This window comes from Paraburkholderia sp. USG1 (assembly GCF_031570135.1).
Classification (GTDB): domain Bacteria; phylum Pseudomonadota; class Gammaproteobacteria; order Burkholderiales; family Burkholderiaceae; genus Paraburkholderia; species Paraburkholderia dioscoreae.
Window position 1 is genome coordinate 1 of the sequence record NZ_JAMWXW010000028.1, and the last position, 57,671, is coordinate 57,671.

General features: G+C 62.8%; 49 protein-coding genes. 24 read left to right on the forward strand and 25 right to left on the reverse strand.

Annotation, left to right across the window (positions count from 1 at the left end):
• On the reverse strand, window positions 1-172 hold a 172-nt coding region (locus tag NE850_RS29485; RefSeq protein WP_310699785.1), incomplete at its 3' end, for an FAD-dependent oxidoreductase.
• 752 nt (window positions 173-924) lie between these two features.
• On the opposite strand from NE850_RS29485, the gene NE850_RS29495 reads away from it, so the two are divergent.
• The 4 genes from NE850_RS29495 (at window position 925) to NE850_RS29510 (ending at window position 6,522) form a co-directional block, all read left to right on the forward strand.
• Window positions 925-2,214, forward strand: a complete 1,290-nt coding sequence (locus NE850_RS29495) for an MFS transporter (protein WP_165187674.1) — start codon at window positions 925-927, stop codon at window positions 2,212-2,214.
• Between the two features lie 80 nt (window positions 2,215-2,294).
• Entirely contained in the window at window positions 2,295-3,995 is a 1,701-nt protein-coding gene (locus tag NE850_RS29500) for a GMC family oxidoreductase (protein ID WP_165187672.1), read from the forward strand.
• Window positions 3,996-4,145: 150 nt separating this feature from the next.
• On the forward strand, window positions 4,146-5,066 hold the full coding sequence (locus NE850_RS29505; RefSeq protein ID WP_007178939.1) for a TauD/TfdA family dioxygenase: 921 nt from the start codon (window positions 4,146-4,148) through the stop codon (window positions 5,064-5,066).
• 34 nt (window positions 5,067-5,100) lie between these two features.
• Window positions 5,101-6,522 carry an aldehyde dehydrogenase family protein gene (locus tag NE850_RS29510; protein ID WP_007178938.1) on the forward strand — a complete coding sequence of 474 codons (1,422 nt, stop codon included), beginning with the start codon at window positions 5,101-5,103 and terminating at the stop codon, window positions 6,520-6,522.
• A 72-nt stretch (window positions 6,523-6,594) separates the two neighbouring features.
• Here NE850_RS29510 and NE850_RS29515 read toward each other — a convergent pair whose 3' ends face one another.
• Window positions 6,595-6,945 carry a BON domain-containing protein gene (locus tag NE850_RS29515; RefSeq protein ID WP_007178937.1) on the reverse strand — a complete coding sequence of 117 codons (351 nt, stop codon included), beginning with the start codon at window positions 6,943-6,945 and terminating at the stop codon, window positions 6,595-6,597.
• A 99-nt stretch (window positions 6,946-7,044) separates the two neighbouring features.
• Window positions 7,045-8,208 (reverse strand): porin, encoded by a 1,164-nt coding sequence (locus NE850_RS29520; RefSeq protein ID WP_007178936.1) that lies wholly within the window; start codon window positions 8,206-8,208, stop codon window positions 7,045-7,047.
• 380 nt (window positions 8,209-8,588) lie between these two features.
• Between NE850_RS29520 and NE850_RS29525 the strand changes: the two genes are divergently transcribed.
• From NE850_RS29525 to NE850_RS29565, 9 genes are all read left to right on the forward strand, one after another.
• Window positions 8,589-9,203, forward strand: a complete 615-nt coding sequence (locus NE850_RS29525) for a DUF2889 domain-containing protein (RefSeq protein ID WP_007178935.1) — start codon at window positions 8,589-8,591, stop codon at window positions 9,201-9,203.
• A 133-nt stretch (window positions 9,204-9,336) separates the two neighbouring features.
• Window positions 9,337-12,183 carry a LuxR C-terminal-related transcriptional regulator gene (locus tag NE850_RS29530; protein WP_007178934.1) on the forward strand — a complete coding sequence of 949 codons (2,847 nt, stop codon included), beginning with the start codon at window positions 9,337-9,339 and terminating at the stop codon, window positions 12,181-12,183.
• 210 nt (window positions 12,184-12,393) lie between these two features.
• Window positions 12,394-14,274 (forward strand): feruloyl-CoA synthase, encoded by a 1,881-nt coding sequence (locus NE850_RS29535; protein WP_007178933.1) that lies wholly within the window; start codon window positions 12,394-12,396, stop codon window positions 14,272-14,274.
• Window positions 14,275-14,320: 46 nt separating this feature from the next.
• Window positions 14,321-15,460 (forward strand): acyl-CoA dehydrogenase family protein, encoded by a 1,140-nt coding sequence (locus NE850_RS29540; protein WP_007178932.1) that lies wholly within the window; start codon window positions 14,321-14,323, stop codon window positions 15,458-15,460.
• Window positions 15,461-15,491: 31 nt separating this feature from the next.
• Window positions 15,492-16,676, forward strand: a complete 1,185-nt coding sequence (locus NE850_RS29545) for a lipid-transfer protein (RefSeq protein WP_007178931.1) — start codon at window positions 15,492-15,494, stop codon at window positions 16,674-16,676.
• Between the two features lie 27 nt (window positions 16,677-16,703).
• Window positions 16,704-17,144 (forward strand): MaoC family dehydratase N-terminal domain-containing protein, encoded by a 441-nt coding sequence (locus NE850_RS29550; protein WP_007178930.1) that lies wholly within the window; start codon window positions 16,704-16,706, stop codon window positions 17,142-17,144.
• Window positions 17,145-17,156: 12 nt separating this feature from the next.
• Window positions 17,157-17,573, forward strand: a complete 417-nt coding sequence (locus tag NE850_RS29555) for a MaoC family dehydratase (RefSeq protein ID WP_007178929.1) — start codon at window positions 17,157-17,159, stop codon at window positions 17,571-17,573.
• Window positions 17,574-17,598: 25 nt separating this feature from the next.
• Window positions 17,599-18,423, forward strand: coding sequence for an SDR family NAD(P)-dependent oxidoreductase (locus tag NE850_RS29560; protein ID WP_007178928.1), 825 nt, complete (start codon window positions 17,599-17,601; stop codon window positions 18,421-18,423).
• A gap of 158 nt (window positions 18,424-18,581) precedes the next feature.
• A complete protein-coding gene (locus NE850_RS29565) occupies window positions 18,582-19,658 on the forward strand; it encodes an MBL fold metallo-hydrolase (protein ID WP_007178927.1) in 1,077 nt (358 codons plus the stop codon).
• A 70-nt stretch (window positions 19,659-19,728) separates the two neighbouring features.
• Here the strand turns inward: NE850_RS29565 and NE850_RS29570 are convergent, their stop codons facing one another.
• From NE850_RS29570 to NE850_RS29625, 12 genes are all read right to left on the reverse strand, one after another.
• Window positions 19,729-20,673: an FAD-binding protein gene (locus NE850_RS29570; RefSeq protein WP_310699764.1), complete on the reverse strand. Its 945-nt coding sequence runs from the start codon at window positions 20,671-20,673 to the stop codon at window positions 19,729-19,731.
• A gap of 10 nt (window positions 20,674-20,683) precedes the next feature.
• Window positions 20,684-21,433 (reverse strand): electron transfer flavoprotein subunit beta/FixA family protein, encoded by a 750-nt coding sequence (locus NE850_RS29575; RefSeq protein WP_007178925.1) that lies wholly within the window; start codon window positions 21,431-21,433, stop codon window positions 20,684-20,686.
• Between the two features lie 42 nt (window positions 21,434-21,475).
• A complete protein-coding gene (locus NE850_RS29580; protein WP_310699765.1) occupies window positions 21,476-22,636 on the reverse strand; it encodes a CaiB/BaiF CoA-transferase family protein in 1,161 nt (386 codons plus the stop codon).
• 145 nt (window positions 22,637-22,781) lie between these two features.
• Window positions 22,782-24,338 carry a long-chain fatty acid--CoA ligase gene (locus NE850_RS29585; RefSeq protein ID WP_165187658.1) on the reverse strand — a complete coding sequence of 519 codons (1,557 nt, stop codon included), beginning with the start codon at window positions 24,336-24,338 and terminating at the stop codon, window positions 22,782-22,784.
• A 118-nt stretch (window positions 24,339-24,456) separates the two neighbouring features.
• On the reverse strand, window positions 24,457-25,251 hold the full coding sequence (locus tag NE850_RS29590) for a crotonase/enoyl-CoA hydratase family protein (RefSeq protein ID WP_007178922.1): 795 nt from the start codon (window positions 25,249-25,251) through the stop codon (window positions 24,457-24,459).
• 93 nt (window positions 25,252-25,344) lie between these two features.
• The gene (locus tag NE850_RS29595) at window positions 25,345-26,346 is read right to left on the reverse strand and encodes an acyl-CoA dehydrogenase (RefSeq protein WP_007178921.1); all 1,002 of its coding nucleotides are present in this window, start codon (window positions 26,344-26,346) and stop codon (window positions 25,345-25,347) included.
• Window positions 26,347-26,372: 26 nt separating this feature from the next.
• On the reverse strand, window positions 26,373-27,530 hold the full coding sequence (locus NE850_RS29600; RefSeq protein ID WP_007178920.1) for an acyl-CoA dehydrogenase family protein: 1,158 nt from the start codon (window positions 27,528-27,530) through the stop codon (window positions 26,373-26,375).
• Window positions 27,531-27,571: 41 nt separating this feature from the next.
• Entirely contained in the window at window positions 27,572-29,140 is a 1,569-nt protein-coding gene (locus NE850_RS29605) for an acyl-CoA synthetase (protein WP_007178919.1), read from the reverse strand.
• Window positions 29,141-29,176: 36 nt separating this feature from the next.
• Window positions 29,177-30,112 carry an SDR family oxidoreductase gene (locus NE850_RS29610; RefSeq protein ID WP_007178918.1) on the reverse strand — a complete coding sequence of 312 codons (936 nt, stop codon included), beginning with the start codon at window positions 30,110-30,112 and terminating at the stop codon, window positions 29,177-29,179.
• A gap of 73 nt (window positions 30,113-30,185) precedes the next feature.
• Window positions 30,186-31,373 (reverse strand): lipid-transfer protein, encoded by a 1,188-nt coding sequence (locus NE850_RS29615; protein ID WP_165187656.1) that lies wholly within the window; start codon window positions 31,371-31,373, stop codon window positions 30,186-30,188.
• Between the two features lie 26 nt (window positions 31,374-31,399).
• Window positions 31,400-32,539 (reverse strand): acyl-CoA dehydrogenase family protein, encoded by a 1,140-nt coding sequence (locus NE850_RS29620; RefSeq protein ID WP_007178916.1) that lies wholly within the window; start codon window positions 32,537-32,539, stop codon window positions 31,400-31,402.
• Between the two features lie 153 nt (window positions 32,540-32,692).
• Window positions 32,693-35,437 carry a LuxR C-terminal-related transcriptional regulator gene (locus tag NE850_RS29625; protein ID WP_165187654.1) on the reverse strand — a complete coding sequence of 915 codons (2,745 nt, stop codon included), beginning with the start codon at window positions 35,435-35,437 and terminating at the stop codon, window positions 32,693-32,695.
• A 331-nt stretch (window positions 35,438-35,768) separates the two neighbouring features.
• Here NE850_RS29625 and NE850_RS29630 point away from each other — a divergent pair, with 331 nt between their 5' ends.
• Both NE850_RS29630 and NE850_RS29635 read left to right on the forward strand, forming a co-directional pair.
• Window positions 35,769-36,788, forward strand: a complete 1,020-nt coding sequence (locus NE850_RS29630; RefSeq protein ID WP_007178914.1) for an SGNH/GDSL hydrolase family protein — start codon at window positions 35,769-35,771, stop codon at window positions 36,786-36,788.
• Between the two features lie 123 nt (window positions 36,789-36,911).
• On the forward strand, window positions 36,912-37,658 hold the full coding sequence (locus tag NE850_RS29635; RefSeq protein ID WP_310699766.1) for a hypothetical protein: 747 nt from the start codon (window positions 36,912-36,914) through the stop codon (window positions 37,656-37,658).
• 15 nt (window positions 37,659-37,673) lie between these two features.
• Here the strand turns inward: NE850_RS29635 and NE850_RS29640 are convergent, their stop codons facing one another.
• Window positions 37,674-38,249 carry a cytochrome b gene (locus NE850_RS29640; protein ID WP_310699767.1) on the reverse strand — a complete coding sequence of 192 codons (576 nt, stop codon included), beginning with the start codon at window positions 38,247-38,249 and terminating at the stop codon, window positions 37,674-37,676.
• A gap of 243 nt (window positions 38,250-38,492) precedes the next feature.
• Here NE850_RS29640 and NE850_RS29645 point away from each other — a divergent pair, with 243 nt between their 5' ends.
• Window positions 38,493-39,809, forward strand: a complete 1,317-nt coding sequence (locus NE850_RS29645) for a sorbosone dehydrogenase family protein (protein ID WP_165187652.1) — start codon at window positions 38,493-38,495, stop codon at window positions 39,807-39,809.
• A gap of 107 nt (window positions 39,810-39,916) precedes the next feature.
• Here the strand turns inward: NE850_RS29645 and NE850_RS29650 are convergent, their stop codons facing one another.
• The 6 genes from NE850_RS29650 to NE850_RS29675 all read right to left on the reverse strand — a co-directional run bounded on the left by NE850_RS29650 (window position 39,917) and on the right by NE850_RS29675 (window position 46,434).
• Window positions 39,917-41,053: a porin gene (locus NE850_RS29650; protein ID WP_310699768.1), complete on the reverse strand. Its 1,137-nt coding sequence runs from the start codon at window positions 41,051-41,053 to the stop codon at window positions 39,917-39,919.
• A gap of 185 nt (window positions 41,054-41,238) precedes the next feature.
• Window positions 41,239-42,591 (reverse strand): MFS transporter, encoded by a 1,353-nt coding sequence (locus NE850_RS29655; protein ID WP_007178909.1) that lies wholly within the window; start codon window positions 42,589-42,591, stop codon window positions 41,239-41,241.
• A 36-nt stretch (window positions 42,592-42,627) separates the two neighbouring features.
• The gene (locus NE850_RS29660) at window positions 42,628-43,632 is read right to left on the reverse strand and encodes a 2Fe-2S iron-sulfur cluster-binding protein (RefSeq protein ID WP_007178908.1); all 1,005 of its coding nucleotides are present in this window, start codon (window positions 43,630-43,632) and stop codon (window positions 42,628-42,630) included.
• Window positions 43,633-43,661: 29 nt separating this feature from the next.
• The gene (locus NE850_RS29665; protein ID WP_007178907.1) at window positions 43,662-44,708 is read right to left on the reverse strand and encodes a PdxA family protein; all 1,047 of its coding nucleotides are present in this window, start codon (window positions 44,706-44,708) and stop codon (window positions 43,662-43,664) included.
• A complete protein-coding gene (locus NE850_RS29670) occupies window positions 44,705-45,175 on the reverse strand; it encodes an aromatic-ring-hydroxylating dioxygenase subunit beta (protein WP_007178906.1) in 471 nt (156 codons plus the stop codon). The genes NE850_RS29665 and NE850_RS29670 overlap by 4 nt, the downstream gene beginning before the upstream one ends.
• A 2-nt stretch (window positions 45,176-45,177) precedes the next feature.
• Window positions 45,178-46,434 (reverse strand): aromatic ring-hydroxylating dioxygenase subunit alpha, encoded by a 1,257-nt coding sequence (locus NE850_RS29675; protein WP_165189586.1) that lies wholly within the window; start codon window positions 46,432-46,434, stop codon window positions 45,178-45,180.
• 158 nt (window positions 46,435-46,592) lie between these two features.
• Here NE850_RS29675 and NE850_RS29680 point away from each other — a divergent pair, with 158 nt between their 5' ends.
• The 3 genes from NE850_RS29680 (at window position 46,593) to NE850_RS29690 (ending at window position 48,626) form a co-directional block, all read left to right on the forward strand.
• Entirely contained in the window at window positions 46,593-47,423 is an 831-nt protein-coding gene (locus NE850_RS29680) for an IclR family transcriptional regulator C-terminal domain-containing protein (protein WP_007178904.1), read from the forward strand.
• 264 nt (window positions 47,424-47,687) lie between these two features.
• The gene (locus NE850_RS29685) at window positions 47,688-47,957 is read left to right on the forward strand and encodes a hypothetical protein (RefSeq protein ID WP_007178903.1); all 270 of its coding nucleotides are present in this window, start codon (window positions 47,688-47,690) and stop codon (window positions 47,955-47,957) included.
• Window positions 47,958-48,062: 105 nt separating this feature from the next.
• Window positions 48,063-48,626 carry a hypothetical protein gene (locus NE850_RS29690; RefSeq protein WP_232064288.1) on the forward strand — a complete coding sequence of 188 codons (564 nt, stop codon included), beginning with the start codon at window positions 48,063-48,065 and terminating at the stop codon, window positions 48,624-48,626.
• A 65-nt stretch (window positions 48,627-48,691) separates the two neighbouring features.
• Here NE850_RS29690 and NE850_RS29695 read toward each other — a convergent pair whose 3' ends face one another.
• Window positions 48,692-49,345: a response regulator transcription factor gene (locus NE850_RS29695; RefSeq protein WP_310699769.1), complete on the reverse strand. Its 654-nt coding sequence runs from the start codon at window positions 49,343-49,345 to the stop codon at window positions 48,692-48,694.
• Between the two features lie 506 nt (window positions 49,346-49,851).
• On the opposite strand from NE850_RS29695, the gene NE850_RS29700 reads away from it, so the two are divergent.
• Window positions 49,852-50,202 carry a DUF4148 domain-containing protein gene (locus NE850_RS29700; RefSeq protein ID WP_007178900.1) on the forward strand — a complete coding sequence of 117 codons (351 nt, stop codon included), beginning with the start codon at window positions 49,852-49,854 and terminating at the stop codon, window positions 50,200-50,202.
• A gap of 258 nt (window positions 50,203-50,460) precedes the next feature.
• Here the strand turns inward: NE850_RS29700 and NE850_RS29705 are convergent, their stop codons facing one another.
• Entirely contained in the window at window positions 50,461-50,850 is a 390-nt protein-coding gene (locus NE850_RS29705; protein WP_007178899.1) for a hypothetical protein, read from the reverse strand.
• 433 nt (window positions 50,851-51,283) lie between these two features.
• On the opposite strand from NE850_RS29705, the gene oxlT reads away from it, so the two are divergent.
• The 4 genes from oxlT to NE850_RS29725 all read left to right on the forward strand — a co-directional run bounded on the left by oxlT (window position 51,284) and on the right by NE850_RS29725 (window position 56,235).
• Window positions 51,284-52,615, forward strand: coding sequence for an oxalate/formate MFS antiporter (gene oxlT / locus NE850_RS29710; protein ID WP_007178898.1), 1,332 nt, complete (start codon window positions 51,284-51,286; stop codon window positions 52,613-52,615).
• Window positions 52,616-52,679: 64 nt separating this feature from the next.
• Window positions 52,680-54,422, forward strand: coding sequence for an oxalyl-CoA decarboxylase (gene oxc / locus NE850_RS29715; protein WP_007178897.1), 1,743 nt, complete (start codon window positions 52,680-52,682; stop codon window positions 54,420-54,422).
• Between the two features lie 25 nt (window positions 54,423-54,447).
• Window positions 54,448-55,698, forward strand: a complete 1,251-nt coding sequence (gene frc / locus NE850_RS29720; protein WP_007178896.1) for a formyl-CoA transferase — start codon at window positions 54,448-54,450, stop codon at window positions 55,696-55,698.
• 105 nt (window positions 55,699-55,803) lie between these two features.
• Complete coding sequence (locus tag NE850_RS29725; protein WP_007178895.1) at window positions 55,804-56,235, forward strand: PAS domain-containing protein; 432 nt, start codon at window positions 55,804-55,806, stop codon at window positions 56,233-56,235.
• A gap of 100 nt (window positions 56,236-56,335) precedes the next feature.
• On the opposite strand, the gene pstS is transcribed toward NE850_RS29725, so the two are convergent.
• Complete coding sequence (gene pstS, locus NE850_RS29730; protein ID WP_007178894.1) at window positions 56,336-57,370, reverse strand: phosphate ABC transporter substrate-binding protein PstS; 1,035 nt, start codon at window positions 57,368-57,370, stop codon at window positions 56,336-56,338.
• Window positions 57,371-57,671 lie beyond the last annotated feature (301 nt).

The following is a 57,671-nucleotide window of genomic DNA, read 5'->3' on the forward strand; positions in this document are numbered from 1 at the left end:
CGATCTCCGAGCCTTTTTCCAGTACGCACACGCCAATTTCAGCGCCTTGTTCCGCCGCCAGCTGCTTCAGGCGGATCGCCGCGGACAGCCCGGCCGGGCCGCCGCCGACGATCACGACGTCGTATTCGATTGCTTCGCGGGCGAGTTCATCGTCACCCAGGAATGTCGGGATTGACACAGCACCGATCTCCAATATTTTCTAATTGATGAAACAGCAGAATGCCGCGCTTGGGCGAATTGCTTGAACGCGTCGATCCGCGAAAGTCGCATCGAGTCGACCGGCCGTCAACCAGTCAACCCATAGATGCGATCCCACCTGTCGCCCCACGCAAATCCGGCATGTGCGCCACATTCATCGTCGGCCGCGTTGTCTGCGGGGGGAATACGGACCACGAACCATCGTCATGGCGGAAGAAGAAGATCGACAGTTCACCGGTCGCCCGCCTTGACTCCACACACACGTAACGCCACCGGCTCGCCCGGGAGTGACTGAAAAGCGTGACGCGTGCCCGCATCTGCGAATCTGGTCCGAACCACCTTTCCACAAGACGGCGCAACGACGTTTCCCGGGTATTCACTGCCTCTCCTCCCATACCAACTGACAAGGATGCGAGCCACGACCATCATCCGCCGGAGCCCCAGGATCGCCGACTGAACCACGATCCCGCCCAATGCTTCCAGGGACGACAGTAAGACAACGCTCTCCCAATGCCACCACCCCAGTGGAGTAGAACGCCCGCCTTCAGCGGCAATGCCGGCACTACCAACCGGACATTTCGCGATCCGCGGCAACAAGGTTTTCCCTAGCCTACCTGTTCCGGGTGGTTGCCCACTCACGCCCACCCTTTACCGTGGCGCTACAAAGTCCGCATTCCCGGCAGGAACAGCGATACCCGCCGGCAACAGGACTACAGGAGACAACCTATGACCGCATCCCCTGATTTCCAGGCAAAGTCCGCGTGGACAATGACCTTCCTGCTGACGGGGCTCGCCCTCATCAATTTCCTGGACAAGATCGTGCTCGGACTGGTGGCAGTGCCATTGACCGCTGAGCTGCATCTATCACCAGAGAAATTCGGGCTTGTCGCCGGCAGCTTCTTCTGGCTCTTTTCCATTTCCACCGTCCTGGTGGGATTTCTTTCGAACCGCTTCCAGACTCGCTGGTTATTGCTGGCAATGGGCCTGAGCTGGGCGGCACTCCAGTTGCCGCAAGCAATGGCGACGAGCGCACTAGGGCTTCTCATCTGCCGCGTGATCCTGGGCGCTGCCGAAGGCCCGGCGTTTCCGGTTTCCGTGCATGCGCTGTACAAGTGGTTCCCCGACCGGCAACGCAATCTGCCTGTCGCGATCATCAACCAGGGTGCGGCCTTCGGCATGCTACTCGCCGGTCTGCTGATTCCGCTCGTCACGAGACAGTGGGGATGGCGCATGAACTTTCTGCTGCTCGGCGCGATAGGCGCGGCGTGGAGCGTATTGTGGGCATGTTTCGGGCGAGAAGGAGGACTCGGCAGGCAGCAGGCCGCACCGATCGTGCGAATCCATGTGTCCCGATTGCCCTATCGGAGAATCCTCACGGACCGCTCTGTCCTCTCCGTGTTCGCACTCGGATTCACCGCCTACTGGACGTTGGGTCTGAGCCTGACCTGGATACCCACCTACCTCGAGAAAGGCCTCGGATTCAACGGCGTCGAAGCGGGTCGTTGCTTCGCCGTCGTGGTCGCGACTGCGACGCCGGTCAACGTGGGTCTGAGCTGGCTATCGCAGCGCATGCTCGGGCGCGGCGTATCCACGCGCAAGGCACGCGTCCATCTGATCTGTCTGTCGGCGGTTGCCGGGGCGTTGTTGTATATCACCCTCATGCTGCTTCACTTGCCGCCATTACAGAAAGTAGCGCTACTCGCGATCGCGGGCGCGCTGCCCACTCTGAGCTTTACGCTGGCCCCCGCGCTGCTCGCCGAAATGGTCCCGGACACCCAGCGCGGATCGCTCGTCGCCATCCACACGGCACTCGCAAGTCTTGGCGCCGCATTCGCTCCGGCCGTGATGGGACGGATCGTACAGGTCTATGGCGGCGGCAATAGTCACGCGTACGAACTCGGTTTCACGGTCAGCGCCGTACTGCTCATCGCTGCCTCCGTCGCCGCGCTGCGCTGGCTTCATCCCGATCGCTCGCACAGAACACTCAATCACTTTGCCACGCAAGCCGCAGCTTGATGCGCATCTGGCCAAGTCGGCGCAGATAAGGGCAACAGCCGCTGCGCATGCGCAAATTCCTTCCAATCAACAGAGGCGCCATGATCAGACCTGGTAACAACGCTCAGAGCACAATGATCGCAGCAGAGTACGATTACGTCGTCGTAGGCGCAGGCTCTGCGGGCTGCGCCGTAGCCGCCAGACTGGCGGAAGACCTGTCGGTCACGGTCGCTCTGCTCGAGGCGGGTCCGCATGACCACCACCTGAGCGTATGGGTGCCGATAGGTCTGGCATCTACCGTGCAAAAAGCCGGTCCGCGCAACTATGCGTACTACACGGAACGCCAGCCCGGCCTTGACGGACGCCCTTCATTTCAGCCGCGCGGACGCGGCCTGGGCGGCAGTTCGTCGATCAATGGCATGGTCTACGTTCGCGGACATCGCAACGACTACGACGAATGGGCGGCCCTGGGTTGTACGGGTTGGGGCTATGACGACGTGCTGCCCTACTTCCGCCGCAGCGAATGCAACCAGCGCCACGCCGGACGCACCGACGATCCGTGGCACGGTGGCCACGGCCCGCTGCATGTCAGCGACCTGCGTTCGCCCAACCCGTTCTCTCATCGTTTCGTGAACGCCGCCCTGCAAGCGGGATTGCCGCTTAACTCGGACTTCAACGGCGCGGAGCAGGAAGGCGCCGGCCTTTATCAGGTCACGCAATTCAACGGCGAACGCTGGAATGCCGCGCGTGCCTACCTGCACAACGGCAATGCGAAAGATCCAGACCTGAACGGCGGCCGCCTGAACCTCGATGTTCTTCCGGACGCCCAGGTACTTCGCCTCGTCGTCGAGGACAAATGCGCGCGCGGCGTGCGCGTGGTGCGTGCCGGCATCGAGCAGACGGTGCGGGCCCGGCGCGAAGTCGTGCTCAGTTGCGGCGCCTTCAATTCGCCGCAACTGCTGATGGCTTCGGGCATCGGACCGGCCGGGCATCTGCGCAGCCACGGTATCGATGTCATACAGGATCTGCCCGGGGTCGGCGAAAATCTGCAGGATCACCTCGATGTGATCGTCAACAAACAGGTCAAGTCTAACGACCTCTACGGCTACTCAGCGGGCGGCCTTCTGCGGCTCGCATCCGGCATGTGGCGTTATCGGCGCGACCGCAGCGGCATGGTCAGTTCCAATTTCGCGGAGGCAGGCGCCTTTGTGAAGACCCGCCCCAACCTGGCCGTCCCGGACCTGCAGCTAGCCTTCGTTCTCGCTCTGCTCGGTAATCGCACTGTGGCGAAACGTAGCAAGCTCGGACATGGCTACTCCTGCCATGCTTATATCTTGCGTCCGCAGAGCCGCGGTCATGTGCGTCTGCGTAGCGCGGACATGCGCGACGCACCGTCGATCGATCCGCGCTTTCTGTCAGCAGAGGCCGACATGGACGCGCTGGTCGCCGGCGTCAGAATCGTTCGCCGTATCTTTGCGCAGCCTGCGCTGGCCGAAGCGGGCGGAAAGGAACTGCTGACGGACGATTTCGGACCGGACGATTCGAACGAAGAGGCGATCCGGGCGTTCGTGCGCAGCCACGCCGACAGCGTCTTTCACCCGGTCGGCACGTGCAAGATGGGCATCGACGCAATGGCCGTGGTCGACCCGGGCCTGCGTGTGCACGGCATCGAAGGGCTGCGCGTAGCCGACGCGTCGATCATGCCGACGCTGATCGGCGGCAACACGAATGCGCCCGCCATCATGATCGGCGAAAAAGCCGCCGATCTGATCCGCGCCGACAACCGCGCCGACAACCGATAGCGTGCCGTTCCGTTCGTTAAACCCGCCAGTGACAACAACGCACGAAAAGGATCCGGCATACGCGAATCGCGTCCGCCTGTGAAACCGCCCCCACCGCCGCGAGCCCTATATTCCCCGGCATATGCGGGCCCAGACAAATGGAGACATGACATGCAAGCAACAGAGAGCGCACCCGATTCGACAGTGGTGCGCGCCGATTCCGACGACACCTGGCCGTTCGCCGTCGAACGCTACACGCCGACCATCGGTGCGGAGATTCGCGGCGTCGATCTGCGCGATCCGCTCGACGACGAAACCTACGCTGCACTGCGCCGCGCACTATTGAAGTTCAAGGTGCTGTTCTTCCGCGACCAGGACATCACGCCGGCGCAGCACGTCGCGATGGCGAAGCGATTCGGTGAACTGGAGATCCATCCCGCGTTTCCCCATCATCCCGAGCACCCGGAACTGGTGATACTCGGCCGTAACGATACAAAGCGCGGCCGCGAAAACCTGTACCACTCTGACGTATCGTGGCGCGAGATTCCGTCGATGGGCTCCATGTTGCGATGCGTGCAATGCCCGGAGGTCGGCGGCGACACCATGTGGATCAACATGGTAGCGGCCTATGACAATCTGCCCGACGACGTGAAGACAAGAATCGCCGGCCTCAATGCGGTCCACGACGTCCTCCCGCTATTCGGTATTGCGGTGCCCAAGGAGCAGCACGCGGCAATGCGCGCGAAGTTTCCGCCCGTCGAGCATCCGGTTGTGCGAGTCCACCCCGAAACCGGCGAGAAGATCCTCTACGTCAACGAGGCGTTCACCACTCATCTGTCGAACTACGGCCAGTTGACCGCCAGGGAATATCGCGTCGGCTTCGACTACAAGCTCGCCGAAATAGATCTGCTGCAGTATCTGTTCCGCCAGGCCCAGGCGCCGGAATATCAGGTGCGTCTCAAGTGGCGTCCGAACACGATCGCCTTCTGGGACAACCGCTCGTGTCAGCACTACGCGGTCCAGGACTATTTCCCGGCACCGCGTCACATGATGCGTGCGACGGTGATCGGCGATCATCCGGTCGCAGCGTGAGTTCGATGCGCCCCGAAGAACCTGAGGAAACGCAATGAAAACGTTGAACACCTTCTACATCGGCGGCCAATGGGTCGAGCCGTCTGCCGGCGGCACGCAGACGGATATCGTCAATCCGGCCACCGAAACGCTGACCGGACACCTCGCAATGGGAACGGCGCAAGATGCGGATCGTGCCGTCGCCGCGGCGCGATCCGCCTTTCCGGCCTGGTCGGAATCGAGCCGCGCCGAACGGGTCGCGCTGCTCGAGCGGATCGTCGAATGCTATCGCGCACGGCTCGACGACATCGCCGAGGCGGTCCGCATCGAGATCGGTGCGCCCATCACGCTGTGCAGGCATCTGCAGGCCGCAATCGGCCTCTCGCAACTCGAAGCCGCACTGGAAACGCTGCGCCATTTCGAGTTCGAGACTCATCACGAAAAGAGCTATGTGCGCCGCGAAGCGGTGGGCGTCGCGGCACTGATCACGCCGTGGAACTGGCCGTTGAATCAGATCGCCGCCAAAGTCGCGCCGGCCATCGCCGCCGGTTGCACCGTCGTGCTGAAGCCTTCCGAAATCGCTCCGCTGGACGCTGTCATCTTCGCGGAAATCATGCACGCAGCGGGAACGCCGCCCGGCGTATTCAACATGATCTTCGGTGAGGGACGTGTGGTCGGCGCGCGGCTGTCGTCGCATGCCGACGTCGATATGGTATCGATTACCGGCTCGACACGCGCCGGCGTCGAAGTGGCCGTGAGCGCCGCGCTCACGGTCAAGCGCGTAGCCCAGGAACTCGGCGGCAAGTCACCCCTGCTGATTCTCGACGACGCCGATTTGCAACAGGCAGTGACAAGCGGCGTGATGCAGTGCATGGTCAATTCCGGACAGACCTGTGTCGCACCGACCCGCATGCTGGTGCCGCGCGAACGATACGACAACGCCATTGCGATTGCTGCGGAGGTGGCCAATGGGATCGTCGTCGGCGATCCAGCGGACCCGGCCACCAGGATGGGCCCGATCTCGAACCGCGCGCAATACGAGAAAGTCCAGCACATGATCCGGACCGGTATCGAGGAAGGCGCTCGCGTGATTGCCGGCGGTCCCGGCAAGCCGGAAGGATTTGCACAGGGCTTTTACGCGCGCCCAACCGTCTTCGCGGATGTCAGCAACGGCATGAAGATCGCCCGCGAGGAAATTTTCGGACCGGTGCTCGTGATGATTCCGTACGACGGCGAGGAACACGCCATTGCGATCGCCAACGACACGGAATACGGTCTTGCGGGCTATATCGCCACCAGTAATCCCGACCGGGCGCGCCGCGTGGCTGCGCGCCTGCGCGTGGGATCGGTGCGAATCAATGGCGCGATGCTCGACATTACGGTTCCCTTCGGCGGCTACAAGACATCCGGGAACGGGCGGGAGTATGGCCGGGAAGGGTTGGCCGAATTTCTCGAGTGCAAATCGGTGACGGGCTAGGAATCTGTGCAAAGGGCCTGCTCATCATCATGAGCAGGCCCCGGGGTCATTGCGGGAAAGCTTGAGATGCTTTTACAACGTGGATAACGTCACGGCGTTCGTCACCGACTTTACGCCTTCCACGCCTTCAGCGGCCTGAGTCGCCAGAGCGACCTGCGCCTGTTCTGGCACGGTTCCTTCCAGTATCACCACGCCGTTGTGCGCTCGCACCGTAATCGTGGCGGCCCTCAGCCCTTTCGTTTTGCTCAGCGCGCGAACCACGCTCTTCTGAAGCGCATGATCAGCGGCCTTGATGGCTTTCACGTCCGATGCATACGAGCGGCCTGATGCAGGGACCGCATCGCTGCCCTGCGCCTGCGCGTTAACCGACGCCAGAACGAGCAGCACCCCACCCACCCGTGTGAATACCTTGTTTTGATTCATCGATGTTTTCCTGTTGTTGTATCGGAACGTCGAAAACAGATACGACAGCGCTCCCGAACGACGCCGCCAGGCGGCGTCTGTCCCGAACGCGTACCGTAGTTAGAAACGATGCGTCATGCCGAGCACCGCAAGAATCTGCTTCGAACCGGTGGCCACGCCCGTGACGCCAGGCCAGCTCATGTTCGCCGTGCCGTTGTTCTTCAGGTAGCCCGCGCGCATGTAAAGACTCGTACGCTTGGAGAGGCTGTGGTCGACGCCGACTTCGATACCCGGCGTATTGTCGTGGACCCCACGCACGTCCCGTTCAATGGCGGCGATTTCGATCACGTCCGCTGGCGTGGCCTGGATCGTCGCACCCAGTTCGATAATGCTGTACGAGTGAACCAGCGAAGCAAGCGGCAACCTGACGGCCGGCGTGACGGTGACCATCGCACCTGCCGGCGCATCCTTTGGCCGGTTATACGAATAGTTGAACTGGAAGTTCACGATGCCCACCCGGTATGCCAGCGCGCCGGTGAAGTGCTCCGTGCCCATCAGGTCGAATGTGGTGAGCAGCGTCGGGGCACTGGGCACCAGCGGCGCGCTCTCCTGCGATCCGTGTTGATATTGATAACCGACACCGGCGTAAAAACCATAGCCGGAATAACTCGCAGCCAGGTCGACCATCGCGCCGGACCGAACCGGCACGGGTTGCGTCACCGTGGTCGGCATCCCGTACATGGCGTAGACATGCACGCCTCTCATGTCGGGCGACGTGTAGAAGATCGAATTGCTGGTGCGTCCGGACACGTACTGCGTTGCGAGCGTGGAGCGATCGGTTGCGCTGGCGAGGTCGGCCGCTGCCAGCGGCGACATCACCTCGTTGCCGCGGAACGGATCGGTGAAGTAGACGGCCCAGAAGCTCGGCTGATACTGACGGCCGAAGCTCAACTGGCCATAGGAATCGTGCTTGAGTCCCACCCACGACTGCCGGTAGAACATCGCCGAGCTGTCGGCAAAAAACGCTCCGTTGTTGATGTTGAAGCCGGTTTCGACGTCGAACACAGCCTTCAGCCCGTTACCGAGGTCTTCGCTCCCCTTCAGGCCGAACAGGGAACCGGTTGAGCCGCCGCTTCGTTCGGAATACGAATGTTTTCCGCCATTATCCAGGTACTGGACGAACACGTCCGCTACCCCGTACAGCGTCACGCTCGATTGAGCCGCCGCTCCTCCGGCGGCGAGAATCAATGTTGCCCCGCAAATACTCTGACTCATGAAACGCATGCATGTCTCCTCTTTGTGTTTGCCGTGTCCGACGGACACAGGTAAATCAACTCATGCATATGTCCGCCGGGACGACGGCCGGCAATAGTCCGGTCGGTCGTTGCGAGCCCATATTGCAGGGACGTCCGGGCAGATCACCTACCCAAACGGAGGGGGGACGGGAATACCCCGAGCGATGAAAGGAGGTAGCGATACACATCGAACCTTCCCCCCCGACGCAGGGGGCGGCTGGGATTCGGCGTTCAAATAGGCTCTGTGATATCGATCACCCAGGGCCGACACGAGCCTCGCGCAGACACATGCAATGCCCTGTTTCAACGAGAGCCCGGCCTGATCCGTCTTCCATCAATCAAATGATTGCTTCAGCAAGCGAGATATCCATGTCTGCCATCCCATCGGATCGTTCAACGCGGCGGGTCGTGCATACCCGGCGTATCGAGTGCATCGGCTTCGAACGAAGCGACGGCCTGTTCGACATCGAAGGCCACATCCGCGATACGAAGGCCGAAGATTCAGACCTGCTCTTCAAGACCGTGCCGGCCGGCTCGCCGATTCACGACATGCGCATCGTGGTCACGATCGATTCAAACCTCCTGATCCATCGCATCGAGGCTCATACGGACTCCTCGCCGAGCCGCTTTTGCACGGAAATCAACGAGGCGTATGCCCGTCTCGAAGGCGTGACCATCGGCGCGGGGTTCATGAAAGAGGTCAAGAGCCGCCTTTCCGGTCCGAAAGGCTGCACGCATCTGACCGAACTGCTCGGCCCCATTGCCACGACGGCGATCCAGACATTGATGGGGTGGCGCAAGGCAGCGCCCGCCACGAGCGAGTCCGCAGACGCGGCAGGCAGCGCTCAGGCTCATCCAATGGTCGACACCTGTTACGCATGGCGCGCGGGCGGCGACGTCGTGCAATTCGTGTCGCGGCGCAAACAGGAACCGGCGCGAGGCGACGCGCTCGCTGCCGAGGCGACGCGGCCGCCAGACCGTTGATGATCCGGGAAGACACTCCCCCGCTGAACGTGAAAACGCTACCTGCGCTGCGCTACAATATGCCGGTTATCATTTCGTCCTTTGGCCCACGCCGACCAGGCGCGAAGCCGGGGCGCGCAAGGCGCAGGTCACGATGCCGCAGAATTCCCCTCCCGTGGACCCACGCCGCTCCCAACGCGGCGCCGCGGAATCCCGAGCCGATCCCCGATTGATTCCGCCGCGCGATACCGCCCGCGTCGTCGCACGAGAACGTCTGCTGACCCAGCTACTCGACTCCCGGCGCAACCGTTGCGTCGTCCTCCAGGGCCCCGCCGGCTGCGGCAAGACGAGCCTGCTGATCGCGTGGCGCGAGGCCTTGCTTTCGCTCGGTTTCGATATCGCCTGGCTGACACTCGCGCCGGAAGACAACGAACTCGCGCACTTTCTCGACTACCTCGTCGCCAGCCTCGCCCAGGTCGACCCGGCGATGTGCCATGAAGCGGCCTTGCTAGGCGGCCGCGGCATGGACGACGAAGCGGTCGAACGCACGATCATCGCCCTTGTACGCGGCATTGCTACCCATTCGAACGATGTCGTGCTGGTGCTGGACGACCTGCATCACGTTGCCAATGCCCGCAATCACGAAGCATTGCAATGGCTGCTCGACTACGCGCCGGCGAATCTCCATCTCGTGCTCGTCTCGCGTGGCACGGTGCCCCTGTCGCTCGGACGTCCACGCGACCAGGGCCTCGTGCTGGAACTGGACATACGCGACCTGCGTTTCACGGCCGCCGAATCCGACGCCTTCCTCAGGGCGCAGTTGGGCGAGATCGGCCAGCGCGAAGCACGTCACATGCACGAGCTGACTGACGGCTGGGTGGCGGGACTGCAACTCTTCGCGATGCGTCTGAAAAGAAAGAGGCAAGGCACAACGGACCTCGCGCAGTCCGACCCGCTCGCGAACGCCCAACTTCTGGACGCTCGCGGGTTTGCGGCGTATTTCGAACGCGAAGTGTTGTCGCGCCTCGCGCCTTCCGAGGTGGAAATGCTGGTCAGGATGGCGAGCTGCGCGCGGGTATGCGCGCCGCTGTGCATCGCGTTGATCGGCGACGGGCAATCGCCTGCCGAAGTACGCGCGCTGCTCACAAGACTGGAAAACGACAATCTGTTCATCGCGCCGATCGAGAGTTCCGGTAGCGAGACGTGGTATCGGTTGAACCCGCTCTTTCGCGAGACGCTGCTCGAGCGTTTTCGGGCACGCAGCGAACTGCATCAGCGCGAGGTGCATCTGGCGGCGTGGCTCTGGTTTCGCGACCACCGCCAGCACGACGACGCCGTGCGGCACGCCTTACTCGCGGGCGAGCCTGCGGCAGCCGCCGATCTAGTGCTGCGCGTTGCCCGGACCATGCAGATCGAGGGCGATCTGCGCAAGCTGGTCGGGCTGATACGTCTGCTCCCGCTCGCCGAAGTGCAAGCCCGCATCGGACTGCGCTTGTGGATGTTGCATCTGCAACTGTATGCGCGCGAATTCGACGCCTGCGCCGCGGCTATCGCGCGCCTGCACGCCGACATCCCCGAAGGCGATACGCATTCGCGCTATCGGCTCATCCTGTTGCAGGCGGCCCTCGCCGTCCAGCGCGACGATACGGACGAAGCGATATCGGTGTTGCCGCACCTGCGGCAAATCCCCGCGCACGCCGACAGCCTCGCCGTGGGCGGGCGCAACAACCTGCTGTCATGGATTCACATGCGCCGCGGTGAATACGATGAAGCGCGGCGCGTTCAGAGCGAGGCGCCGCAACTTCTCGTGGATGGCGTACCGCTCATGGGCACTTCGGCCGGCATGCTGAACGGCCGCTGCATTGCAGGTTTCAGCTATGCATTGGAGGGCAAGTTCATTCAGGTGGAGCGCATCAGCCGCGACGTTCTGTTCGAGGCGGATCAACGCGGCAGCGCCGCCGCCGAAGCCGCATGTTTCGCGGCGGCACTCCTCGGCGAAGTGCTGTACGAATTCAACGAACTGGAGGCGGCCCGCAAACTTCTGGAGGATCGCGTCGACGTGCTCGAACGCGTGTCCATTCCGGACTCCGTATTGCGTGTCCTGACTGTGCTGTCAGCGGTCCATTGGGCAGAGGGACACCACCTCGATGCGTTCGCCTATCTCGAACGCCTCGAAGAATACGCGACGCAATACGGTTTGCCTCGGCTCATCGCCCATAGCGTGACCGAGCAGATTCATCGGCATCTGCTGAGCGGTCAGTTCGATGCGGCGGAGGCCGGCCTCGCCCGGCTCGACATGATCGCGGCGCGTGCGGCGGGCACCGTGACGGACGCTGCGACCGGCACCTCGGCGGAAATCCACGCCATGACGGAGAGCTCGCACATCAACTGGAGCATCGCCCACGAAGATTTCGAGGGCGCCGCAGGCCGTCTTCAGGCGCTGATCCCATTCTGCGAGGCGCGCGGCTGGCAACGGCACATCGCGCACTTCCAGATGCAAGCTGCCGTGGTCGATGCGCGCCGCGGCCGGGCCGACGCCGCGCGCGAAGCCGTGCTCGCCGCGTTGCGCCGAGGTCACCGGCTGGGCCTCGTGCGCAGCCTGCTCGACGCCGATCCCGGCGCGCTGGATCTTATTACCGCAGTGGTGCAAGGCGAAGCGCACGATCCGGTTTTGTCCTTCTATGTGAGCCGGCTGAACGCGGCGCAGAAGGCCGCTTCGTCCAGCGGAGCGGAGCCGGCCGTCAAACCCGCCAACCGAAGCGCGCCGCCCGCTGCCGCCGAAACGTTGAGCGAGCGCGAGGCCCGGGTCGTCGGCCTGCTTGCGCAAGCGTTGCCGAACAAGAAGATTGCACGCACGCTCGGCATTTCGCCTGAGACCGTCAAGTGGCATCTGAAGAACATCTACGGCAAGCTCAGCGTGACGAGCCGCGACGAGGCGGTGGCACGCGTACGCGATCTCGAACTGGGCTCGGCCTCCGTTGCCGGCGAAGAGACGGACTGACGCACCCCACGTCTTCGCGTGCTCGGCACGGGTGGTTCCTCACCGTTCTGCTCCATCCCTCCTCGCTACCCACCTCGGGTGGTTCGCTCCTGGCCACGAGCCACTATCCTATAAGTCAAGGGGTCGCGCAGCCGTTCACGGCAGGCGCGCCTCACACAACCAACGCCGGTGCGCGCCGTCGCGCGCGCTGAAGCTCAGGAGACAAGCGTAATGACTACGCTCATGGCTAGTGAATACACCGCAGCCCCTTACCGTCCCGTACGCTTTCCGGAACGGCGCCCGCTCGTCGAACGCCGCCCCGACGGCACGTTGATGCTGAGCTCCGCCAGTCCGCCGCCCGACATCGCGCAGAACAGCTTCGCGGCGTTCGTCCCCGAATGGGCCGAGCGCCGCGGCGATAGTCTGGCATTCTGCGAACGCGACAGCAGCGGTGCCTGGCGCACGATCAGCTGGCGCGAACTGTGGCATCAGTTGCAAACGGTGGCTGCCTGCTTGCTGGAGATGGGCCTCGGCCAGCAGCGCCCGCTAGTCCTGCTCTCGGGCAATTCGATCGAACAGGCGGTACTTCTGCTCGCAGCCGAGTATGTAGGGATTCCTGCCGCACCGGTTTCGCCGGCCTACTCCACGCTCAGCAAAAATTTCGCACGCCTGAAAGGCGTGCTCGAACTGGTGCCGCCTGCGGCCGTGTTCGTGCAGGATGCGGCAGCATTCGAACGCGCGCTCGCAATCGACGAATTGGCGGCAACGCCTGTCATCGCCGCACGCAACGTCCAACTCTCCCAACACGCATGGGCCGACCTGCTTGCCGCCGACATGACCCCAGCGCGCGCCGCCGCCGTTGCCGCGGCGCATGCCGCCATCCGCAAGAGCGATACCGTCCGCGTCCTCTTCACGTCGGGCTCGACCGGAACGCCGAAAGGCGTGCCGCTTGCTTATAGCAACCTCAGGGCAGTCGCCGCCTATTACGCCGACAATCTCGGCTGGCTGCGGGAATCGCAGCCGGTGTTTCTCGACTGGCTGCCGTGGCATCACGGCCTCGGCGGCGTCCTGAACATCGGGCGCTCCGTACAATTCGGCGCGACTCACTATATCGATGACGGCCGCCCGCTGCCCGGTCTGATCGAGCGCACCGTTCGCAACCTGCGTGAAGTGTCGCCTACGGTTTTCACCAGCGTTCCGTCCGCATGGGCCGTGCTGGCAGGCGAACTCGAACGCGACCCCGTGCTCGCCCGCAGCCTGTTCGCCAATGTGCAGTATTTCGGCTACGGCGGCGCAAGTTTGCCGACAGACGTGTGGCACCGTATCCAGCGTGTGGCGGTGGAGACGATCGGCAAACGCATCGTCTTCTCGACGGGCCTCGCCTGCACCGAGACGAGCGGCATGGGCACCTATTGCGGCTGGCCCGCAACGGATCTCGGCAACATCGGCGGCCCGGTGCCGGGCTCCGAAGTGAAGCTCCTGCCGCTCGAAGGCGGCGACGGCCGCTACGAAATCCGCATGCGCGGCGCGAATGTGTTTGCCGGCTACATCGGCAATGCAGTGCTCACCGCCGCCGCTTTCGACGAGGAAGGCTACTTCCGCCTGGGCGATGCCGTGCGCCTCGCGAATCCGGAAGACCCGGCCGAGGGCCTGCTCTTCGCCGGGCGGGTGGTCGAAGACTTCAAGCTGACGAACGGCACCTGGGTGCGAACCGGCGCGGTCCGGCTCGGCTTGCTCGACCTGTGCGCCCCGCTCATCTCAGACGCGGTGATCTGCGGCCACGACCACGAATTTCTCGCGGCGCTCGCCTGGCCGAACGTGGCTGCCTGCCGGCGCCTCGCACCCGAACTCGCCGAGCTCGAAGCGGCGGCGCTGGTCGAGCATCCGGTCGTGGTCGCCGCGCTGCGCGAACGTCTCGCCGGCCACCAGGGCGGCGGCGCCAGCCGGACGATCGAACGCGTGATGCTGATGGCCGAGCCTCCTTCGATCGACGCCAATGAAATCGCCGAAAAAGGCTACGTGAATCAGGCCGTGACCCGCGCGCGCCGCGCCCATCTGATCGAACAGCTCTACCATCCAGAACCTGCGGTGCATATCGCCCGCGCGCGATAACACCGTCCGCCGACCTTATGCCGATCTCATTCTCAGGAATTTAGTGATGCAAATTACCCGTACCGTTTTTCGTGACGATCATGAAATGCTGCGCACCACGGTGCGTCGCTTCCTGGAGCGGGAGTGCGCTCCCAGACAGGTCGAATGGGACAAGGCCGGCCGCGTCGACCGCGATACATGGTTAAAGGCGGGCCGCGAGGGTTTGCTGTGCCTCACGTTGCCGACGGAATACGGCGGTGGCGGCGGCGACTTCGGCCACGCGGCGATTCTCAACGAGGAAGTGAATCGCGCCGGCCTGAGCGGTCTCGGCTTCGGCGTGCACTCGGACATCATCGCCCCATACATCGCTCGCATCGGCAATGAGGAGCAGAAGCAGAAGTGGCTGCCGAAGACGTGTACCGGCGAAGCAATCCTCGCGATCGGCATGACCGAGCCCGGCACCGGCAGCGATCTGAAGGCGATACGCACCACCGCCTTGCGCGACGGCGACGAGTACGTGATCAACGGCAGCAAGACCTTCATCAGCAACGGCCTGAACGCCGATCTGATCATCCTGGTCTGCAAGACCGATCCCAGCGCAGGCTCCAGGGGCGTCAGCCTGATCGTCGTCGAGGCGACCCGCGAGGGGTTCCGCCGTGGCCGCAAGCTCGACAAGGTCGGCATGCACTCGCAGGACACTGCCGAGCTGTTCTTCGACAACGTGCGCGTTCCCGTGAGCAATCGTCTCGGCGAAGAGGGCAAGGGCTTCGCTTACCTGATGGGCGAACTGCCGCAGGAGCGGCTCTCGATTGCGATCGGCGCCGCCGCAAAACTCGAAGCCTGCCTCGAGCACACGATCAACTACGTCAAGGACCGCAGAGCCTTCAATCAGACCGTGTGGGACTTCCAGAACACGAAGTTCAAGCTGGCCGACATCAAGGCGCAGGCAACCGCCGTGCGCGTGCTGGTCGACCACTACCTCGCCGAGCACGTGCGCCGGCGTCTCACTCTGGAAGAAGCGGCGATCGCCAAGCTGTTCGCGACCGAATCGCTCGGCAAGGCACTCGACGACATGGTGCAACTGCACGGCGGCTACGGCTACATGCTGGAGTACCCGGTGGCCCGAGCGTTCGCCGACGCACGCGTCAACCGTATATATGGCGGCACGAGCGAGGTCATGCGCGACCTCATCTCCCGCAAGCTGTAATTCGAACATTCCATTTCCAAGGAGCAGTGATATGACTCGTAACGTGTTCGTCGCCGGCGTCGGCATGATTCCGTTCAAAAAGCCCGGAACCAGCGACCCCTACGACGTGATGGGCGCGGGCGCCGTGCGCGAAGCACTGGCCGATGCCGGAATCGATTACGCGGACGTGCAGCAGGCCTACGCCGGCTATGTGTATGGCGATTCGACCTGTGGTCAGAAAGCGCTCTATCACGTCGGCATGACCGGCATTCCTGTCATCAACGTGAACAACAACTGCGCGACGGGTTCGTCGGCCTTGTTCCTTGCGCGTCAGGCCGTGCAAAGCGGCGCGGTCGATTGCGCGCTCGCGGTGGGTTTCGAATTCATGCAGCCGGGCGCGCTGTCGTCGAAGTGGAGCGATCGTGCGCCAGCGCTCGAACGCGCGCTGAATCTGGTCAACGAACTGGTGGACCGCACCGACCTGCCGGGCGCGATTCGCCAGTTCAGCGGCGCTGGCCGCGCCCACATGGAAAAGTACGGCACGAAGCTCGAAACGTTCGCGAAGATTCGCGCGAAGGCCAGCCAGCATGCCGCGCGCAATCCCCTCGCCGTGTTCCGCACTGTCGTGACGCCGGAAGAGGTGCTGGCGTCGCCAATGATCTGGGAAGGCGTGCTCACGCGTCTGATGGCCTGCCCGCCGACCTGCGGCGCAGCCGCGGCAATCGTGGTGTCGGAGGAATTCGCCCGCAAGCGCGGCTTGCGCACGGATGTGCTGATCGCCGGCCAGTCGTTGACCACCGACCAGCCCAGCACCTACGACACGCGCGACATGATCCGCGTGGTCGGCTTCGACATGACGCGGGCGGGCGCGAAGCTCGCTTACGAGCAGGCCGGCGTCGGACCGGAAGACATCGACGTGATCGAGCTGCACGACTGCTTCGCGCAGAACGAACTCCTGACCTACGAAGGTCTGGGTCTGTGCGCGGAAGGCGAAGCTGAAAAGCTCGTCAACGACGGCGACAACACGTATGGCGGCAAATGGGTCGTCAACCCGTCGGGCGGCTTGCTGTCGAAGGGGCATCCGTTGGGCGCCACCGGTCTCGCGCAGTGCTACGAACTGACGCATCAATTGCGCGGCACTGCCGAGCAACGCCAGGTGGAAGGCGCGAAGGTCGCGCTTGCTCACAATCTGGGACTCGGCGGAGCGTGCGTCACGACCGTCTACAAGGCCGCCTGATGCGCCGCTTCCCACGGAGTGCCCGACATGATCGATAAAAAACACATCGGCAAAGTGATTCCCGCGTTTCGCACCGTGGCCGAAGCGGGTCGGTTGCGATTCTTCGCCAAGGCAACCGGCGAAACCAACCCGGTCTACTTCGACGAATCCGCGGCCCGCGACGCGGGCCACCCGAATCTGCCCTTGCCGCCCACCTTTCTGTTCTCACTCGAACTGGAGCAGCCGGACAAAAGCTGGCGCGACGAGATCGGCATTCAGGTCGCGCGCATTCTGCACGGTGAACAGTCATTCACCTATCACCGGATGGCCTACGCCGGCGACGTGCTGCTGTTCGAATGCCGCATCGCCGACATTTACGACAAGAAAGGCGGCGCACTCGATTTCGTGGTGCGCGAGACACGCGTGACCAACCAGAAAGGCGAGCATGTGGCCGACATGCGCAGCGTGCTGGTACACCGCAACGGCTGAGAGGAGACACGAATGAGCACATCGAGCTTCAACGAGGTCAAGGTCGGCGACACGCTGCCGCCGCTGACGCTCGCGCCCATCGACCGCACGACGCTAGCGCTCTTTGCCGGCGCTTCGGGCGATCACAACGCGGTCCACATCGACCTCGACTTCGCGCGCCGCAGCGGCATGCCGGACGTATTCGCTCACGGCATGCTGTCGATGGCGTACCTCGGCCGTTTGCTGAACGCCTGGGTCGATCAGCGGCAACTGCGGCAATTCGGCGTGCGCTTTGTCGGCATCACGCATCTCGGACACCGGATCACGTGCAGTGGCCGGGTCGTCGAGAAGTTCGAGGCCGAAGGCGAGCGCCGCGTGAAAGTGGAGATTCAAACGGCCAATCAATATGGCGAACCGCGCGTCCTCGGCGACGCTGTGATCGCCTTGTAATCCGTATCAATCAAGGAGACAGGAAATGGGAAAGCTTGACGGCAAAGTGGCGCTCGTCACCGGTTCGGGTCGCGGCATCGGCCGTGCGATCGCCGAGAAACTGGCGAGCGAAGGCGCACGCCTCGTCATTAACGACCTCGACGCCGACCCGGCGCACGAAACGGTCGAAGCATTGAGGAAAATGGGCACGGAAGCCGTGGCCTGCGTCGGCAACGTGGGCGCGCCGGACTTCGCCGATCGCTTCATCAATACGGCGATGAGCACGTACAAGGGCATCGACATCATCGTCAACAATGCGGGTTACACGTGGGACGACGTGATCCAGAAGATGACCGACGAACAGTGGTACGCAATCATCGACTGCCACATGACCGCGCCGTTCCGCATCCTGCGCGCCGCCTATCCGCATGTGAAAGCCCTTCACGCCGCCGACAAGGAGGCCGGCCGCGACGTGTACCGCAAGATCGTCAACATCTCGTCGACCTCCGCACTCAACGGCAACGCCGGACAGATGAACTACTCTTCGGCCAAGGCCGGCGTGATCGGCATGACGCGCGCACTGAGCCGTGAGTGGGGGCGCTTCAACGTCAACGTCAACTGCGTCGCGTTCGGCCTGATCCATACCCGCATGACGACCGCCGATGCGCATGCGGGCGCGACCGTGAAGATCGAAGGACGCGACATTCGAGTGGGCGTCAATCCCGAGGCCCTCAAGATGCACGCGCAGCGCAATCCGCTCGGTCGCGGCGGCACGCCCGAAGAAGCAGCGGGCGGCGTCTACCTGTTCTGCTCGCCCGAATCGAACTACATCACCGGTCAAACCATCGCGGTCGCGGGTAATCTGCAGTAGTTCACGTGGTCCCGGCGTTCCACCGGGATCCTGTCTTCGCCGGCATGCGTCGAACCGCATGCCGGCGTTTGCACTTTTCGACTACCGGGCGCGCAGGCTTCGCGCCGCCGCCCACTCGCCTCGTCAGTTGGCCGATGCCTTCCGGAGCCAAACCAACCATGACCGATCACACCCTCGTCACGCAAGCCGGCAATGCGCCGCCTTCCGTGAGCTATCCCTTCGATCCGCCTCCAACCTGCGGAAACGCGCTGGAGGTGGCGCCAGGCGTACGCTGGATTCGCATGCCGCTGCCCTACTCGCTCGACCACATCAACGTGTGGACGATCGCGGACGGCGAAGGCTGCGCTATCGTCGACACAGGCGCGCGCACGGATGCGGCAACAGCCTTATGGCGCCGCTTTTGCAGCGAGTCTTCGCTGACGCGCCCTGTCACGCGCGTTTTCGTCACGCATATGCACCCCGATCACGTGGGCATGGCGGGCTGGCTCACGCGGACTTTCGACTGTCGGCTGTGGATGACGCGCCTCGAATACCTCAATTGCCGTGTTGCCGCGTCGGACACCGGTCGCGAGGCGCCCGCCGACGGCGTGGACTTCTACCGTCGCGCAGGCTGGAGCACGGCGGCAATCGAGGTCTATCGCGCACGCTTCGGCCGCTTCGGGCAGCATATTCACGCACTGCCGGACAGCTTCCGGCGCCTGCATGACGCGGAGGAAATCGCGATTGGCCGGCACGCGTGGCGTGTGATCGTCGGCACCGGCCATTCGCCTGAGCACGCGTGTCTGTATTGTCCCGAACTGAAGTTGTTCATTTCCGGCGACCAGGTACTGCCGCGAATCTCATCGAATGTATCGGTGTATCCGCTCGAACCGGACGCCAATCCGATGGCGGGCTGGTATGCGTCGATTGCAAAGCTGAAGGAGCAGGTTCCGGACGACGTGCTCGTGCTGCCGGCCCATAACGACTGCTTCCACGGCCTGCACGCGCGGCTGGATCATCTGCGACGCAGCCAGGATCGCAGCCTCGACCGGTTGCGGCAAGCGCTCGGCGAACCTCGGCGCGCCGTCGACGTGTTCGGGGCGCTATTTGCGCGCAAGGTCGGCGAAGAGGATATGTCGCAAATGAGCCTCGCGACGGGTGAAAGCCTGGCATGCCTGAACTATCTGATCGGACGTGGCGAAGTTCAACGCGAACTTCGCGATGATGGGACGAACTGGTATTCGCTGGTGTCGTAACAATGCAAAGGGGCATCGCTGCGCGCCGCGGCGATGCCCCGTTTTCTCCAATGTGCTCTGTCAGTACAGCTCAGATCGCGTCGACCAGTTGCGGCACCGCATCGAACAGATCGACTTCCAGCCCGTAGTCGGCAATGCTGAAAATCGGTGCCTCCGGATCCTTGTTGATCGCGACAATAACCTTCGAATCCTTCATTCCCGCCAGATGCTGGATAGCGCCCGAGATACCGCACGCCACATACAGTTGCGGCGCGACGATCTTGCCCGTCTGACCGACTTGCCAGTCGTTCGGCGCGAACCCCGCATCGACCGCCGCGCGGCTCGCGCCGAGCGCGGCACCGAGCTTGTCGGCAAGCGGCGTGAGGACTTCGGTGAATTTCTCGTTGCTGCCGAGCGCACGGCCACCGCTCACGACGATCTGCGCATCACCGAGTTCGGGCCGGTCGCTTTTCGCGACCACGCGTTCGACGAAGGTGGACAGACCACTGTCCGCTACCGCTACACGTGTTTCAATCTGAGCCGCACCGCCTACGGCCGCTACGGCATCGAACCCCGTCGCGCGCACGGTCAGCACCTTCACCGGATCGCGGCTTTGCACCGTCACCAGCGCATTGCCGGCGTAGACAGGACGCTGGAACGTGTCCGGGCTCATGACCCGAACGATATCCGAGACTTGCGCCACGTCGAGCAGCGCCGCGACACGCGGAGCGACGTTCTTGCCTGCGCTGGTGGCCGGAAACAGGATGTGGCTGTAACCGGCGGCCAACGCGACAACCTGAGCCGCGATGTTTTCGGCGAGACCGTTAGCGAGTTGCGGCGCGTCCGCATGCAGGACGCGCGCGACGCCCCCGATCGCGCCGGCGGCTTTCGCCGCGCCGACCGCGTCATGTCCAGCCACGAGCACATGAACCTCGGCGCCGCATTGAAGCGCGGCCGCAACCGTGTTCAGCGTGGCCGTTCTGATCGAAACCTGGTCGTGTTCGGCCACGACCAGCACTTGATTGGATGCAGTCATATCGATTCCCTCAGATGACTTTCGCTTCGTTCTTCAGCTTCGCGACCAGCGCCGCGACGTCGGGCACCTTCACGCCTGCGCTGCGCCCGGCCGGTTCCGTCGTGCTGAGCGCGGTCAGACGCGGCGCGACATCCACGCCCAGTTGTTCCGGTGTGACGACATCCAGCGGCTTTTTCTTCGCCTTCATGATGTTGGGCAGCGTCGCATAGCGCGGCTCGTTCAGGCGCAGATCGCTCGTGACCACCGCCGGCAGCTTGAGCCGCAAGGTCTCGAGTCCGCCATCGATTTCACGTGTGACGGTCACGCAGTCGTTCGACAGTTCCACCCGGCTCGCAAACGTGGCCTGTGCAAAACCCGCTAGCGCCGCCAGCATCTGGCCGGTCTGGTTGCAGTCGTTGTCGATGGCTTGCTTGCCGAGAATCACCAGTTGCGGCTGCTCCTTGTCGACCAGCACCTTCAGCAGCTTGGCCACTGCGAGCGGCTGCAGCTGCGCGTCTGTTTCGACCAGAATGCCGCGATCCGCGCCGATCGCCATTGCCGTGCGCAAGGTTTCCTGCGAGGCGTTCGTGCCGCACGACACTGCGATCACTTCGCTGACCACGCCCTTTTCCCTCAAGCGGACCGCTTCCTCGACGGCGATTTCATCGAACGGATTGATGCTCATCTTGACGTTCGACAACTCGACGCCCGAGCCGTCGGATTTGACCCGAACCTTGACGTTGAAGTCCACCACGCGTTTCACCGCGACCAATACTTTCATCTGTTGTCTCCTATGTCGCCCAACTTTCCTTTCTGACGACGCTTACGCTTCAGGCCGATAACCCAAGCCGTGTTCGCGCATGCGTTCGACAGCGGCCTCGTCGAATCCCCAATCGCGCAAGGCGGCAAGCCCATGTTCGCCGCGCTGCGGCGCGGGCTTCGCGATCGCCGAGGGTGTCGCGGAAAAACGCGGCGCGGGTGCCGGCTGAACCACGCCCGCCACTTCGACGAAGCTGCCGCGCGCACGGTGCTGCGGATGCGCGGGCGCTTCCGAGAAACTCAGCACCGGCGCGACGCACGCGTCGCTGCCTTCGAACACCGCACACCATTCGTCGCGCGTGCACGTGAGGAACGCCGCGGCAAATCGTTCACGCAATACCGGCCAGCCGCTGCGATCGTGCTGTGCCGGCAGGCCCGCCTCCGCGAGGCCGAGCTTCGACAGCAGTTCCGCGTAGAAGCGCGATTCGACCGCGCCGACCGCCATGTAGCCGCCGTCTTTCGTGCGGTAACTGTCGTACCAGGGGGTGCCGCCATCCAGCAGATTGCTGGCGCGCTCTTCCCGCCAGTTGCCCGAGGCGAGCAGCCCCCAGATCACCGAACCCAATTGCGCCGCACCTTCGATCATCGCAGCGTCGACCACCTGCCCCTCGCCGCCGCGCTGCACATTGAACAATGCCGCCACCACGCCCAACGCCAGCAGCATGCCGCCGCCGCCGTAGTCGCCCACGAGGTTCAACGGCGGCACGGGCGGCTCACCGGCGCGGCCGATGCCCGACAGCACACCGGACAACGCAATGTAGTTGAGATCGTGGCCGGCCCGCTCAGCGAGTGGACCCGTTTGGCCCCAACCCGTCATGCGCCCGTACACGAGCCGAGGATTGCGAGCCAGAGCGGCTTGCGGTCCAAGCCCGAGACGCTCCATCGTGCCGGGGCGAAAACCTTCGATCACGACATCGGCGCGCGAGATCAGATCCAATGCGGCCTCGACCGCCTTCGGCTGCTTCAGATCGAGCGTGACCGAGCGACGGCCGCGCCCCGTGACATCGGCACGCTTGCCGTTGGTCTTCGGCCCCAGGTCCTGGGGAGGAAGCGGCCGGTCGATGCGCAAAACGTCCGCCCCCATATCGGCCAGCAACATGGCGCCGAAAGGGCCCGGGCCGATAGCCTCGAATTCCAGCACGCGAATACCGCTCAAAACACCCATTGTCCCTCCACTCTCCGTTTTTGCATGACGGCGTATCCTGCACACCGCTAATGGCCGGCAACGATCTTTGGATCGGCACGGCCTGAGTACAAGTAAGCCAGAGTGCGCGGGAAACCGGACCACCCCGGCCGGGTAGCGCGGCGTCCTAGTTGACGGCTCGCGCCCTGCCGGCCCAATACGGCGCGCGGATTGCGCGCTTCAGCACCTTACCCGCGCCCGACAACGGCAGTTGCTCACGGAACTCGACCGACTTCGGGCACTTGTAGCCGGCAATGACCTGGCGGCAATGCTCGCGAATCTCTTCTTCCGCGAGTGTCGCGCCGGGCTTGCATACCACCACGGCGTGCACGGCTTCGCCCCACGTGTCGTGCGGAATGCCGATGACGGCGCACGCGGCAACCGCGGGATGCCGCGCGATCACACTCTCCACTTCGGCGGAGTAAACGTTCTCGCCGCCGCTGACGATCATGTCCTTGATGCGGTCCACGATGTAGAGATAACCCTGAGCGTCCATGTAAGCGCCGTCGCCGGTATGCAGCCAGCCTTCGCGAACGGCCTGCGCGGTTTCTTCGGGCTTCCTCCAGTAGCCGGCCATGACGTTCGGCCCGCGTACGACAATCTCGCCGACCGTGCCGCGCGGCACCTCCTCGCCGTCGCTGCCGACCACCTTCACCATCAGGCCCGGCAAGCCGCGACCGATCGAGCGGTACAGGCCGCTCTTGCGGCCCGCTTCGTCGTGATTGGAAGGCGAGTTCGCCGAAATGCTCGGACACGCCTCGGTCATTCCGTATGAATGCGCGAGCTGGATGCCGGGCAGCGCTTCGATCAGCCGGTCCAGCAGCGTTTCCGGGATCGGCGACGCGCCGTAGGTGAGGCGCTTCAGGCTGCTCAGGTCGGTGCGGGCAAAGTCGGGATGATTGAGCACCGCCTGGATCATGGTAGGCACGAGCAGCGTATCGCTCACGCGCTCTTCGCCGATCGCCCTGAGCACGTCGCCCGCATCGAAAGCCGGAATGACGACGTGCGCCTCGCCGGCAATGAACTGCACGAGCGCGCGCCCGAGTCCCGCCACATGGAAGAACGGCGCCGCATGCAGCACCGCGCTGCCGGGCAATGGCGCGGACTCGGCAATCCGCATGAGGCACGACGACCAGATGTTCAGATGCGTCTGCATCACGCCTTTCGGAAAGCCGGTCGTGCCGCCGGTGTACATGATGCACGCGAGATCCGCACCACCACGGCCGGCGTCCGGCATCGGCGCCGCAGTTGCGATCAAAGCGTCGAACGAGAGCATGCCGGGCGGCGCCGCGCCGTCGCCGGCGTGAATCAGGATCGGTGGGGTGCGGGCAAGCGCACACACCTCGCGTGCAATATCGGCGAAGCGGTCGTCGACGATCAGGATGCGCGTGTCGCAATCGTTCAGCGAATAAGCGATCTCCGCCGCGCTCCAGCGGATGTTGACCGGGTTCAGCACGCCACCGCCCCACCACACGCCCATTACGTATTCGAGGTAGCGGTCCGAATTGAGCGCGAGCATGCCGACCCGGTCATCCGCCGTCATGCCGATCCCACGCAGCGCGGCGGCCAGACGCGCGACCCGGTCCGCGAATTCGCGAAAAGTTCGCCGGCGCTCCTTGAACGAAATCGCCACCCGGTCCGGGTTCTGCTGCAGCGAGCGATGCAGGCCCTGTGTCAGATACATGCTGGTCTCCCCGGCTGTGTATGAGCGTTAAAAGCAGCCGCGCCGCGGACCTCGCGGGATCCTTGCGCACGCGGGCATGGCATGGGTTCAGGCCGTGGACCTGGACGATCCGGCCGCTCTATCCATTGAACGACGGCGACCGTTTCTCGATGAACGCGGACACAGCTTCGCGATGATCCGCCGTTTGATGCGAGAGCGCCTGATAAGCTGCCGACATTTCCAGCAGCGTATCCAGCCGGCAATGCATGCCTTCGCGCAACAACCGCTTGGCCAGCCGCACTGCGTGAGGCGGATTGGCGGCGATCGACCGCGCGAGACCTTGCGCGATCATGAGCAGATCGTCGTGCCGCACGACGCGGGAAACCAGATTCCATTCGAGCGCCTGTTGCGCATCGATCATCTGGCCCGTGAAGGTCATCTCCGCGGCGCGCGACAGACCAACGATGCGCGGCAGCAGCCACGCGCCGCCATCGCCGGGAATGATGCCCAGCTTGACGAAACTCTCGGCGAATCTGGCGAGTTCGGACGCGATGCGGATATCGCACATGCAGGCGAGATCGAGTCCCGCGCCGATCGCCGCGCCGTTCACGGCAGCGATGACCGGCACCTCCAGATTGAACAGCGCCAGCGGCAGTTGCTGAATGCCGCGCCGGTAGTCCTGGCGAATCTCCATGCCAGGCATGCTGCCCGACGCATGCCGCTCCATATCGTGGATATTGCCGCCCGACGAGAACGCCGTGCCGGCGCCCGTCAGGATCACGGCCCGCACGGAACGATCGGCTTCGATCCGTGCGATCGCCGCCAGAAACTCCTCCACCGCCGTGTTGCCGGTGAGCGGATTGCGCCGTTCCGGTTCGTTCATCGTCAGCGTGACGATGTGTTCGTCCTGTTCGTAGTTCAGAAATTGGCTCATAGGATGTCTAATCGTTTCCGCTGCTGTATAGGTTGCTTCGCCACCGAAGGGGGAGCGGCGCGCGAACAGATGGATTGGGTGCCGTTCGCCTGCTCACGCGGCCGTTGCGTACGGCGCGGTTCGCGTGAAATCCGCGATCGTGCCGTGCTCGTGCGTGAGCGCTGCGTTCCCCACCATACGATTCCAGAATGCCTCCGAACCGTCCGCCATGCGCCATTCATGCAGCCTGCGCGTATAGAGCTGGAGATCGTATTCGGCGGTGACGCCGATCGCGCCGTGCAACGCATGCGCCGTCGACGCCACCAGCGGCACCGCCATGCTCGTGCGCGCTTTGGCGATCGCGGTGGCAAGCCGTTCAGGTACGGCGCCCGTGCCGGAGAACGCCAGTTCGGACGCCATTCCGACTGATGCCACATGCTGCGCCATCACGCTCAACTGATGCTGCACCGCCTGGAACTTGCCAATCGACTTGCCGAATTGCCAGCGATCGTTGCAGTACTGCAAGGTCATGGCGAATACGCGATCCATCGCTCCGGCGATAGCGGCCGCGTGGATTGCCGCGCTGAACAGCAGCACCTCGTCTCCGTTCGATCCAAGCGGCGCCGGGACCGCGTCGCCCCCCCAGCCAAGCGTGCCGCTAAAACTGCCGTGCACACCGCACGGCTTGCGTTCGGCTCGCGCTGCGTCGAGCAGCAAGAGGTCACCGTCGACATTGGCCAGCACGTGATCGCAGGTCATCCCGAACGGCACTTGCGGCGCTTCCAGCGAGCCGTTCTCGCGGCGGCGGCACGCGCCGGCGAGCGTCGTCATGCCGGCAGGCGCCGCAACGCCGGTCTCGCGCAGGAGCGCGCGCGCCGCGATGCTCTGCGCAAGCGGCACGGGCACCGCGTAGCGTCCAAACGCCGTGAAAACCGGCACGATCGCCGGCAGTGACAATCCGGCGCCGCCGGCGCTTTCCGGCGTCAGCAACTCCAGAAATCCGGCCTCCTCCACTGCGTTCCAGATCGACGCGGGCGCGCCGCCGGTCTCGATCGCGCGGATCGCTTCGGGTGTGGCGCGGTCGCGCAGAATTGCTTCAATGGCTTCGGTGAACATACGGGTCTCTTCCTCGTCCGGATGGGTTAGCGCAAACCAAGACCGCGCGCGATCATGCCGCGCAGTACTTCGCGCGTGCCGCCGCGCAGCGAGAAGGTCGGCGAGATCTGGCTGAGGTAGGCCACCGTGCGATAGAGCTCGGGGTCGATGGTCTGTGCCGGGTCCGCGCTGATCGCGGCTTCCAGCTGCGCGGGAATGGCCTGTTCGAACTCGGTGCCGATGTCCTTGACGAGCGCCGCCTCGACCACCGGGCTTTCGCCGTGCGCGAGCCGCGCGGTGACCGCGATCGACAGACAGCGCAGCGTGGCCAGTTGCGTCGCGAAGCTGCCGAGCAAGGCGAGGTCGGCGTCGCTGGCGCCGTGGCGGCGCAGTTGCGCATGCCAGCAATCGAGCAGCACGACGCTCGAATAGAGCCGCTCGGGGCCGCTGCGCTCGAAGGCCAGTTCGGCCGTCACCTGCTGCCAGCCTGCGCCCTCGTCGCCGATCAACGCGTCGTTGGCGAGGAATACGTTGTCGAAGGTCACTTCGGAGAAGTGGGCGTCGCCGGTGAGATCCACGATCGGCCGCACCTCGACGCCGGGCAGCGACAGATCGACGATGAACTGCGACAGTCCCTTCTGCCGGTCTTCCGGCACGCCCGACGATCGCACGAGCGCGATCATGTATTGGCAATGCTGCGCGTTGGTCGTCCAGATCTTGCGCCCGGTCAGACGCCAGCCGCCGTCGCAGCGCACCGCACGCGTGCGCACGCTGGCGAGGTCGGAACCCGAGTCGGGCTCGCTCATGCCGATGCAGAAAAACGCGCTCGCGGCACAGATGCGCGGCAGATAGAAGTCTTTCTGTGCCTCGGTGCCGTAGCGCAGAATCAGCGGGCCGCTCTGACGGTCGGCGATCCAGTGCGCGGCGACCGGCGCTCCCGCGGCCAGCAGTTCCTCGACCAGCACGAAGCGACGGAACGCGTCCATGCCCGCGCCGCCGTAACTGGCCGGCAGGGTCAGTCCGATCCAGCCGCGCGCCGCGAGGCGCCGGCTGAAGTCCGCGTCGAAGCCCATCCAGGAACGGGCACGCACGTCGGCCGGCGCCGGCGGTAAGTGTTCGTCAAGAAAGTGCTTCACTTCCGCCCGGAAGGCTTCGGCCGCGGCGGGCAGCGCCGTCAGGTGGAAAGCATCCAACAGGTTGTTCACGTCTCACTCCAGTTTTTTTGTAGTCGGCTCGGCGTTGCGGGCTATGAATCCGCACGCTCCGCTCGCGCGCCATAGCGCTCGCGCAGTGCCTGCTTGTACAGCTTGCCGGTAGGCAGCCGCGGCATCGCGTCGATGAAGTCGATGGAGCGCGGCACCATGTAGCGCGCCACCCGCGTGCGCAGGTAAGCCAATAGTCGTTCCGCGAGCGCATCCGACGGCGCCACACCGGGCGCCGGCTCGACAATCGCTTTGACCTGCTCGCCCATCTCGGCATCGGGCACACCGATCACCGCCGCATCCTGCACATCGGGATGCACCGCCAGCGCGTCCTCGATCGCTTGCGGATAGATGTTGACTCCTCCCGAAATGATCATGAACGCCTTGCGGTCGGTCAGATACAGGTAGCCGTCGCCATCCACATGCCCTATGTCGCCGACGGCCGTCCAGACCGGATGGCGCGGATGCTGTGCGGCACGGGTCTTGTCAGGATCGTTGTGGTAGTGGAACGGCAACTGGTCGCGCTCGAAATAGACGGTTCCGGTTTCGCCCACCGGCAATTCGTTGCCGTCGTCGTCGCAGATATGAATGACGCCCAGCAGCGCGCGGCCAACGGAGCCCGGGTGCGCAAGCCACTCCTCGGTGTTGAGCGTGGTCACGCCGTTGCCTTCGGTCGACGAGTAATACTCCTCGATGATCGTCCCCCACCAGTCGATCATCTGCCGCTTGACCTCCTGCGGACACGGCGCCGCCGCATGGATCGCCACGCGATGGCTCGACAGGTCGAACGCGTTGCGCACAGCGGGGCCGAGCTTGAGCAGGCGGATCAGCATGGTCGGCACCCACTGGCTGTGCGTGACGCGATAGCGCTCGATCGCCTGCAACGCCTCGAGCGGATCGAACTTCTCCATGAAGACCACGGTGCCGCCGCCGAACTGCGTTTCGATTCCGTAGCCGAGCGGCGCGGTGTGATAGAGCGGCGCCGGCGACAGATACACCGTTTGCGCGTCGAAGCCATAGCGCTCGAACTGCGGACGGCGCGCGGAACCGGAACCTTCGGTCACCCGGCCTTGCGGCTGCGCGCGAACGATGCCCTTTGGACGGCCGGTCGTACCCGAGCTATAGATCATCATGGCGCCCAGCCATTCGTCGGCAAGACGCGTTGCGGGATACCGGCCGGTGAGCGCTTCGTAGCTGTCCCAGCCGGAAATGGTGCCGTCGACCATCAGCCGCAGGCGGCACGTCGGCATCATGCCGGTCAGTCCGGCCGCGAGTTCGCGCATTGCAAATGAACTGACCACCACTTGCGCATGGCTGTCCTCGATAATGCCGGCTGCTTCCGCCGCGGTCAGATACCGGTTGACCGGCGTGATCATCAGACCCGAACGCAGCGCCGCCCAACACACCTCGAAGCAGCGCATGTTGTTTTCGAGCACCATCGCGATATGGTCGCCGCGCCGCAATCCCGCCGCGTACAGACATTGTGCGAAGCGATTGGAACGCTCGTCGAGTTCGCGATAGGTTAGTATCTCGCCGCTCGTGCTGTTGATCGCGGCGGCTTTGTCCGGCGTCAATCCGGCATGATCGCCGAGATACTTCGGGGTTCCGCTCATGCACACTCTCCTGCGACGCAAGACGGTTTCGGGTGCTTACGCCACCAGCGCCGGAATCTCGCCGGAGGTCAGCGCATTCGGCGCGGCCTGTTCCACCAGTTGCGGTATCAGCGCGCCGAGTTCCGCCACGTCCCAACGCCCGTCCTTTTCGATGCGCGGGCCCGCATGCCAGCCTTCAGCCACGGTAATACGACCGCCGCGCACGCCGAATACACGCCCGGTGATACCGCTCGACGCACTGCTGCCAAGCCATGCCACCAGGGGCGCGACGTTGCCCGCGTCCAGCGGATCGAAGCCGGGTGCGGCGCCAGCGGTGAATTCGTCGCGCCGCTTCGCGAAGATGTCTTCGGTCAGACGGCTCATCGCGGTCGGATAGATCGCATTCACCGTCACACCATAGCGCTCCAGCTCACGAGCGGCAATCACCGACATGGCCGCGATGCCCGCCTTCGCCGCGCCGTAGTTGGCCTGGCCCGGGTTGCAGTAGAGACCCGACGACGAACTGGTGTTGATAAGCCGTGCCACCCGCTCGCGCCCCGCCTTGGCCTCATCGCGCCAGTATGCGGCGGCGTGGTGCGACGGTGCAAAGGTGCCGCGCATGTGCACGCGAATCACCGAGTCCCAGTCTTCCTCGCTCATGTTGGCGAGCGTGCGGTCGCGCAGAATGCCGGCGTTGTTGACCAGCACGTCGAGTCCGCCGAACACGGAAATGGCCGTGTCGATCATGTTCTTTGCGCCATTCCAGTCGGCCACGTCGTCGAAATTGGCGACAGCCTCGCCGCCGAGCCCTTCGATTTCCGCGACCACGTCGAGCGCAGGACCGCTCGCCGCGCCTGACCCATCACCCTTGCCGCCGAGGTCGTTGACGACGATTTTCGCGCCCTGGCGGGCGAACTCCAGCGCATATTCGCGCCCCAGACCCCGTCCAGCGCCGGTGATGACAACAACGCGATTTTTGCAAAGCTGCTGCATGGGAAATCCTCAATACCGTTTGCTATCCAGGGTTGCGCAAGACACGGCGTCCCGCCGGTCAGCGCAAACGAATTCAGTACTTGCCGTATAACGTCACCACGCACGCGCCACCGAGGCCGAGATTGTGTTGAAGCGCCAGCTTTGCGCCTTGCACCTGACGCTGGTCGGCGGTGCCGCGCAGCTGGTGGGTCAGTTCATAGCACTGTGCAAGGCCGGTCGCACCCAGCGGATGCCCCTTGGAAAGCAGACCGCCCGACGGATTGACCACCACCTTGCCACCGTACGTGTTGTCGCCGTCGCTGACGAACTTCTCGGCGCCGCCTTCCGGACAGAAGCCGAGCGATTCGTAACAGATGACTTCGTTGTGCGCGAAACAGTCGTGCAGCTCGCATACGTCGACGTCTTCCGGTCCGATACCGGCTTTTTCGTAGACCTTGTTCGCGGCCGAACGCGTCATGTGCGTGCCGACGTAGTTGAGCATCGAGGGTGGATCGAACGAAGCCGGCGGATCGGTGGTGAGCGACTGCGCAACGATCTGCACATCCGTGCGCAAGCCGTGTTTCTTCGCGAACTTCTCGGAAACGAGGATCGCCGCCGCGCCGCCGCAAGTGGGCGGACACGCCATCAGACGCGTCATCACGCCGGGCATCAGCACCGTGTCGTTCATCACGTCTTCGGTCGTGACCTGTTTGCGGAACAGCGCCAGCGGGTTGTTCGCCGCGTGTCGGCTCGCCTTGGCCCGCACCGCGGCGAAAGTTTCCATGCGCGTGCCGTAACGCTGCATGTGTTCGCGCCCCGCGCCGCCGAACGTGCGTAGCGCCTGCGGCAGATGCGCGAGGTCGGCGGTCAGGCCGTGCATGATCGGCACGAAACGCGCACGCGTTACCGGCCGGTCGTCCCAGTGCGATTTCAATGCGCCGGACTGCATCTGCTCGAAGCCGAGCGCGAGCACGCAGTCGGCGTCGCCGGTCGCAATCGCCTGGCGGGCGAGATAGAGCGCGGTCGAACCCGTCGAACAATTGTTATTGACGTTGACGATCGGAATGCCCGTCATGCCCACTTCGTACAGCGCGGTCTGGCCGCACGTGGAGTCGCCGTACACATAGCCGGCGAAGGCCTGCTGCACGAGGTCGTACGCGATGCCCGCATCGGCCAGTGCGCGGCGGGTCGCTTCAGCGCCCATTTCGGTGTAGCTCTGGCTCGCGCCGGGCTTGGCGAACTGGATCATGCCGACGCCCGCCACCAGTACTTTTTCGCTCATGATGCTGCCTCAAAAGGTAAGGAGACTTAAAGCTTGCGCGAGATGAGATCCCGCAAGACTTCGCTGGTCCCGCCGAAAATGCGCGTAACGCGCATGTCGGCAAAAGCACGGGCAATCGGATATTCCAGCATGTAGCCGTAACCGCCATGCAGCTGAACCATTTCGTCGATGCACTTCCACATTGCTTCGGTCGCGAACAGCTTGGCAATGGCCGCTTCCTGCAGCGTGAGCTTGCGCTCCATATGCTCGCGAATGTAGTAGTCCACCAGCGTGCGGACCGCAACGGCTTGCGCCTTCACATCGGCGAGCTTGAATTTGGTGTTCTGGAAGTCCCACACGGTTTGATTGAACGCGCGGCGGTCCTTAACGTATTGCAGCGTCAGTTCGAGTTGCCGCTCCAGCTTCGCCGCGCAATACACCGCGATGATCAGGCGCTCTTGCGGCAGTTCTTCCATCAGGTGAATGAAGCCGCCGTTCTCGTTGCCGATCAGGTTGCCGGCCGGCACACGCACGTTGTCGAAGAACAGTTCGGCGGTATCCGCGGCGGCCTGCCCCACTTTTTCGAGCTTGCGGCCACGGCGAAAACCCGCACGGTCGGTTTCGACCATGATGAGACTTACGCCCTTCGCGCCCGCCGACGGATCGGTCTTGCAGACCACCACCACCATGTCGCAGTTCAGGCCGTTGGAGATGAAAGTCTTGCTGCCGTTGATGACGTAGTCGTCGCCGTCACGCACCGCGGTGGTACGGATCGACTTCAGATCGGAGCCCGTACCGGGTTCGGTCATCGCGATCGCGAGGATCTTTTCGCCGCGGCAAATGGGCGGTAGCCAGTTGCGTTTCTGCTCTTCGGTGCCGAGACGAACGATGTACGGCGCGGTGATATCGGAGTGCACGGAATAGCTGAAACCCGACACACCCGCACGGTGCAACTCTTCCGCGACGATCGCCGAATGACCGAAATCGCCGCCGCCACCGCCGTATTCTTCCGGCACGGTCACGCACAGCAGACCTTCCCGCCCGGCCTTTAGCCAGGTCTCGCGATCGACGCAGCCGGCCTCGTCCCACTGCGCCTGCCGCGGCAGGCACTCCCGTTCGAAGAAACGCCGCGCGGTTTCACGCAGCATCTCGTGATCCTCGCGATAGACATTACGTTTGACTTCCACCGCACGCTCCTCATCGATTGAATGCGTTGGCAGCGCGGACCGGGTTGTCGGCCGGCTGCTTCCATGAACGCATTGTGCGTGGCGAGGGTGGCGAGCAAGCCTACCCCCGTAGAGTGGGGGTGGCTGAATGGATGACTGCGAGGGAGAAAAGCGTTATCGCGCACTCGCGTCGCGCATCTTCGCGACGGCGCCGTCGCGGCCCGACACTTCCAGCTTTCTGTAGATGTTCTTCAGATGCCACTTCACCGTATCGAGCGAAACGTCCATGACACGCGCAATCTTCTTGTTGGGCAGCGCAAGTGCAAGCAGACCCAGAACCTCGTTTTCACGCTCGCTAAGCGACTGGATCGGAACGTGCACCGCAGCCGCCGGCGGCGCGGCAGGCGCGGATGCCTGCCCAGCGTCGATCAGCCGCTGTGCATAGAAAGCGAGCACGGGATCGAAGTCCTGTTCGAGCGGCAGGGCGTCGAGAATCTGCCGACATGATCCGAGTTCGTCCAGCAGGCTGCGCATCAACCCGAGCCGGTGGCCCAGGCGCAAAGCCTCCACCAGATGCTCGCGCGCCGCTCTATCGTTGTGGCGCCCCTTCTCGGCAATCGACATCTGCAAACGCAGCCCGGCTACGCGGCACCATCTCCCTCCCGCTTCGGACAGCGCGCTGAGAGGCTTGAGCCGGCTCATCGCGCCGTCGAAGTCATTCAGATGCAGGCACATGCGAATGCGCGCGAGATCGGCGCAAACGCTGATTTCCCAAGCCGTGCTGCGCACCGCGCCGGTATAGCGCGCCGCCAGCGCCTCGCAGCGCAGCAATGCCGCCTCGGCTTCATCGAGACTTCCTTCTTCGAGCAACCAGCGTGAGCGCAGACACAGTGCGTTCGCGAGAAGACGATCCACACCATGACGCTTCGCGTAGTCTTCAAGTCGTTCGAGATAGTCGTGGGCCTCGAGCCGTCGGCCCGCGAACCGGTGCGCGCGGGCGAGCACCGTCAGCGCCCGCAACACAGTGTCCGGAATCGACACCCGCTCGAGGACGTCGATGCGTTCGTCCAGCAGTCCGAGCGAAGCATCGACGTCGTTCAGTTCGTAAAGCGCTTCGCCAAGCAGCGCAGCGGCCATGCACGCAATGCCCACATAAGCGGGGCCCTGTTTCTCCGCTTCCGCCAGCACGTCGCAAAACACCCGCTCGGCGAGCAGCACTTGCCCCTCGGCGGCGTGCGTCATGCCGCTCATGCAACGGCCAAGCAGGATGCCGCGCGGCGCGCCGCCATGCGGCGCCCCCTCTTCCAGCACCTTGCGCGCCTGTTGATAGTCGCCACGATGGATGAACATCCACGAGAGAATGTTGCCGCGACCCGCGCGGGTGAAATCGTCAGCGTCCGCGGGGACGCGCTGCAGTTCCGGCAATAGCGCCACGACCGAATCCGTGTCGTCGCGCTGTAGCGCGAGGCCGCCGCGAAGCAGCGCAAGCGCGTACCGCTGACGCGGGTCGGGCCGCTCGCTACGCGACGCTATCTGCTGAATGCTCTGCATGAGCGCGTCGGTTTCGCCGGCATACATTTGCAGATAGGCGGTGATCACGCGCAGATCGAAACGCTCTGCGATCTGCGCCGGCGGCAGGCGGCGCACCAGGCCCGCAAGCTGACGGAGTTCGCCGCGCGCGAGCAGATCGTGCGCGCACCCTTCCACGAGATCTGCGGCGGCCTGCGCGTTGTCTGCGAGTACGGCGTGATGCACGGCCTCGTCGACGTAACCTTGCACACTAAGCCACTGCCAGGCCGCCGCATGCAGTTCACGCAATTCGGCAGCCGGCAGCCCCACGACCCGGCGCTGCAAAACCTCGCGCAGCAGAGGATGCAGGCGATACCAGGTTTCGCCGTCCTGAGCCACGCCAGTCTGCGTGATGAACAGATTGTCGCCCTCCAGGCGGCTGAGCCGGGCGGCGACGTCTCCGACGGCGCCCGCATGCTGCATCAAGCTTGCACAGAGGCGCGCACAGAATCGTTCGCATAGCGCCGCGCGAGTGAGCAGAAGAAGATCTTCGGGAGCGAGTCGCACCAGCACTTCGCGTTCGAAGTAGTGCGCGAAGGTTTCGGCATCGCGCACGGTTGCAGGCGTAAAAGCTGCGCCTTTGCGGGTCTTCAGGTCGATCGCGAACAACTGCAGGCCCGCTGCCCAGCCGTCGGTCAGTTCATGCACGACCTGCGCGTCCCGTTTTGCGACGTCGCCGAGTTGCTCGCGCAAAAATCGCTCTGATTCTTCGGCCGAAAAGCGCAGGTCGTGTCGGTCGAGCTCTGTCGCCAGACCTTGGGAGCGCAGGCGCGCCAGCGAGACGGGCAACGCCCGCCGCGAAGCCAGCACGACATGAAGCTGAGGGGGCGCATAGTCGAGCAGCCAGCGCATTGCCTCGAGAATCCGTGCGTTCCGAAGGTAATGGACGTCGTCGAGCATCAGAACCAGTTCACGTTTGCGGCGAGCAATACCGCGAACGAGCGTGATCACCCAATGCTCAACCGCGGTTTCCTCGCTCTCGCGGCCGACCAGTAATTCCGCTTCGCGCGCGATCGCCGGATCCACGCTGGCGAGGCTCGCGAGCAGACCGTGAAAGAACGCGGTGAGGTCGTCGTCTTCGGGTGCCAGCGAAAGCCAGGCCACGTCGAAATCCAGCGTCAACATGGCCTGCCTGAGAGCCAGCATCGTGCTGGTCTTGGCGCTGCCGGCCGGTCCCTGAATCACCACGCAACGCTGCCGCCGCGCTTCGAGCAGTCGTGCCATCAAGGCTTCGCGAGGCATGAGTTGGCGTGCCGCGCGAGGCGGAATCAATCTCGCGCCGGTTACGGGCTCGATCGTCAGTCTGGGGAAGACGCGTGCGTCTAATGAGTGTTCAATGGATTCGGACATACGGGGGAAACTGATAGACAGATAAACGTGAGAAAGGTCTCGCGACACCTGTCGACACCTCGGAACGCGTTCGTCGGAGTATAGAAGTGCGACACCGTCGGTCGGGCAATTTAGCGGTTACCTACCCGATTCGGGTGGGTAGCCCGGCACCGTCGGTCCCGTTTTCGATCGGACATAGACCAAGTGCACTGCAGTTAGTGAGGGAAATTACCAACAACCCCGCCCGCGGCAACGCATGCTTCTTGCTTGAGAAGAGTGCTTGTCGGGAAGGCGGCGCGCGCTAATTCCGCAACGCGGTCGCATCTCCCCGCCAGGTTAAGGGAGAGTCGCCATGCAAGGAATTAATGACACGGTACGCACTGCAATTTTTGCCGTGGCGATCTCACTGCTTTCGGCATGCGGCGGGAACGGAGGCGACTCGGGTAATGCCGGCGCAACCGCACCGGCAGGCGGCGTCAATCTGCAAATCGTGTCGTTCGGCGACAGCCTTTCGGACGTCGGCACCTATGCACCGATCGCCAGCGCCGTGGGTGGCGGGCGTTTCACGACCAATCCCGGACAGGTGTGGACTCAGGATATCGCGCAATACTACGGCGACACGCTGAACGTTGCGTACACCATCGACCTCACGCATAAACTCAGCGCGCAGGGCGGCCTAGGCTATGCGGAAGGCGGCGCCACGGTGGCGACGCCGGCCAACCAGTCCGCTTTTCTGACCGACGTGATCGGCAATGTCGAAATGCCCGTCAATCAGCAGGTTTCGAGCTATCTGGCTGCGCATACAAGCTTCAACTCCAATCAACTGGTGCTCGTCTGGGCCGGCGCAAACGATGTGCTGCGCGCCGGAGCGCTGCCGGCCGCGGCGCAGACCGTGGAGACGGCGGCTACCACGCTTGCTCAGGTTGTCGGGCAGATCGTCCAGAACGGCGCCGCTCATGTGGTGGTGGTCAATGTGCCGGACATCGGACTATCACCGAATGGCATCGCCTCGTCCGATGGCGGAGCGAATCTGACCCAGTTATCGCAGCTGTTCAACAGCAGCCTGAACGCTGCGCTGCAAACCGATGGCTTGCAGGGCAAGGTTATCCAGATCGATTCCTATACGTGGTTGAACCAGATCACGGCGAACTTTCAGGCCAATGGCTTCGCCGTGTCGAACACCGGTGTCGCCTGTGACCCCAGGAAGACGCCCGATGAGACGGCGTTGTTGTGCTCGCCAGCAACTTACGTGAGCGCCAACGCGGACCAGACGTACATGTTCGCCGACGACCTTCACCCGACGACGCACCTGCACGCGCTGTTCGCCCAGTACGTCGAGAACCAGATCGCCAGCAGCGGTCTCGGCCACTGAAGCGGGATCATCCGGAAGCGGTTGATGCGATGCGCGGTGCAGGACGACCGCAGAGAAAGACGCGTGCCAGGAGGAACCGTTCCAGGCCGACGTACGCCGAAGTCATTTCTTCGAATCGTTACAATGGCCCCCATCACTTCCCCTCGACAGCACCGAATGCCGGACACCCTGACTTCCTATTTCTGGAGTGGCGACGCCATTCGCAGCCGGCGCGTGAGCGACATCGTGCTATCAGGCTCACTCGATGTGCCTGTCCCTCCTGTGCGTCTGCTCGCGGATTGGGAAAGGGAAATCTCGTCGCGCATGGTGCTGGAAGCCGGTGACGTCGAACCAATGCCCTTGGCGCGAGCACGGGTGCGCTGGCCGGACTATTCGCGCTGCGTACAGGCCGTGTCCGACTGGACGTGCGCGCTCGGGCTGCCCGGCGTGCTTGCCTCCAGTGATGTAGCCCTCATGGCCTGCCGTGGCGCGAGATACCACCATGACGCCGCACAATACGGCAGTGCGGCCTTTTGCAATCTGTTCATGAGCGAGGACAAGGGACTGGATCTGCATTTTCCCTCGCTGGGTCAGCGCATTCCGCTGAACCGGGGAACGGTTGTGATATTCGACACCGCGCAGCCTCACGGCGTAATTCAGCGCCGCAGCAGCGGTTTTGATGCGGCCGGCTTCGCACCCGTTCAGGATTGCATCCAGATATTCCTGACTTGGGAGCTTCCCATAGAAGACGCCCATGTTGCGCATGCACTCAAGGTCGTGTTCGACACCGCCCCTTCGGTCTCGTCGCAACTCGACGCGGAACAGGTCCAGATGAACGGCGAACAGGCTGGTGTGTGCCCCGCTTCCGGCCGCTGGCAGCGGATCGACTGATCGTCGGGGCAGCCTTCACCGGTTTCGCGGCGAATTACCCGATGGACCTGCGTGGGGCAGCATCCGTTGCAGCACGTGGTCTTTCAGAACAAAGCGATGGAACACCGCCGCTGCCACATGCAGCGCGATCAGCGCGAAGAGCACCCACGCGAGGACGCCGTGCACGTCACCCATCTCGTGGCCGAAATCCGAGCCCGTCTCGCTCAACGCCGGATACGGCACGAGGCCCAGCAAGCGGACCGTCCAGCCGCGTGAGGACGCATTGACCCAGCCGAGCAGCGGCACCACCACCAGCGCAGCGTAAAGCAGAAAATGCGTGATGCGCGAAACGACGCTCAATAGCGGCGGCAGTTCGTCCGGCGTGGGCCAGTGAGTCAATCGCCAGATCACCCTGATCACCATGACGGCAATCAGCGCCGAGCCAACGCCGAGATGCCAGGCGATCAGACCGACGGGCTGCGTGCCCTTGTGAATATCGGGCATCGTCCAGCCGATCACGAACTGCATTGCGATCAACAGGACAGTTAGCCAGTGGAGCGTGCGCGCGACTGCGTCATAGGCCGGACGCGTATTTTGCTGGACTTTAGCCACTCCCTCTCCCCTTTAGCACTCTTCGGATTGGTAAAACGTGCTGCCAATAACTCCCGGATCGACTCCCGGGAAAAACCGCGTGGCTTAACCAAACGATACTAACCACCTTATCTTAAGGAAACCTGATGCTCTGCGCGCAACCGGCCGGCTGTGCAACGTCCCTATCCGGTCAATTGACAGGCAGGCTTTTTGCTGAAGTCCTGACTCCGCATCATTGATCAACGCCTATCACCGAGAACAAATATGCGCCTGCTCAATTGTCTGGTAGTTTCAATGGGTTTGCCGCTCGCCGCGTGCGCAATCGGCCCATCAAGTATAGGCGATGGCGGTTTCGGTGCTTCGCCCGCCATGCCCGCGCCACAATCGACGTTGATTCCAATGGTCAACATCGCGCCCGTTCAGCCGCAACCGGCCGGTTTCATGCCTACTGTTCCCAGCGGCTTTTCCGTCACCCGGTTCGCCGGCGACATGTCGCACCCACGCTGGCTTTACACGTTGCCTAATGGTGACGTGCTGGTGGCGGAAAGCGACGCTCCCGAACAACACGACGAAGGAAGTGGCCTGTCCGGCTGGGCCAGACGGCAAGTGATGAAGCGCGCGGGCGCCGGCGTAGCCAGTCCCGATCGCATCGTGCTGTTACGCGATGCGAACAACACCGGCGTCGCCCAGATGCAAACCGTGTTTCTCGGCGGCCTGCATTCGCCGTTCGGCATGGCGCTCATTGGCAATGAACTGTACGTTGCCGATACGGACGCTCTGCTGCGTTTCGATTACGTCAAAAACGCCACGCAGATCGCCGGTCCCGGGATCAAGGTTGCCGATCTTCCGGCCGGTCCGATCAACCATCATTGGACAAAAAATATCCTCGCGGACCGCTCCGGCAAGCATCTCTACATCACCGTGGGATCGAATAGCAACGCGGGAGAAAATGGTGTCGACGCCGAAGAGGGCCGCGCGCGGATACTCGAATTCGACATCGGCACCGGCCGCTTGCGGCCTTATGCGACAGGATTGCGCAATGCCAATGGCCTCTCGTGGCAACCCGACAGCGGCGCATTATGGACTGCCGTCAACGAGCGGGACGATCTGGGCAACAACCTTGTGCCGGACTACATGACCCCAGTGAAAGAGGGAGCGTTCTATGGTTTTCCGTACAGCTATTACGGCCAGCACGTCGACTCGCGAGTCAAACCTCAACGCCCCGATCTGGTCGCCGCGGCCATCGCGCCGGACTATGCGCTTGGAAATCATACGGCTTCATTGGGGCTTGTCTTTTACGACCGGACGCTATTCCCGGCGCACTATCGGGGCGGCGCCTTTATCGGCCAGCACGGATCATGGAACCGCAAGCCGCGCTCCGGTTACAAGGTTGTGTTCGTGCCTTTTGTCGATGGAAAGCCCGCCGGCGCCCCGGAGGATTTTCTGAGCGGCTTTCTGACCACGGATGGCCACGCCGTGGGACGGCCCGTTGGCGTCGCACTGGACGCACACGGCGCGTTGCTCGTGGCGGACGACGTAGGCAACACGGTGTGGCGGGTCACGCCGCATAGCAGCATGTAACGGGCCGCGCAAAGGCGGATATCGCAGCCAGAGGTTCTTCGTCACGACGCGCGCGGCATGCCCATGAAGCAGCCTGCCGCACGCGCCGCCATGACACGGCAAAGACGTCAGAACCGATGCCGCAACGACAGCTTCACAGCCACTTGCGTAGGAGTCGACGATTGCCCTAGCGTGGTAATCGCCGCAATCGCCGGCCGCCCTGTGGAATCGACACCCGATGCGTGCTGCCATACGCCGACGAGATTCAGATCGGTGCGCTTGGAGAGCGAATAGTTCGGACCGAAATCGATCTGCTCGTACTTTGCATCGCGTGCTGTCGTGTAGTCGAACGATGCACCGATCAGCAGTGCCGGCGTAATCGAATATCGGCCATTGATCTCATAGCTGTTAAATGCCGCCGTGCCCGTGTTCGGCGTGGACGCGGTTCTTCGAATGTCCTGAAAGCGTGCGTTCGTATAAACGATTCCGACCATGCCCTTGCCGATTCTGTATGAAGCGGCCGCGCCGAATATTTGCCACACGTTGGCCGAAACGTAGCCGCTGGTCACGGGGCTTCGGCCCGGCGTCACATACCCGGCCTGACCGGGAGAAAGCGCGCTATCGAGCACCGAGACGGATGGATTGTTGATGTTGTCGTACGCCAGCGCGGCGCTCAGCGGACCATTCTCGTACTTCAGTCCAAGCGTGTAGATCCGGCTCGACGCAAAGTTGCCTGCCACGCCGCCGGGTGCGAACATGCCGCTCGCTTGCAGACCATAGAAAGTCGGCGACAGATATTTCACCGCGTTATTCACGCGAAAGGTCGAGTTCAGATCGTCGAAATCGCCCGGATGAGTGCCGAGCCACGCCCACATCGAAGTCGCGGCAATCCCGCCTATGAGCTCCGTCATCGGATCATACTGGCGGCCCAGCGTCACCGCGCCCCACGTGTCGCTGCTCAGTCCGACAAAGGCTTGCCGCCCGAACTCGCGGCCGTTTTGCAGCAGCTTGCCGTTCGACGGATCGAAGCCGTTTTCAAGCGTAAAAATCGCCTTCAGGCCACCGCCGAGATCCTCGCTGCCACGCAGCCCCCAGCGGCTGCCGTTCGTTTGTCCCGTGACCATCTGTACGTTCGAATGCCCGGACTGGTTGTTGACATACACGAGTCCGGCATCAACGAAGCCGTATAGCGTGACGGAACTCTGCGCATGGGCCGCGCTCGCGAGAAGCGGCAGAGTCAACAGGGCAAGGGTGGTCTTTTTCATAAAGTCTCCGGCATGACGAGGCCATGCGTTCTCGTACTAGCGCGAGAACGCAGCAGGCCTCGCAGGTTTTTTAAGTAGTGGGTACTACGGTGGTACTACGGTGGCTTGGCGGGAAGGCGACCGCCTCCCGCGCCAGATGCCCGCGATTCGTGTGAAGCTCCGGGCCGACCCGGCGTGCACGCGCGTTAGTGGGGAGTGCTCACCTCGACGGCTACCGGCCGTGAGCCGTAGATGCGCCCCATCACGAATACGGCGAGCCCGGCAATCAGCACGGGCCACGCGGAGAAACGGAAAATCTCCGCTGGGGTCCAATGCGCCGAATACAGCATGCCCGCGCTCAACGGTCCCGCAATGCCGCCCAGGCGGCCAATGCCGAGCGCCCAGCCCACACCCGTCGAACGCAGGTTGAGCGGGTAGTACACGGCCGCCAGCGCGATAACGCTTTTCTGTCCGCCGCTAATGCAGAACCCGGCGCAGAAAACCGTCACCATCAACCACGCGACGCTGCCCGAGAACGCGCCGCCCACCAGCCACATGAAGACGCAGCCCGCGAGATACATCACGGTCAGCGTGACGTACGGCCCGACGCGGTCCATCGCAAGGCCGAGCGGCACGGCGGAGAGCACACCTGCGATAGTCGGCAGCGCTGTCACCCAGACGACCGTCGCCGACGAATACTGCAGGCCTGTCAACATGGTCGGCAGCCAGCTCTGCATGAAATAGAACTCGGCCAGGTTCAGGAAAAAGATCAGCCAGAGCAACAGCGTGCCCGCCGAAGTGCGTCCCCTGACAAGCGCCGTGACGCTCGCACGCGCCTCGCCCTGGTCTTCGAGACGGAACCTGCTGCCAACCGGCACGTCGAGACGCGGGAAAAACCCCAGCAAGACGGCGCGCATGCGCTCGTCGCCGTTTGGGCGCCGCTGCAGAACCACCAGCGATTCGGGCAACAACCAGGCAAGCGGCGCGGTCAGCGCGATCGGCGCAAGCGCTCCCACCAGCATCAGCGACTTCCAGCCGAACGCCGGCATCAGTGCACCGGCTGTGAGGCCCGCCACCACGAAGCCGAGCGAGAACCCGCAATACACGAGCAGCACGAAGGTGGCGCGCAGCCGCTTCGGCGCGAATTCGCAGGTTAGTGCTACCGCGCTCGGCGCGGCGGCGCCGAGCCCGATACCGGTCAGAAAGCGCAAACCGATCAGCTCGGTGACGTTGGTCGCGAAAAGCGTCAGCAGCGTGAACAGTGCGAACAGCACACTGCTTGCCAGCATCATGCGTTTATGACCGAAGCGCGCGGACAACGGCGCGATCGCAAGGTAGCCGACCATCAGCCCGACGAGCGCGGCGGAAAAGATCGAGCCGAGAACCTCGCGCGGCAGATGCCAGTCCTTTGAAAGCGCCGGCACGATGTAGCTGATGGCCTGCGTGTCGAAGCCGTCGAGAAACATCAGTAGCGCGCATAACAGCACCACGAGGCACTGGCCTGCGCCGACCTTCTGGCGTTCGATGACCTCGACTACGTCGATGAGGGGGGATGCCACGGTGTTTGTCTCCTGTGATTGTTTTATGAAGGCGTGCTACGTCATTGCTGGCGCAGTGTCGGTGTGCACAAAGGCGTCGCTGAAGAAATCGTCGTCGGGCAGGCCGGCTTTCAGGAATGACTCGTGTGCCGCCGTCGTCATGGCCGGGTTGCCGCACGCGTAGACCTGATAGCCGCCGAGCGAGCCGAGATCTTCGAGCACCGTCTCGTGAACGAACCCGCGCCGGCCGTGCCAGTCCGCGTTCGGCTCGGAGAGCACCGGCACGAACTTCAGCTTGCCGCCGTCGTGCCACTTCTGCGCCAGTTCGGCGAGATACAGGTCTTCAACGCGACGCGCGCCCCAGTACAAAGTCAGCGGACGGTCGAGCCTGCGTTTGATTGCGTCTTCAACGATCGACTTGACGGGCGCGAAGCCCGTACCGGTAGCAAGCAGAATGACGGGTTTCGTCGAATCGTCCTGCAGCGAGAATTCTCCGAACGGCAACTCCACTCGCAGCTTGTGGCCTTTGTCCAGGCGCCGCAGCATGCCTTCGGAGAACCTGCCGCCCGGCACATGGCGCACATGAAGCTGGATGCTGTCGCTTTCGTGAGGCGGATTCGCCATCGAATAGTTACGACGACTGCCGTCTTCCAGCTCGATCTGCAAATACTGGCCAGCGCGAAACTTCGCGCGCACGCCGGTGGGTAGACGCAGTTGCACGATGCTCACGTCGGCCGCCGGCTGCGTGACGCGGTAGACGGACATGTCGAGCGTCTTGCGCACCACCGGCTCGCGCTTGTCGATCTTGCGCGGCGCGATCGTCATGTCCGAAGACGGCCGCAAGCAGCACAGCAGCACATGCGCCGCCGGCCCCTGCACATCGCCCTGCACCGAAGAGCGCCCCGCGCCGGCCACTACGCCGCCTTCACAGGTCGAACACACGCCCTTGCGGCACGAATACGGCACGCTGTAGCCCGAGCGCTCGGCGGCGTCGAGCACCGTTTCGCCCGCCTCGCAATGGAAAGCGATATCGCTGTCCGCGACGGAAATCTGGTAGTCCAAAATATGACCTCGAAAAGCGTTGGAACGTGTCACTCAGCCAGGGGGGCGAGCACGGTTCCGGTTGTGACCAGACGGATCGCGCCGAGCAGCGGTGCAGGGTCCGCGAGCAAGGTGCCGGCAATGTCGAAACCGCTGCCGTGCCCGACGCTCGAGAACAGCACGCCCGCGCCGATCGACAGCGCGGCGCTATGGCGGCCGGCGCGCAGCTTGACGGGAATGTGGCCCTGGTCGTGATACATCGCGACAAACACGTCGATGTCGGGATTGGTGAGCAATAGATCGGCGCCTTGCGGGCCGATGATTGTCATACCGTCATCACGCAACTTGCGCGCGACCGGCTCGGTAATGTCGATGTCCTCGCGGCCGAAAAGACCGCCCTCGCCCGCGTGCGGATTGATGCCCATCAGTCCGACCACGGGATGCGCGACGCCCATCAATTGCAGCGCCTGTACCGCCGCCCGCGCGGCGCGTTCGACGTGGCGCTGATCGAGCCGCGCGAGTGCCGAGGCAATACCTTCGTGCAACGTCGCATGAACGATGCGCAGGCCGCCGCCGATCAACAGCAGATAGACGTCTTCGGCCGGCATGCCCATTTCGCGCGCCACGAAGCCGGGATAACCGGCGAAGCGCACGCCCGATGTATTGATCGCGGTCTCCGAATGCGGACAGGCGATCACGGCGTCCACCTGGCCCGCGCGCGCGGCACGAAGCGCGGCGCTGACGTAGGCGAGCGTCGCCGCGCCCGCGGCGGCCGCGACCTCGCCTGGCACGAACGCTTCGGCAGGCAGCGACGCGACGTCGACCATGTCGATTGCGTTGAGCTCGGCAGCAGGCAGATCGTCCGGTTGCACGAGGCGAAGCATGAGTTCGGGACAACACTGGCGTGCGTACCGCCGGATCACAAACGCGTCGCCAAACAGGACGATGCGCGGCTGCGAATGCGCAGCGTGCCCGCCATGCTCGCCGCCTTCGCGCACCATCTGGGCGGCAGCCTTGACCGCGATTTCAGGACCGATACCGTTGGGGTCGCCGATCGCCAGCGCGACTGTCATCGCGCCGTCACGGATGCGGCTCATAGCGGCAACGCCAGCAGCGTGTCGATGCATGAGCTGTCGCACACCACAATCCGTTCACGCAACCTCACGCCGCTCTCCTCCACGGCGTACACGTCGCAATAGCGGCCGGTGGCGAACAGGCTCGTCGAGCCGTCGCGCATGATCCGCGCCACCATGAACGAAGTCTCGCTGCGCGCCTCACGTTCGTTCGCGCTGATAACGCTGGGTTGTCCAAGCAGATGCCGATAACTGTGGCGCTCGTAAATGTTGGCGCCGCGCAGCGAAGCAATCCGGTCGATCAGCATGCCGCGCGAAGCCGCGTAGATCATGCTGCCCGTGAGGCCGCGCTTGTAATTGTCGGCGGTCGTCACCCTGTAGACGCAGGCATCGGTGAAGAAGTCCGGCCATTGCGCGAGATCGCCGTCGTCGATGCAGCGCACGTAGTCGGCCTGCGCGCGAGCAATCAGTTGATAGATGTCTTGCGCCATTCTCAGTATCCCATTGCGTTGCGGTAGGCTTTCCAGAAGCCGCGAATCGACGCTTCCGTCACCCGGCTCGCGCTGCTTTCGGCGCTATCGCCGCCCATTTCGATCACCGAGCGGCCGTCGCCCGCGCCTTCGATGCCGCGTTGCACGAAGCCGCCGACGCATCCGTCTTCCATCGACACGTAACCTGCCGGCCCGACCAGATTCGACTGGCGCAGGCGCATTTCGCGCAATTCGGGCGTGTCGTCTTCGAAGCCGAGGTAGGTCCAGTTCAATTCGGTTTGCTGCGTGCCGCGCGGCAGAATCTGGCGGACCGCGATCGCGTTCTGGATCTGCTGGAGCACGAAGCCGGGAAATACCGAAAGAATCTGCAGCGTGACGCCGTCGCCGAACTCGTCCACGCCGGCGAGCACCGAAGTGTCTTCGAGGCGATGCTCGCTTTCCGAACGGATTTTCTGATCCGCGTAGTCGCTGGTGGCTTTCCGTTGCTCCGCGGCTTCGGCGGCATGGTCGACAGCCGAGTAGCTGACGTGGTGACCGCCGCTCGGATCGACGATGATGCCGCCGCGCTGCGACAGGCGGTTGAGCTGAAACGTCGTGAAGAACAGATGCAGAATGCTCGCGTGGTAGGAGTCCTTGACGTTCTCGAAGTAGAGTTTCCAGTTGTTCGGCAGCATTTGTGTGAATCGCCCGAGCACGACCGGCTTGCGGTTCTCCAGCACGCGCGCGATGCGCTCGACGATCTCTTCGCCGAGGTACTCGTCGAGCGGCGGGACGTCGTCGGAAAAGCTGCCGAACACGAGGCCATGCAGCGTTGCGACACGCAGCTTGCGCAAGCCGTGATCGCCGGTGCAGAAATCCGGCTTCATGCCGCCTTTGCCGTCAATGCCGTCCTTGAATGCCACCCCTACCAGATCGCCTTGCAGGCTGTAGGTCCATGCGTGATAGACGCAACTGAAATCTCTGGCATTGCCCTGGTCTTCAAGGCAAACCATTGCGCCGCGATGCGCGCAGCGATTCTCGAACGCATAGATTTCGCCGTCGGTGTCGCGCGTGACGACCACCGGGGCGTCGCCTACGAATGTGCTGCGAAAGTCGCCCTGATTCGGCACTTCCGCTTCGAGGCACAGGTAGCTCCAGTTCGGACCGCGGAAGATCGCGTCCTGTTCGTCGGCGTACACGCCTTCATCCTGGAACAGCGCGTAAGGCACGCGCGTCAGTCCTTCGGACGGCCAGGTGATGCTGGCGCGCCGCGCCGGCATGATGGGAATGATGTTCAAGTTGCTCGCTCCATGTATTGCGGGGACCGTTCCAACGCCGCCTGGATCCGCTGGGGACGGCTCTTCGCGTGCCGTGCCAGGTTGACAGACGGGTTCGAATGTGTTCGAATAACGTACATTGTTCGATATTTGAATCCAATATGACATCGGTCAAAGAACCTGTCAACGGGCAGGAAGGCGAATTGACGCCTGAAGAAAGTGCTGATCCGAGCGGTAAGGCACGTGCGAAAGAAGGGATGGCGGGCCTCGCCAAGGGATTGGCGATCATCGAGGCATTCGGTGCGTCGACTGCGCGCATGACCGTTTCGGACGCCGCGCATCTTGCGGACCTCAGCCGGCCGGCCGCGCGCCGCTGCCTGCTCACGCTTGTCGATCTCGGCTATCTCGCGCACGACGGCAAGTTCTTCACGCCACTGCCGCGCATGCTCAGACTGGGCAGCGCATACCTCAGCACGTCGTCGCTGACGCAGATCGCGCAACCGCTTCTCACGAGTGCGCGCGACGAATTGCACGAATCGGTATCGCTGGCGGTGCTGGACGAGGGCTACTCGGTATTCATTGCGCGCGCGGAGGCGGTGAGAATCGTGTCCACAGGCGTGAAGCTCGGCGGCAGACTGCCGGCCTATTGCTCGGCGACCGGCCGCGTTCTGCTGTCGGGTCTGTCAGAAGAGGAGATTCGCCACCATCTCGACGCGACGCCCATGAAGCATCTGACAACACGCACGCTCGCAACCACAAACACCGTGTTGCGGGCCATCGCACTCGCTGCACAAAACGGTTATGCGATCAGCAATGAGGAACTAGAAATTGGCATGTCCGCAATGGCGGTGCCGGTGAGAAATCGCAGCGGTGCGATCGAGGCCGCGGTCAGCGTGAGTGTGTTTTCCGGACGGGTCAGCGTGGAAACCCTGGAGGAGAAGTTCCTGCCTGTTTTGAAGGCTGTTGCCGCACGTCTGCAACGGGCACTTTAGCGAACGCGTTTCAGGACCGGTTAGGGTCAACGCAATCGTTCAGATGCGACCGACTCACGGTCGGTCGCACTACCCATCTCAAACCAGTTGATCCTGGTCAACTGCCTCCAGTGCTCAAAGCGCCAAATAGACAGTCATGACGTCATTCGACTGTCTGCATGCCGTTGTTCGCAGATCGGGGCCGCCGTCAGCCGGCAATGACGGTCGATCCGCGTCGCAACGCATGGATTTCTTTGACACCTTGACCTTCTGGAGGTAACAAGCATGAAAAGGATTTTCCCAGCCCTTCTGATTGCGCTGGCAACTGTCGGCACGACGCAGGCTTGGGCCCAGAATACCGCGCCGTCCGGCGCAGACAGCGCTCAACCCGACGACAACATTGTGCAGATGCGAAGCGAGATCCGCGCCGCGAACGAGGCTTACCGCGCGAGGGTACGCGCAGCAAACAAGGCTCGCGACCGCGAGGTTGCCAAAGCGCAGGCCGATCGGGTCAAGGCCATCCAGGCGGCACAATCGGGTGGAAGCGGCAGTTGAGGCGCTCGCAGCTGGCTCTGGCGTAGGTCGCAGTCAGCTGTTTATTTCGCGCCCTTCTCGTCCAGGCTAAACGGAGTTCATGTGGAAGAACGGATAAAACATCTCTTGAGCCAGATCAGCGTGCTTGAGTCGGAACTGCAAACGGAACTTCATCAACGGGAAGTCAAACTGTTCTATCGAATCACCGGCAAACATGTCGAATTCGACGAAGCGGTTGGCAAGGTTCATCGGGAATTGAAAGTGGGTATCGTTCGCTGGATTCTCTCCAGCCGGCCGCAAAATTTCCTCGCGGCGCCGTTCGTCTACGGGCTGGTTTTCCCTTTGGCATTTCTGGATCTTTGCATCTCCATCTACCAGGCAATCTGTTTCCCGATCTACGGCATCGTAAAAGTCAAACGTGCGGACTATATCGTGATGGACCGCTGGCAATTGCGCTATCTGAACTTCATGGAGCGATTCCATTGCGCGTACTGTGAATATGCAAATGGCCTCATCGCTTACGCCTCAGAAATCGCCGCGCGCACGGAGCAGTACTGGTGCCCCATCAAACACGCCCGCAAGGTGTTGGGCACGCATGCAAGGTATGAACGATTTTTGACTTATGGCGAAGCGGAGCAGTATCAGGAACATCTCGCGCAGTTTCGCGACGCACTGCGCAAGCAGGAATAGCGATGCAGTGGATTGGGGCCTTGAATTGCACCGTTAGCATAACTTCGCGCCGCTCCGTGAATGGTTTAGAGTGCTTCGCGGCTGTCATCCTCAAAGAGGCTATGGTGCACCGCGTATCGCACAAGCGCCGCGTCATTGGCGAGGCTCGACTTTTCCAGAATTCTCGTCCTGTGGGTACTGACAGTCTTGGCGCTCAACCCTAGCTTTTCGGCGATACCGGCCACCGATTCGCCAGCCGCAATCAGTAGAAACACCTCGAATTCACGGGCCGACAAGCGCTGGTGAGGCAATGCGGAACCCATATCGGCCAAGCCGTGGGCGAACTCATCGGCCATTGCAACACTCACATACACGCCTCCCGCACCAACCTTTCTCGCCGCGTCGAGGAATTCCGTGGCCGAGCAGTTTTTAGTGATATACCCGGATGCTCCGGCTTTGAATGCACGCGCCGCAAAGGATTCCTCCGCCCGCATCGTTACGACGAGAACACGCAGCGCGGGATTTTCGTTCTTGATCAGCGAAATGAGATCAAGACCGTGGATGCCAGGCATCAGAAGACCCAGCGTCAGAAGAGCCGCATCCGTGGTTCTCGCGAGCTCAAGCGTGCTTGCACCATCCACGGCCTTCCCGACGACACTGAAGTCCCCAGAGCATCGAAGAATCGCGTGCAAACCCTCACGCACGACGCCGTGCGCATCGGATATAGCGACCTTGATCACGGACCACTCTCATGGAAAGGAAGCGAGATTGCCCTTTCCATCATGGGCCATTGATTGAGCATGTCGAACGCTATTTTGTAACTGCGCGGACGTTCCGGTTTGTTTCTTGCAGCGAGCTAATTCCACCCGTGCATGCTTCGAAGTGGGTATTTACGGTTTGCAGGGCGGCATCCTCGCCGCAAATGCGTCTAAAACACGTCCCGGACGAGTTTTGTCGCGGGCTGGTTTCCCGTTGCGCGGACCGTCTGAAACTTTCGGGATCGTTGAAGGAGAAAGATCTGCCGAAGGCATTGAAGCCGACCGGCAGACATTGCTTTGGCGCTTTCTGTCAATCTTGTAATCAACCGGTGGGCGTCACGTCACCTTGAATGTCGCAATATAGATTCCAGACGCTCACGCAAGAAAGCCGAGAGCGCCTTTCTCCGGTGACTGTTCGACATTCAGCCGCATGTATTTACGCTAAATCTTCGCCATCAAACTTCACATTTATTTAGGAGTATCAAATCATGAAAAAAACTCTTGTCTATCTCGCCCTCGCCGCAAGCGCCTTGTCCGCTCCGGTATTCGCGTTCGCGCAATCAAATGCTCCGGTGACACGCGCGGAAGTCCGCGGCGATCTGGTCAAGCTCGAACAGGCCGGCTACAACCCGGCCCAAGGCGACGACGCCAACTATCCGACCGATATCCTGGCTGCGGAGGCAAAGGTAGCGGCACAAACCAGTCAACAACAGGCTACGCAGGGCTATGGCGGTGTGGCGCATGACGGCAGTTCGTCGTCAGGTGGACCGGCGCACGCAGCGATGCATTCGACCTGCGTGGGTCCGGTCAGCTTCTGCACGCCGTACTTCGGCAACTGAACGGTGCGCTTTCAGGTCTCGTGTCGTCACTGGATGCACGGGATCTGACTTAATCCTGAAGTCCTGCTTCACTCCGGGACGAAACCACGCTGACGTATCGCCAACGACCACCACAAGATCAACAATCCTGATCGCGAGCGCTGGATTTGCATACGGCTAATACGCCGCGCTCCTTACAGTGAAGGTGTTGGGACGGCATGTCCACATGATCGACGGCACGCGTCCCTATACGGAACGCGTGCATGCGACACATCGCATCTACACGCCTGCCAGCGCCGGCAGTTGTATGTCGTACGAAACGCGCTCGCGTTGACTACTCGTCCCCGACTGACGTACCGCATGTGTCGAAGGTGGCGCACTTTCGATACGTCGTGGCAAAGCCGCTGGATAGCGCGCGCTTTTCTTGTCGAGAATGGCCCGGCTCAGAAACTCAGCGCTATAGGCGTTCAGCAAATGCCGATGGTGCGATTCGATATACGCGGCGATCTGTGCCTGTTCGCCGTGGATCATTGCCAGCGACGCCAGCGTGTGCGTATCCCAGCGGAAGCGCAGGCCTAGTTCGTCGAACGCGGCGTTATAAGCGCACAGTTGCGCGTCGATCTCAGCATCATGCGCGCTGTCGCCAGCGTTGGGTTGAGCGTGATTCATGGTTATCTCCTTCAGGCAGGTGGCACGACCAAGAATAGAAGCGCGCATAGATAAACAACAGTTAAAGTTTTTTCAAAAAACAATAGCTCATTGTTTATATATTGGTTTACCCCAACCTCCGGAACAGCAACGAAATCTGCGCCGCGACAGAGCAGGTTACGCCTCTGAGCGCCCTCTGGACAAGGCTCGGGCCTCATCCATTAGGAATGCCTAATGCGAACCATAAAATGTTTTAACTTTCCCTTATTGCTGTTCTCGCGCAGCATCCCCTCAGACGTGCTGCACCTCTGGCTAAGGGTTTTCCGTTAGTGCAGCGCCTTCTGGCCGACCATTGGCGCTTCGTTGCCAGCACAACAAACCGGCGACGAAGCGATTCGATCATGTAAGTCCAGCGTGCCGCTCGAGCGCGACGGAAGAGACAGGAGACGCAGACATGGGACATTCCGATGTATCGGAAACAGGCCGTACCGCGTTCACACATCACCGCTGGATCCAACTCGCGATCGGTATCGTCTGCATGGGGCTCGTCGCAAATCTGCAATATGCGTGGACGCTGTTCGTCGTCCCGATGGACAACGCCCACCATTGGGGACAAGCGGCGATCCAGAGCGCGTTCACGATCTTCATCGTTACCGAAACCTGGCTCGTGCCCGTGGAAGGCTGGCTCGTCGACAAGTTCGGGCCGCGCCCCGTCGTGATTGGCGGTTCACTGTGCGCGGCACTCGGCTGGATCATCGACGCGCATGCCAGCAGTCTGGCCACGCTGTACGTTGCGGCGGTCATCGCCGGTATCGGCGCGGGCTGCGTGTATGGCACGTGCGTGGGCACGGCGCTCAAATGGTTTCCGGACAAGCGCGGTCTCGCGGCGGGCTTGACTGCGGCAGGTTTCGGCGCCGGCGCGGCCGTCACCGTGGTTCCCATCGCCGACATGATCCAGCGTTCCGGCTATCAGCATACATTCATGTTCTTCGGCATTTTCCAGGGCGTCTGCATCCTGTTGCTCGCCACCATGCTGATACGGCCGAAACCGCCCGCCACCGCAGTCGTCGCTAAACGCGTGGTTGCAAGCAAGATCGACTACACACCTGGCGAGATGATCCGTTCGCCGCTCTTCTGGGTGCTGTATCTGATGTTCGTATTCGTCGCGGCCGGCGGCATCATTGCAACCGCGCAGCTCGGGCCGATTGCGAAGGAATACGGCTTTGCCAAACTGCCGGTGAATCTCATGGGCATCACGTTGCCGCTGCTCACCATGACGCTGTCGATCGACAACCTCTGCAACGGCTTCACCCGTCCCTTGTGCGGTTTTCTATCGGACCGCATAGGCCGCGAGAACACGATGTTCATGATCTTTCTCGGCGAAGGCGTCGCATTGCTGGGATTGATGCAGTTCGGCCACAACCCGTACGCATTCATGTTCTTCGCGGCTGCTGTCTTCCTGTGCTGGGGCGAGATCTTCTCGATCTTTCCCGCCACCTGCGCTGATACGTTCGGCAGCAAATACGCCGCAGCTAATGCCGGCACGCTTTATACCGCGAAGGGCACCGCTTCGATGCTGGTGCCGCTCGCATCGGTACTGTCGGCGAATGGCGGGTGGAGCACGGTGTTTATCGCGGCTGCCGTGGTGTCGATCGCGGCGGCCGTGTCCGCGAAGTTCATCCTCGCCCCCATGAGAAAGCGCTGGATCGAAAACTCGGGCGCGCCAGCCGGCGTGGTGATCGCTGAAGCGCGACTGCAGCCGTCCTCCGGCGGCTCGCCCGAATGACTGACAACGCGAGCGCCCCACTCGCGACATACCCCATCACGCCCCGTCAATAAGGAGAGATGTCATGGCAGAAGCCGACCAGCCCACAACAGACGACACGTTGAAACAACAGGCGACCGAAACGACCGACGGATTCCACCTCGTCATCGACGCGCTGAAACTGAACGACATCGACACCATTTTCGGACTGGTCGGCATTCCGATCACCGACCTGGCGCGGCTTGCACAAGCGCAAGGGATGCGTTTCATCGGCTTTCGTCATGAACAGCACGCGGGCAACGCGGCGGCCATTTCCGGTTACATGACGCAGAAGCCGGGGATCTGCCTGACGGTGTCGGCACCAGGCTTTCTGAACGGCCTGACCGCCCTCGCCAACGCGACCACCAACTGCTTCCCGATGATCCTGATCAGCGGTTCCAGCGAGCGCGAGATCGTCGATTTGCAACAGGGCGACTACGAAGAGATGGACCAGTTGAATGCGGCCAAGCCTTACGCCAAGGCCGCGTATCGCGTGCTGCATGCCGAAGACATCGGTATCGGCGTGGCGCGCGCGATTCGTGCCGCCGTGTCGGGGCGTCCTGGCGGCGTGTATCTGGACTTGCCCGCGAAACTCCTCGCACAAACGCTGGATGCCGTGAAAGCGCAGCAGTCGCTGGTACGGGTGATCGACGCGGCACCTCGCCAGTTGCCGGCGCCGGAATCGGTGAAGCGGGCAATCGATGTGCTGAAGAGCGCCAAACGGCCGCTGATTCTGCTCGGCAAGGGCGCCGCGTACGCGCAGGCCGACGCGGAGATTCGCGCGTTCGTCGAACAGAGCGGCATTCCGTATCTGCCGATGTCGATGGCCAAAGGCCTGCTGCCCGATACGCACGCGCAATCAGCCTCGGCGGCGCGTTCGTTCGTGCTGCAGGAAGCCGACGTTGTCGTGCTGATCGGCGCACGCCTGAACTGGCTGCTCTCGCACGGCAAGGGCAAAACGTGGGGCGCGGAGCCGAAGAAGTTCGTCCAGGTCGACATTTCGCCAACCGAAATCGACAGCAACGTGGCGATTGCCGCGCCGGTGATCGGCGATATCGGCTCGTGCGTGGCGGCGCTTCGTGCCGGTATCGAGGCAGGCTTCACGAAGCCGGACGCCGAGTGGACCGGTGCGATCGCCGAACGTAAGAACAGGAATCTCGCGAAGATGGCCGCAACGCTCGACAAGAACCCGTCGCCGATGAACTTCCACAGCGCGCTGCGCGCGATCCGCGACGTGCTGAAAACGCGCCCGGATATCAATGTCGTCAATGAAGGCGCGAACACGCTCGACTACGCGCGCAGCATCATCGACATGTATGAACCGCGCAAACGCTTCGATTCGGGCACGTGGGGAATCATGGGCATCGGCATGGGCTTCGCGATCGGCGCGGCGGTGACGAGCGGCAAACCGGTCGTCGCGATCGAAGGGGACAGCGCATTCGGCTTCAGCGGCATGGAACTCGAAACCATCTGCCGTTACGACTTGCCGATTTGCACGATCGTCTTCAACAACAACGGCGTGTATCGCGGCACCGACGTGAACCCGACCGGCGGCAAGGACGTCGCGCCGACCGTGTTCGTGAAAGGCGCACGCTACGACAGGATGATCGAGGCATTCGGCGGAATCGGCTATCACGCGAGCACGCCGGAAGAACTGACGCAGGCGCTGCTCGAAGCGATCGCGTCGGGCAAGCCGAGCCTGATCAACGCGGTGATCGACGAAGCGGCGGGCACCGAAAGCGGCCGACTGACCAATCTGAATCCGCAAAGCGCGGCGATGAAAAAGTAATCAGTGCAACCACGGAGTTACCAACATGACCAAACCTCTCGAAGGCATCCGGATCATCGACTTCACCCATGTTCAAGCCGGCCCTGCATGCACCCAGTTGCTCGCCTGGTTCGGCGCGGACGTCATCAAGGTTGAACGGCCGGGTTCGGGCGACGTGACGCGCAATCAGTTGCGCGATATTCCCGACGCCGACGCGTTGTACTTCACGATGCTCAACAGCAATAAGAAGTCGCTGACGTTGGACACAAAAAAACCCGAAGGCAAGGAAGTACTCGAAAAACTGATTCGCGAGTCCGACGTGCTAGTGGAGAACTTCGGCCCGGGCGCGTTGGACCGCATGGGCTTTTCGTGGGAACGGCTGAATGAACTCAATCCGAAGATGATCGTCGCCTCGGTGAAAGGCTTCAGCGACGGTCACCACTATGACGACCTGAAGGTCTACGAAAACGTGGCGCAATGCGCAGGCGGCGCGGCCTCCACCACCGGCTTCTGGGACGGTCCGCCCACCATCAGCGCCGCCGCGCTCGGCGACAGCAATACCGGTATGCATCTGGCCATCGGCATTCTGACCGCGCTGCTGGGCCGCGACAAAACCGGCAAGGGCCAGAAGGTCGCGGTGTCCATGCAGGACAGCGTGCTGAATCTGTGCCGCGTGAAGCTTCGTGACCAGCAGCGGCTGGAACGCGTTGGCTATCTCGAGGAATATCCGCAATATCCGCACGGCGAATTCAGTGACGTAGTACCGCGCGGCGGCAATGCGGGCGGCGGCGGCCAGCCGGGTTGGGTGCTCAAATGCAAAGGCTGGGAAACGGATCCGAACGCCTACATCTACTTCACGATTCAGGGTCATGCGTGGGAGCCGATCTGCAAGGCGCTCGGCAAGCCCGAGTGGATCGACGACCCGGCCTACAAGACTGCGGAAGCACGTCAACCGCATATCTTCGATATCTTCCAGACCATCGAAACCTGGCTCGCCGACAAAACCAAGTTCGAAGCGGTCGACATCTTGCGCAAGTTCGACATTCCGTGCGCGCCAGTGCTGACCATGAAGGAACTGGCCAACGATCCGTCGTTGCGCGCGAGCGGCACGATCGTCGAAGTACCGCACAAGAAACGCGGCACGTATCTGACCGTCGGCAGCCCGATCAAGTTTTCGGATCTGAAGCCGGAAGTCACCGCGTCGCCGCTGCTCGGCGAACACACCGACGAGGTGCTGGCGAGCCTTGGCTACAGCCAGCAGCAAATCTTCAACCTGCGCGAAGTCAAGGCGGTTTAATGGTGCGAGGCAAGCCCGGCCATCGGCTCGGGCCTGGCGGATACGGCGCCGCTGGCGGAGTCGTATCCTGTTCATGCATCCGTGTTTTCACATCCGGGGAGCGCCATGCAAAATGCGATCGACTTCCAGCAACTTGCCAACGCAATCGGCGACGCGGTCATCATTTCGGATTCCCAGGGCAGCATCACATTCTGGAACCCCGCGGCCGAGCGCATGTTCGGCTTTACGCAAGACGAGGCGCTCGGCAATTCGCTGGACCTGATCATTCCGGAACGGCTGCGCGGCCGCCATTGGGACGGCTATCACAAGACCATGACAACAGGCGCAACTCGCTACGGCAACGACGTGTTGCGTGTTCCCGCCATGCACAAGGACGGGCGATCCATGTCGATTGCCTTCACGGTGGCGTTGCTGCATTCGCCGCAAAATGAACTCACCGGTATCGTCGCCGTGATCCGCGACGAAACCAGCCGCTTTCAGGAAGATCGCCTGCTGCGCAAGCGGCTTGCGGAACTGGAGGCGTCCGCTGGCGCTTGAGCGGGCGCACCCCGCCCGTATTCAGCTACCCGCAGAAGGCTGGGGGGAGTCAGCGCATACTCGTCACCGCGCAATGCTTTGAGCGGTGAAAGACCTGAACTCATTCGCCGGCGATTGCCTTACCCGACGGATTCTTCACCCGCGCATGCAACTGCGTGCGAATTTCGCTCACCACCGGCGGCGGCAGCGGTACATAGTCCAGATCCTCCGCGGCCTGGCCGCCATTGGTCAGCGCCCACTCCAGAAATTTCAGTGTCGCCTCGCTGCGCTCCGGTTTATTCGGCGTGCTGTGAAGCAATACATATGTCGCGCCGACCACAGGCCACGCGTTCGCGCCCGGCTCATTGGCCAGGATTGGGAAGAGAGATCTGGACCAGTCCGCGCTCGCGGCGGCCGCCTTGAATGTCTCCGGTCCAGGCTGAACCACGGCACCCGAGGCATTTTCCATGGCCGTATACGACATATGATTCTGCTTCGTGAAATCCCACGCAACATAGCCGATTGCGCCGGGCAGATGTTGTACGAAGGTAGCCACCCCTTCATTACCTCTTCCGCCTATGCCGCGCGGCCAGCGCACTGAAGTCCCTTCGCCGATCCGGCTCTTCCACTCAGGATTGACCTGCGCCAGATAGTGCGTCCAGATCAGCGTGGTACCTGAACCGTCAAGGCGGCGGACAACGGCGATAGGCGTATCGGGCAGCTTGATCCTGGGATTGATGGCGGCAATGGCCGGGGCATCCCAGTTGATGATTTTTCCAAGATAGATATCCGCGAGCACACGCCCGGAGAGAATCAACTCCCCCGGCTTGATACCGGGCAAATTGACGACCGGCACGACGCCGCCAATCACCATTGGAAACTGGAGCAGGCCGTTCCTGGCAAGTTCGTCGTCGCTCAGCGGGGCATCCGATCCGGCGAAATCAACCTGGCTCTCCATGATTTCCTTCACCCCTTCAGTCGACCCGACACCGCGATAGCTCACCGTGCCGCCGCCCGCCTGCTGGTATGCGCCGGCCCATTTCGTATAAATCGGCGCGGCAAAGGTGCTGCCGGCGCCGGTAATGTCGGCGCTGTGCGCCGTGACCGCCAATAGAGCGCCGACCACACCGGTCAACAGTGTTTGTGTATAGCTCACGAAAGACCTCACTTTAACTTTTGTTGTTGAAGCTCATGAAGTGAAGCTCGCCGAGTAACGACGCGTGGCGTGAAGAAACTATTTGCTGGCGGACTTTATTGAATTTTCTCTTTCCACCGGTTTGCCGTCGCGCTGCAACATGCCAATTGGAAACGCGGGCAAGCACAGCGCTGAAAAACCAACTCTCCCCATTACAGGACGCTGTGCGTCAGGAGGCAAATTGAATCGCTCTATCATGGCCGCATTGCTTCCCGCCCAGTGCCGGCATGGTCGTGAAAATTGATACGTTGTAGGATTGATA

Coding starts and splice junctions, on each gene's coding strand:
- NE850_RS29505 (WP_007178939.1), top strand. CDS start 4,146: ATGCAAGCAACAGAGAGCGCACCCGATTCGACAGTGGTGCGCGCCGAT.
- NE850_RS29555 (WP_007178929.1), top strand. CDS start 17,157: ATGAGCACATCGAGCTTCAACGAGGTCAAGGTCGGCGACACGCTGCCG.
- NE850_RS29580 (WP_310699765.1), bottom strand. CDS start 22,636: ATGGGTGTTTTGAGCGGTATTCGCGTGCTGGAATTCGAGGCTATCGGC.
- frc (WP_007178896.1), top strand. CDS start 54,448: ATGACCAAACCTCTCGAAGGCATCCGGATCATCGACTTCACCCATGTT.
- NE850_RS29680 (WP_007178904.1), top strand. CDS start 46,593: ATGACATCGGTCAAAGAACCTGTCAACGGGCAGGAAGGCGAATTGACG.
- NE850_RS29520 (WP_007178936.1), bottom strand. CDS start 8,208: ATGCGTTTCATGAGTCAGAGTATTTGCGGGGCAACATTGATTCTCGCC.
- NE850_RS29630 (WP_007178914.1), top strand. CDS start 35,769: ATGCAAGGAATTAATGACACGGTACGCACTGCAATTTTTGCCGTGGCG.
- NE850_RS29585 (WP_165187658.1), bottom strand. CDS start 24,338: ATGTATCTGACACAGGGCCTGCATCGCTCGCTGCAGCAGAACCCGGAC.
- NE850_RS29565 (WP_007178927.1), top strand. CDS start 18,582: ATGACCGATCACACCCTCGTCACGCAAGCCGGCAATGCGCCGCCTTCC.
- NE850_RS29635 (WP_310699766.1), top strand. CDS start 36,912: ATGGCCCCCATCACTTCCCCTCGACAGCACCGAATGCCGGACACCCTG.
- NE850_RS29615 (WP_165187656.1), bottom strand. CDS start 31,373: ATGAGCGAAAAAGTACTGGTGGCGGGCGTCGGCATGATCCAGTTCGCC.
- NE850_RS29530 (WP_007178934.1), top strand. CDS start 9,337: ATGCCGCAGAATTCCCCTCCCGTGGACCCACGCCGCTCCCAACGCGGC.
- NE850_RS29700 (WP_007178900.1), top strand. CDS start 49,852: ATGAAAAAAACTCTTGTCTATCTCGCCCTCGCCGCAAGCGCCTTGTCC.
- NE850_RS29605 (WP_007178919.1), bottom strand. CDS start 29,140: ATGAGCGGAACCCCGAAGTATCTCGGCGATCATGCCGGATTGACGCCG.
- NE850_RS29515 (WP_007178937.1), bottom strand. CDS start 6,945: ATGAATCAAAACAAGGTATTCACACGGGTGGGTGGGGTGCTGCTCGTT.
- NE850_RS29575 (WP_007178925.1), bottom strand. CDS start 21,433: ATGAAAGTATTGGTCGCGGTGAAACGCGTGGTGGACTTCAACGTCAAG.
- NE850_RS29705 (WP_007178899.1), bottom strand. CDS start 50,850: ATGAATCACGCTCAACCCAACGCTGGCGACAGCGCGCATGATGCTGAG.
- NE850_RS29590 (WP_007178922.1), bottom strand. CDS start 25,251: ATGAGCCAATTTCTGAACTACGAACAGGACGAACACATCGTCACGCTG.
- NE850_RS29650 (WP_310699768.1), bottom strand. CDS start 41,053: ATGAAAAAGACCACCCTTGCCCTGTTGACTCTGCCGCTTCTCGCGAGC.
- NE850_RS29545 (WP_007178931.1), top strand. CDS start 15,492: ATGACTCGTAACGTGTTCGTCGCCGGCGTCGGCATGATTCCGTTCAAA.
- NE850_RS29540 (WP_007178932.1), top strand. CDS start 14,321: ATGCAAATTACCCGTACCGTTTTTCGTGACGATCATGAAATGCTGCGC.
- oxlT (WP_007178898.1), top strand. CDS start 51,284: ATGGGACATTCCGATGTATCGGAAACAGGCCGTACCGCGTTCACACAT.
- NE850_RS29645 (WP_165187652.1), top strand. CDS start 38,493: ATGCGCCTGCTCAATTGTCTGGTAGTTTCAATGGGTTTGCCGCTCGCC.
- NE850_RS29560 (WP_007178928.1), top strand. CDS start 17,599: ATGGGAAAGCTTGACGGCAAAGTGGCGCTCGTCACCGGTTCGGGTCGC.
- NE850_RS29625 (WP_165187654.1), bottom strand. CDS start 35,437: ATGTCCGAATCCATTGAACACTCATTAGACGCACGCGTCTTCCCCAGA.
- NE850_RS29725 (WP_007178895.1), top strand. CDS start 55,804: ATGCAAAATGCGATCGACTTCCAGCAACTTGCCAACGCAATCGGCGAC.
- NE850_RS29500 (WP_165187672.1), top strand. CDS start 2,295: ATGATCAGACCTGGTAACAACGCTCAGAGCACAATGATCGCAGCAGAG.
- NE850_RS29525 (WP_007178935.1), top strand. CDS start 8,589: ATGTCTGCCATCCCATCGGATCGTTCAACGCGGCGGGTCGTGCATACC.
- NE850_RS29535 (WP_007178933.1), top strand. CDS start 12,394: ATGACTACGCTCATGGCTAGTGAATACACCGCAGCCCCTTACCGTCCC.
- NE850_RS29685 (WP_007178903.1), top strand. CDS start 47,688: ATGAAAAGGATTTTCCCAGCCCTTCTGATTGCGCTGGCAACTGTCGGC.
- NE850_RS29610 (WP_007178918.1), bottom strand. CDS start 30,112: ATGCAGCAGCTTTGCAAAAATCGCGTTGTTGTCATCACCGGCGCTGGA.
- NE850_RS29495 (WP_165187674.1), top strand. CDS start 925: ATGACCGCATCCCCTGATTTCCAGGCAAAGTCCGCGTGGACAATGACC.
- NE850_RS29550 (WP_007178930.1), top strand. CDS start 16,704: ATGATCGATAAAAAACACATCGGCAAAGTGATTCCCGCGTTTCGCACC.
- NE850_RS29595 (WP_007178921.1), bottom strand. CDS start 26,346: ATGTTCACCGAAGCCATTGAAGCAATTCTGCGCGACCGCGCCACACCC.
- NE850_RS29670 (WP_007178906.1), bottom strand. CDS start 45,175: ATGGCGCAAGACATCTATCAACTGATTGCTCGCGCGCAGGCCGACTAC.
- NE850_RS29665 (WP_007178907.1), bottom strand. CDS start 44,708: ATGAGCCGCATCCGTGACGGCGCGATGACAGTCGCGCTGGCGATCGGC.
- NE850_RS29570 (WP_310699764.1), bottom strand. CDS start 20,673: ATGACTGCATCCAATCAAGTGCTGGTCGTGGCCGAACACGACCAGGTT.
- oxc (WP_007178897.1), top strand. CDS start 52,680: ATGGCAGAAGCCGACCAGCCCACAACAGACGACACGTTGAAACAACAG.
- NE850_RS29510 (WP_007178938.1), top strand. CDS start 5,101: ATGAAAACGTTGAACACCTTCTACATCGGCGGCCAATGGGTCGAGCCG.
- NE850_RS29675 (WP_165189586.1), bottom strand. CDS start 46,434: ATGCCGGCGCGGCGCGCCAGCATCACCTGGCCGTCCGAAGGACTGACG.